Source organism: Bacillus sp. RC251 (genome assembly GCF_044908765.1).
Taxonomy (GTDB): Bacteria; Bacillota; Bacilli; order Bacillales; family Bacillaceae_G; genus Bacillus_A; species Bacillus_A wiedmannii.
The window spans coordinates 230,686-288,356 of the sequence record NZ_JBIYDP010000001.1 but is presented as its reverse complement, the minus strand read 5'-3'; the positions used below and the strand labels follow the sequence as shown (position 1 = coordinate 288,356).

The window sequence follows — 57,671 nt, the reverse complement described above, 5'->3', positions numbered from 1 at the left end:
AAATATAGAAGGTGATTTTATTGAAACTGGTGTATGGCGCGGAGGATCATGCATTTTTATGAATGGTTTTTTACAAGCAAACAACATTACGGATCGTACTGTGTGGGTTGCCGATTCGTTTGAAGGTCTGCCAGCACCTAATTTAGAACAATATCCGAAAGATTACGGTGATTATTTGCACACATTCGATTACTTACGAGTTTCTTTAGAAACAGTGCAAGAAAACTTTAGAAAATACGATTTATTAAATGATCAGGTGAAATTTTTAAAGGGTTGGTTTAAAGATACCTTGCCTTCAGCACCGGTAGAAAAAATTGCAATTGCTCGCCTTGATGGTGATATGTATGAATCAACGATGGATAGTCTTGTAAACTTATACGATAAAGTTTCAACAGGCGGCTATATTATTATTGATGATTACGGATTGGTAACATGCGCAGAGGCTGTAACAGATTTCAGAAATGAAAGAAACTTACAAGCTCCTATTACTAAGATTGATGATTTCGGTATTTATTGGCGAAAAGAATAGAATATAATTTTATTTTTTGAGGGGTTCTATTACACTACTTATTCATAAGAACTAATTGTGTAAAGTTCCCCTCACTATAAATGATTAACTTATATATACAATAGAAATCCCCTACTTTACTACAAGGACGGAGTGAATGTATGAACGAAAACGAGAAAAAAATCACATTAATTCCACCCCCAGAACTTGTTCAATATGTAGGTGGTGATTTTGAAGAAGTTGGAAAAGAATTTATGCAGTATTTTATTGAAATTGGCAATTTAAAATCAAATGAAACAGTGTTAGATGTAGGCTGTGGCATTGGCCGAATGGCGGTTCCATTAATGAATTATTTAAGCGATGAAGGTACTTATTATGGATTTGACTTATTCAATGCGGGAATTACATGGTGCAAAAATAACATTTCTACACGCCATAACAATTTCCATTTTGAACATGTCGATATATATAATCAATTCTACAATCCCGATGGAAAAGAAGATGCTTCCCAATACAAGTTTCCATATGAAGATGAATCATTCGATTTTATTTTTTTAACGTCTGTATTTACCCATCTCCTTCCGAAAGAATTAGAACATTACGTATGCGAGATTGCACGAGTTCTGAAAGAAGATGGGAGATGTTTTATTACTTTCTTTTTAATTAACCCTGAATCATCCTATTACTTAAATGCAGGACTAAGTACGTTAGGTTTTTATCATCAAATTGACAATTGTTATGTTCTAAATAAAGATATCCCTAATTTCGCAGTTTCCTATCCTGAGGAAGATATTCGTGCCCTATTAAATAAACATGGGCTAGAAATACAGTCCCCCCCTCATTATGGTTCATGGTGTAGCAGAACTGAACATACAAGTTATCAAGATATTATTCTTACACAAAAAATTTCTGAAAGGTAGTTATATATGAATACTATGAAAAATCTACCTCTCGTTTCCATCCTTATTCCCACCTATAACCGACCACATTATTTTAAAATTGCTCTAGAAAGTGTATTAGCACAAACGTATTCAAATATTGAAATTATTGTAGGAGACGATAGTACAACTAATGAAACAGAAAAATTAATATACAGACATTATTTACATAAACATAAACATATAACGTACATTCGAAATGCCTCTACTTTAGGACAATTTCATAACGCCCTTACGCTCTTAAAACAGTCAAAAGGAGAGTACATAAATTTCTTAATGGACGATGATATATTTTATAATAATAAAATCGAAAAAATGATGTTTTATTTCCAACAAGATTTAAATAAAGACATTGCACTTATCACCTCCTATCGCACTTGGATTGATGATAATGGAGATATAATTGAACAACATCCCTCCATGAAAAAATTATATGATGAAGATACTCTACTAAATGGGAAAGATTTTGGAAACCGTATGCTTATGTCAGGACAAAATATTATCGGTGAGCCTACAATCGTACTCTTTAGAAAAAGCCTATTAACGGAACCTTTCGGCACTTTACATGGCAGAAAATATGGTTGTAGTGTTGATATGGCCTCTTGGCTAAGTTTACTTTCAAAAGGTGATGCGATGTATATAACTGAGCCCTTAAGTTCATTCCGTCTTCATACTGGACAGCAAGTACGTCACAAATTCCTTGAGGGCTGTGAAGATTTTTCTCAGCTCGTTTTAGCTTCGAAAAAGTATGGTTTCTTACAAGACACTAAATATTATAAAAAAGGTTTGATAAGAGCTTACGGATGGTATAAAAATGCGGTCAAATTTTACGATCTATTTCCAAACCTCATTCCAGATAAAAATACACATGCACGACTTTCTTATTGTTTAAATATCATTACAAAAGAGCTCCGTGCAATATAGTCCATCACAAGGGAGGAGCTATTCCTTCCTCGTGATGTATGACTTCCCACAAATAGTGGAATAAATGTATGCATAGTCTGCTTGTATATTATTTTTATCATGACATGATCCATATACTTACTAGGCGATAGAAAGGAATACATACATTGAAAGATCCAAATTCTCAATATCAAATAGACTACGTATTACTATTCATCTTATTTGCCATTGGGACTGTTAGTTGCTTTGCAATTGCAAGTGCACAAGCCTCTTTACCACCATTTTTGCAAAGCGTAAATTTTGTATTAAAGCAAATCCAATGGTACTTCATTGGATTTATAGCCATTGGTATGATTATGATTATTGATTTCGATCGTTATCAAAAAATTGCTTGGTATTTATATAGCTTTGCATTGGTACTACTTATTGGACTAGAACTTCAAGTACCAGGTGCCGTTACAATTAAAGGTGCTACCGCTTGGTACAGGCTTCCCGGCATCGGAAATTTCCAGCCGTCTGAAATCATGAAATTGTTTTTAATTATCGTCACTGGACGAATTATAGCAAATCACAATGAGAAATATTTTTTCCGGACAATACACGGCGATTTTTTATTACTCGGAAAAATATGTGCAACAAGTTTTCCACCCCTACTACTTATTGCAAAGGAACCTGATTTAGGAAACACAATGGTAATTTCAGCTATGCTCGCAGCAATGATACTAGTTTCTGGTATACGTTGGCGTTTTATTTTCGGATTAGTTTCCGGTATTTTTGCAGCTGGCGTTACATTAACGTATATTTTTTTTACTCACACAAAATTCTTTAAAGCACACATTTTACAAGAATATCAACTAAATCGCTTCTACGGCTGGTTAGCGCCATACAAATATGATGCACAAGGCTATCAATTAAGACAAGCTTTCTTAGCTACTGGATCAGGGGAAATGCAAGGAAAAGGTTGGGAAAATGGGCAAGTATACTTTCCAGAACCACATACAGATTTTATTTTCACCAATGTCGCTGAGCAATTCGGCTTTTTAGGCGCAAGTGTCATTATTTCACTTTTTTTCCTACTTATTTTCCGCATGATTCATATCGCCTTAGAAAGTAATGATCCTTTCGGTAGTTACATCTGTGCTGGTACAATCGGAATGTTTACTTTTCAAGTATTTCAAAATATCGGGATGACCATCGGATTACTACCTATTACAGGAATTACATTACCCCTTATGAGCTACGGAGGAAGTTCCTTACTCACATACATGATAGCGATTGGATTCGTTTTAAACGTTCGCTCAAGAACGAAAATCTTTATGTTTAAATGACGAGCAAAAACAGTATATTTTTATCTCTATCCTTTTTTAGATATACTAATGAAAAATATGGTGGAGGTTTAAATATGAAATTTGACATTATAGGGGATATTCATGGATGCTTTCAAGAGTTTCAAGATTTAACGACGAAACTCGGATACAACTGGAATAGTGACCTGCCGTTTCACCCTGACCAACGTAAGCTTGCATTTGTTGGTGATATTACAGATCGCGGCCCTCATTCATTACGTATGATTGAAATTGTATGGGAACTTGTCATAAATAAAAAAGTAGCTTATTACGCTCCGGGAAATCACTGTAATAAACTATACCGTTTTTTCCTTGGGCGTAATGTGACAATCGCTCATGGACTCGAAACAACTGTTGCCGAATATGAAGCACTGCCTTCTCATAAACAAAACATTATAAAAGAAAAATTTATCACCCTTTACGAGCACTCTCCTTTTTATCACGTACTCGACGAGAAAAGGTTAATTGTATGTCACGCTGGAATTCGGCAAGATTACATAGGAAGACAAGATAAAAAAGTACAAACCTTTGTATTATATGGCGATATTACAGGAGAAAAACATGCTGACGGCTCTCCTGTCCGTCGCGACTGGGCACAAGAATATAAAGGAAAAGCTTGGATTGTATATGGACATACACCCATTAAAGAACCTCGCTTCGTAAATCATACAGTCAATATTGACACTGGCGCTGTATTTGGTGGCAAACTAACCGGACTACGTTATCCTGAGATGGAGACCGTTTCCGTCCCTTCCTCCCTGTCTTTTGTCCCTGAGAAATTTCGCCCAATTTCATAACGACCCTTATTTAGATATCATTCACAAATTACGAGGATTACCGTATCATTTAGGCGGCTCTCCTATAAAAACTAGGTAAAGTAATTAAAAAAAGATGCAATAAAGTGCATCTTTTTTTAATTACACGGCATATACTGTCGCAGGAGGTGACAGTATGAAGAAAAAATCTTCTAAACAAAAAAGAAAATGCCCGCCTTTTTATCTGCCCATGTACGGAATTAACAACTGGTGCAGCATTCGAGCTGCAGCTTTAGAAGAACCGGACGGACAAGGGGCTTCCCCCAAAAACAAAGCTAAACCAAAATATGTCTCTTTAGAAAATGCTGTAATGAGCCGCATAATCGATAATAGAAAAACAAAGATGCAGCAAAAAAATAAACCTCACTCTACTCACACTGAACAGGTTGTGCCTTCTGAGCAAACAGAGAAAAATACAGAAGAAGACATCCCTGTAGCAATAAATAAAAAAGCAGAATCAGAAATTCCAGCTGCTATTATAAATCAAGTGAAAAAAATAAGAGAAGCATTAGCACCATCCAATGATATACAAACAGAAAAAACGATTATAATTCAAACTCCTACACCTGAAAATACAAAAGTAAAAAAAGGGGGACGATATGCACATGCAGAGGGGCTTCACTCTAATGCAGAGGGTACAGCTTCACATGCAGAAGGACTTCTTACACACGCAAAAGCTTCTTTCTCTCATGCGGAAGGATCAAAAACGAAAGCAACTGGACATAGTTCCCATAGTGAAGGAAGTGAAACGACAGCAGGTGGCTCTTATTCTCATGCGGAAGGTAAACATACAATCGCTTTAGGCGAAGCAGCACATGCAGAAGGAACCGCGACTATCGCTAACGGATTCTCTTCTCATGCGGAAGGTAATCATACATCAACAGCTCATTTTGCAGGTAGCCATATTATGGGGCGCTTCGGCACAGCAGAAGAATCTTATTCTTGGTTTATTGCAAACGGCACAAATGAAACCGATCATAATATCGGTGCAAAGTGGCTTGCTCATAATGGGGAAATGTATATTGATGGCGCTTCTTACAATGCAAGTGGAACTGATTTTGCACAAATGTTTGAAACAACAGACAATAATTTTATTGATGTAGGTTATTTCGTTACATTTAGTAGCGAAGAAAAAATTCGGATCGCTACTTCAAACGATTCATTCATTTTAGGAATATCTAGTGCAACCCCCGCCCTTATAGGAAATAGCGGTGCTTTAAGTTGGCAAAAACGCTATAAAACAGATAACTTTGGAAAACGCCAATATGTACGTACGGAATCGCAAGACATACAACCTCTTTTAAATACAGAATGGGATCCAACTTGCAAATATATAGCAAGAAAAGATCGTACCGAGTGGCTTCCTGTCGGATTAATTGGACAAATGTTAGTACGCGATGACGGCACTTGCGAAACGCATGGATATTGTCGTCCAAATAACGATGGCATTGCTACAAAATCCGAAAGTGGCTTTTTCGTTATAAAGCGCACGGGTGAAAATCAAATTTTAATATTATTCCGCTAAGAAAAAAGGGAACAAAATTCTTCGTTACATAAGAATTTTGTTCCCTTTTTAAGTATGCCTTAATACCTCTTCCATATCGCTTGGAATCGTTGTAGTGAAAGACATTTCCTTCTCTAAAATAGGATGATAAAACGTCAAAGATGTACTATGAAGTGCTTGACGTTTTATCACATCTCTTCTTCCTCCATATAAATCATCACCAAGTAACGGGTGGCCTATATGAGCCATATGTACACGAATTTGATGCGTTCTTCCGGTCTCAAGCTCAAGTGATACATGCGTCTTATGATTGGCGCTATCCATCACTCTAAAATGAGTAACTGCTCTTTGCCCATTTTCACAAACGGTTCGCTCAATAATGCTATCCGATTTTCGTCCAATCGGTGCATCAATCGTTCCTTCTCGTTCTATCATCTCACCGTGAACAATTGCTTCATATGTTCTTTTCACAGCTTTTTGTTGATGCTGTTTCGATAAAAGATGATGCACGAAACGATTTTTTGCAATAAGCATAAGCCCTGAAGTATCACGATCTAATCTTGTTACGATATGCACCGTACTTGCAAGATGCTGCTTATCATAATGAGATAAGAGCGCATTCGCAACACTACCTGCCGGATGTTCTCTAGACGGAATCGTTGACATGTTCGCCTCTTTGTTTATGACAAGAACCGCATCATCTTCATATACAATACATAAAGGGATATCTTCTTTAATCATCCCTTCACTTCTTTCTTCCACTGGAAAAAAGACACGTAATTCTTCACCAGCTTGCAACTGATGACGAACACTGGCATGTTGATTATTTACTTCAATAGCTCCGCCGCGAAATTTTATATCCGTTAAGGCGGCTTTAGAAATCCCTTTTGTTTTTAAAAATTCTCTAACTAAAGTTCCCTCTTCAGCCGATTCTATATCCCATTTCAATGTAAATCTGTTCAAATATATAAACCCTTTCTATTTATCTGCAACAAACGAGTCACGAACTCGTTTCCAGAACGGGAACGGACGGAAACGAACAAATCGTACTTTCTCATTTGCAACGCGATACTGGATTGATTTCACATCTTGATGAACCATCGTTAAATGGTCCACCGTAATTTGTAAGTTCATTCCTGCAGCCGGCTTCAACACACATGTATGATGCTTCGGCAATACGAGTGGCGAGCCTACAGTACGAAACACACGGTTATTAATAGATGCCATTTCTGCAATTTGAATCGCTTCAATAGAAGGGTGAATAATAGCTCCGCCAAGCGCCTTATTATACGCCGTACTTCCCGAAGGAGTAGAAATACAAAGGCCATCCCCGCGGAACGTTTCAAAGTACTCTCCGCGTATTTCCACTTCTGTTACTAATGTACCTTCCGCACTTTTAACAGTTGCTTCATTCATCGCCAAATACTGTGACTCTTTACTCCCATTCACATAGCGAATAATCACTTCTAAAAGCGGATATTCCACCACTTGGAATGGTGTTTTAGCAATTGCAATTACTAATTTCTCTACTTCTGTCGGTAACCAATCTGCATAGAAACCTAAATGCCCTGTATGTACACCAACAAATGCTGTTTCATCCAATCGATTATAATAACGATGAAATGCATATAAAAGCGTTCCATCTCCCCCAACAGAAATTACAATATCGGGTTCCTTTTCATCCATTATAAATCCAAAATCTAGCAAGTATTCTTTCATCGTGCTTGCCAGTGTATCTGATGATTGATCTCCCTTTGACATAATTGTAAATTTCATCGCCCAACACCCTTTAGTTTATGATTCGGAATCTTTCGTTTCTTGTTTTCTTGAAAAAGCTTTCTGCGCTTCTTGAATCTCAAGACGAATAGAAGACATTTCTTCATCTAATAAAAACGCCGCTTCCGCTGCGCGTTGCAAGCGTATTTTAATATCTTCAGGAAAACGTCCACTATATTTATAATTTAAAGAATGCTCAATTGTTGCCCAAAAATTCATTGCTAACGTGCGTATTTGGATTTCTACCAATACTTTTTTTTCTCCTTGAATCGTTTGAACGGGGTAACTAATGACAACGTGATAAGAGCGATAGCCGCTATCTTTCTTTTGCGTGACATAATCACGTTCTTCCACGATTTCAAAGTCATTTCGTTTTCGAAGATATTCTACAACAGGCTTAATCTCATCAACAAATTGACACATCATTCGAAGGCCCGCGATGTCTTGCATATCTTCTCTCAGCCGATCTAGCGGTACATTTCTCTTCTCCGCTTTATCAATAATACTAGCAACCGACTTTACCCTTCCTGTTACAAACTCAATTGGAGAATGCTCTGTTAACATTGCAAATTGAGTACGCATTCCTTTTAGTTTCACTTTCAGCTCTGCCACCGCTTGATGGTAAGGTGCTAAAAATTCTTCCCAATTTCGATTCATTTCAACCACCACCAAAATCAATCCATTTGCTTATAGAAATACTTTTTCTACAGCAGTTACTAGTTCTTCTCCGTAATTTGCATTACCTTCAATATTTTCAACTAAATATTCTACTTCTTCTTTTAAATTTTCTAATTCCATTTCAACGTCATTCACACGAACGAACATTACTATATCGTTATTCATCGCTTCATGCATTGCTTCCCAGCATGTGTGCGGAATACTTACATAAATGAAAGATGATTCGTTTTCTAAAATATATAAAAATGATAAATTGTCTGAGTCTACAAGTACGTGATTACGCGCACTTAACTCCTTTACCTCTATTTCATTATTTTCCGCACAAAAAATAAGCGCATTCTCTCTCTTTTCTACGCTCTTAACTTGAATTTTATTTTGCATGCTCTAACTCCTCCATCTCAACTTCCTGTCTTACTTAACAGTATTATTGTATCATAACATGGACGCAAACAAATAAAACATTGAACCAAATTTATGAAAAAGCGATAATGTGTAAAGAATTATTTTTTAAAAGGAGCGCGCATACAATGACACAAGAAATTGAAATTGAATTTAAAAATATTGTTACAGAAGAAGAATTCGATACATTATGTAAATCATTCTCTATTGAGGTATTTACGAAACAGGTGAATCACTACTTTGAAACACCGGGCTTCTCGTTAAAAGAAGCTGGCTCTGCACTTCGTATTCGTCATAAAGGAGAAACTTATACATTAACATTGAAACAACCTGCAGAAATCGGCTTGTTAGAAACGCATCAAGTCGTAACAGAAGACGAAGCAAGAATGATGATGGAAACAAACGTAATCATTCCAGGGGCTGTAATGGATCAACTACACAAATTACAAATTCCTGTTTCCACTTTAACTTATATGGGTAGTTTAACAACTGAAAGAGCCGAAACACTATTTGAAGGCGGAACGCTTGTCTTTGATCATAGTTTCTATTACAATCACGATGATTATGAAATTGAATTTGAAGTGCAAGATGAAGAAACAGGAAAAGCTGCATTTATTCATTTATTAAAACAGCACGACATACCAATCCGTCATACAAATAATAAAGTAAAACGCTTTTTCCTTGCCAAACAAAACAAAGCACGCTAAAGTGAAAATTCCACTAGTGAATACGTTCTACTAGTGGATATATCTCACTTTTTAAAAGGAAAAGATTCTTTTACATTTGAAAAATAAGCAAAGAACGTTATGAAGGCTGTTTATTTGCCCTCTAGAACATTCCATTGCTACAATAGATATACATTTCATGGAAAAAGGAGTTTATAAAGGATGAGCAAGCAACCGATGACACCATTTGAAGCAATTGGCGGTGAACAATGCATTGCAATATTAGTAGACACGTTTTATTCCTATGTCAGTAAACACCCTGACCTATCTCCCATCTTCCCGGATGATTTAACAGAAACCGCTAGGAAGCAGAAACAATTTTTAACGCAATATTTAGGTGGTCCTAATTTGTACACTGAAGAACATGGTCATCCTATGTTAAGAGCACGCCATCTTCCGTTTGAGATTACGCCAAAACGAGCAGAGGCTTGGCTATCATGTATGGAGCAAGCAATGGATGACACAGGAGTGCACGGTCATATAAGAGAGTTCGTTTTTGAACGTTTAGCGTTAACTGCTCAGCATATGGTTAATACTCCAAACGAAACAGGTGAAGTGTAATGGATAAGCAGGAAGCAACGCATATAAATATGCCATCTCCTTCCGCATGCGAGCATAAGTCTGTAGAAGCATATTTATTTATTGATCCACTTTGCAAAGATTGCTGGGAAATTGAGCCCTTTATTATTAAACTATGGCTTGAATACGGGAAATACTTCTCTATTCGTCATATCGTAACAGGAAAAGTGGATGGAACGAACGCTTCCTCACACAAATGGAATAAACCTGCTAATATTCGATTTGTGTGGGAAAAGACAACAAGTTTACAAGGTTTTTCATGTGATGGAAAGGTACATATGCAAGAAGCATCGTCAACACCATATTTAGTTTCGATGGCAATTAAGGCAGCGGAGTTACAGGGCCGAAAAGCAGGTTCGAAGTTTTTGCGAAAACTCCAAGAATACATTTTCCTTGAAAATGTATCAAACCCTGACTGCGAATTATTACTTGCATGTGCAAGAGATAGCGATATTGATGTAGAAGAATTTAAAAAAGACCTACATTCCGCTAGCGCAAAAAAAGCTTTCCAATGTGACTTAAAATTTACAAATGAGATGCATATTACAGAAATACCTTCTCTCGTATTCTTTCATGCGAATTCAGATGAAGAAGGTATTAAAATCGCTGGAACTTATTCCTACGACGTATACGTACAATTATTGAAAGAACTTGTAAAATGTGAAATCGAGCCAGAACCATTACCACCTTTAGAAGTGTTACTAGAAGCAACGCAATTTATATCTTCAAAAGAAGTAGCATTTATATATGACTGCTCGCAGCAAGAGATCGAGCGTGAACTGAAAAAATTACAACTGAAACGAAAAGTACAAATGATTGACGTAAAATGTGAACGTTATTGGAAATGGATAGCAAAAGAAAAAGACCTGGTGTAAAACACCAGGTCTTCTTCTTTACGGCTTATAAAAATATTAAAGGGGATGGGAGAAATTTTCACGTTCAAACAAAGGGGTATATGTTTGTATGTGAATTCGTTCACGCTTATTATATTACAAGATTCGACGTCAGATGACAACCCCTTTTGTCGAATTTCACACTTTTGTCACATTCTAAACGTTTTCATTTCTGAATAAGCTATAAAAAAGCTATTTTGGAGGTGTTCCGTATGAAAAAAACGTATATTTTACTTATCTTACTAGCTGTCATCGTTTCTTTTTTCTTGTACATCCTCTCTCTACTACAAGCTTTTCCTAAAATTATTGCCTTCCCTCTTTTATTTGGAGTCATTGTCATCGCTCTCTCTTATTTCAACCATAAAAAACGATTTAAAGGGTTTTAACTACAAAAATCACCTGTAAAACTGCCTTCTAATTTAGAAAAAAGAAAGAAATTCACCTTATTTTTTCGACAAGTATCGACAAAAATATTTAAAACAAAAAAAGACGAGGTAAATTCCTCGTCTTTACAATTACTTCTCTTCAAATAATAATGCTTCTAATTCATTTAATTTCTCTTCAAATACTTGCAATGCTTCTTTTACCGGTTCTGGAGATGCCATATCTACTCCAGCTTTTTTCAGCACTTCAATTGGATAATCTGAGCTTCCTGCTTTTAAGAACTCATTAATGTAACGTTCTACTGCTGGTTGCCCCTCTTCTAAAATTTGTTTAGATAAAGCCGTTGCTGCACTAAATCCTGTTGCGTATTGGTATACGTAATAGTTGTAGTAGAAGTGCGGAATACGAGACCACTCTAAACCAATTTCTTCATCGATTACTAAAGCATCACCGAAATATTTCTTATTTAAATCATAGTAGATCTCCGTTAACATGTCTGGCGTAACCGCATGTCCTTCTTGTACTTTCTTATGAATAATATGCTCAAACTCTGCGAACATCGTTTGACGGAATACAGTACCACGGAATCCTTCTAAATAATGATTTAATAAGTATAGACGCTCTTTCTTATCTTCTGTCGTTTTTAATAAATAATCGTTTAGAAGTGCTTCATTACAAGTTGATGCTACTTCCGCAACGAAGATTGAATAATCACCGTATACGTGCGGCTGCGTCTTTCTTGTATAGTAACTATGCACGGAATGACCGAACTCATGAGCAAGTGTATATAAATTATTTACATTATCATGCCAGTTCATTAAAATATACGGATTTGTTCCATATGCACCAGATGAATATGCTCCGCTTCGCTTTCCTTTATTCTCATACACATCTACCCAGCGATTTTCATATGCTTCTTTTAAAATGTCAACATACTCATCACCAAGTACGTTTAAAGACTTTAATAACATGTCTTGTGCTTCTTCATACTTCACGTTCATTTTCACTTCTGGTACAAGTGGTGTATATAAATCATACATATGAAGCTCATCAAGTCCTAGTGCACGCTTACGAATATCAATGTAACGATGTAGCAAGTGTAAATTATCATTTACAGATTCAACAAGTTGATCATACACCGCTTCAGGAATATTATTATTACTTAATGCCGCTTGACGTGCAGAATCGTATTTACGAACACGCGCATTGAAATTATTACGTTTCACAGCTCCGCTTAACGTGCTTGCAAATGTGTTCTTATATTTCCCGTACGTTTCATATACAGCTTTGAATGCATCTTCGCGCACACGACGATCATCACTTTCTAAAAACTGAATGTAACGACCATGTGTAATTTCCACTTCTTCTCCATCCTCACCTTTAATAGATGGGAATTTCAAATCCGCATTATTCAACATACCAAATGTATTACTTGACGCACTCATTACTTCAGATGCTTCTGCTAATAGAGCCTCTTCCGCTTCAGATAATACGTGCGGGCGTTGACGCGTAATTTCTTCTAATGCATGTTCATATACACTTAAGTCTCTATTTTCTGTCAAGAATGTTTGCAGTGTATCTTCTGAAATCGATAAAATTTCAGGCACAATATATGCTGTGCTACTAGATACTTGTGAATATAAATTTGTTGCGCGGTCATTTAATGCTTGATACACAGAGTTTGTTGTATCTTGATCGTAACGCATATGTGCATATGTATATAGCTTACCTAATCGCATTGAAATTTCGTCTTCATATTGCAATGCTTCAAGTAAATTGTTCGCAGAGTCACCAAGTTTCCCTTTAAATTCAGTTAACTTCGGTAATAGCTCTTTAATGGCTTGGAATTCTTTTTCCCATTCTGCATCTGTTTGGAAAATATCTTCTAGTCGCCACGTACTTGATTCTTCAATCTCTTTGCGATCTGGTAACGTTTTTGCTGTGTTTTGTTCAGACATCCTTTAAGCCCTCCTTTAAATATCTCTACTTACATACAATTCGATTTTTCTTATGTAATTCCTTCACGATCAGTCTTTATTATATCCCCTTTTCCTTCTCTCATGTTGTACTTTGCCTCAAATAAAGATAAGGCATACGTTAAGTAAATTTCATCATATTTTATAACTTCCTCCTCTGTTTTTAACATAACTACTTCTCTTTTTTTCCGGTACTTATAAGTCCCTACTTTCTGCAATACACCTGCATAACATAAAAATGTCATATATTCAGCAACTGCTACTTTCCATATATGCCGTGAAAAGTACGGGAGCATGCGCCTTTTCGTATACGTTTTCACATAACTACATACATATTGAAGGGAAATACATTCCCCTACCGTAAGCTCACCTATACATTTTATATATAGAAAAGCTTGCCATGTAAATGGATTTGTTTGAAAAGCAAATGAGGACGGGAGTGGCACACCAATTTCAGAAGGAAAATTTGCTGGGGTACATTTACATTGATATAAAAGGCGTAATAGTGACTTATGATTGTAATTCCAAATCGGCAGAGCATTTTGCCGAAAATAGCTCTTTCGCTTTTTCCATTCCTCACCTAATGTTTCTTTTCGGAAAGAGACGGGAGAAAAGAGCATTTCAAAAGTAGTCGTTTCAGTTGGTAAATAGATAATATGTGAGAAAGAGACGCTTGTAGAAAATGAAGTGAGAAACGCGCATTTCATAAATGATTTTTGTTTCGAACAGAAGAAAATAAGAAATGGCTGAGGATAAGATTGTAAGGAGAAAGCCATAAGTGAGGAGAATTTCATCCAATATGCTGATTGCCTTTTCAATTGATTTCCACCAATGATCCAAATAACCTGTATACCAGCTCGCCAATACGAATAGGTTCGTTTGTACAGCTGCTCTATAGAGAGATTGGCGCATTGGTATTCAATCGCAATTGTTCTCCCTGCTCTCTCTATGAAAATATCTGGTCGTTGCTGAATTTCTGGAAGATAGTGCTCTATATACACAGGAAAGTTTTGACGTTTGAACCACCTATATAACAATTCTTTACCGTGCATATGATACATAGATTCTGCTTCATAAAAGGCAAGACACGCGTCCATTTTCTTATGAGCAAAATGCCAACTTTTTTGTTTCCCTAATTTCATTTGCACTTCCTTCCCGCAAGCTATGCAAAAGAAGCTTTCCTTTTTACGCATACGATGTAAAAGCTCTTCATCATGATGATAGAGTAGATGGATTTTTTCTCCGTTTTCTCTTTTGGCGATAAACATCGGAATCACACCCTTTCAGCTCCTTATATTCTACAATTTATTACAAATTCCTTTTAAAAAAGAGATGTCCCAATTTCGGACATCTCTTTTTATAATAAAGGTGATAATAATCGATACGTCGATTCAACAATTCGTCTATGAAGACGCCTTTTATGAAAACGATCGACATGAATTTCACTTGATTCTTCTATATCCTCTTTATAATCTTGAACAAGTTTTCGAATGCTGTCTGTATCATATAAAAAGGCATTTACTTCAAAGTTCAAATGAAAACTTCTCATATCCATATTAGCAGTCCCAATTGAAGCTAAATCAGAATCGACAATGACAACTTTACTATGAAGAAAGCCTTTTTCGTATTCATATATCTTTACCCCTGCATCTAAAAGCTCTGGGAAGTACGATCTCGATGCGTAAAAGACGGTGCGCTTATCAGGCTTACTCGGCATTAACAAACGGACATCAATACCTGCAAGTGCAGCTACCTTTAATGCGGATAAAATATCATCATCTGGAATGAAATACGGCGTCGCAATCCAAATTGATTTCCGTGCAGATGAAATCATGGCAAAGTATAAATGTTTAATTGTTTCCCATTTATTATCTGGTCCACCTGCAACGAGCTGTACGCCTCCCCAATGATCACCCTCAACTGCTTTCGCTTGTAAATATTCAGGGGCCAGCACAGCCTCACCAGTCATATAAAACCAATCTTGAAGGAAAATAAGTTGCAAGCTTTGAACAGCTTCACCACGCAAATATAAATGCGTGTCTCGCCAAAAACCGAAATATTTATCCTTCCCTAAATATTCATCACCAATATTTAATCCACCGACAAATCCTTCATTTCCATCAATAATAACGATTTTCCGGTGGTTTCGATAATTAATCTTATCGTTTAAAATCGGAAAGCGCACAGGGAAAAACGGAATCATTTCTACTCCTGCATCATTCAATTCTTCAATATATGAATTCGATAATCTAAAACTTCCAACCGCATCATATAAAAAACGAACGACAACACCTTCTTTTGATTTCTGTATTAAAATATCTTTAATTTCTGTTCCAAGTTTATCATCACGCACAATGTAATATTCCATATGAATGTGGTGTTTCGCTCGTTTTAATCCATCTAAAATGGCCTGAAACGTTTCATCTCCATTTGTTAATGTTCTCGTTTCAGTTTGAAATGAAATATTTAAAGCGCCTAAGCGGTCCGCTAAACGAAATAACAGCTCTTGGTGCTTATGATTGCGCAAAATCCGTTCTTCGTAATCTTCATGCCCTTTATATTGTAAAAATGCTTGTTCATCGAGCAACGCCTTCTTTTGGAACATTCTCTTCCTCCGAAAGTTCTGTCCAAATAATAAATAAGCGAAGAATCCAAATACCGGAAAAATACCTAACACAATGAGCCATGTAAGTGTTTTAGACGGATGACGGTTCTCTAAGAAAATAACGCAGCCAATTAAAAATGCAGATACCGTAAATAAAATACTAATAATACCTAAAATCGAAACATCTTTTATACCAATTACATCCGAATAAAATGCTACATCAATAAACATACGTAACGAAACAAATAACGCGAACAATAGTAAAACAAAGAAAATCAACTTTAACGTATTTTTCATCTCTTACCTCCTTACTAAGAAAGCTTTCCTATTCTTCATATAAAAAGCCGATTTCATACTACAGAAATCGGCCTACGTTTTAGCAGGAAAATTATTGCGAATTGTTTCAAGCGCATGCTCTTTCACAATTTGTTTCCCATACTCACTTACACGATGAATTGTTAAAGTTGATTCTTCTCCGTATTCTAAAACAATACTTAAAATACGATCAATTTCTTCTTCATCATGTAGCACTTCATCGAATTCCACATATACATAATAGCGGTTCTCAAATGAATACAGCTCATCTTTTATATCTTCAAAGATAAGACGGTGGCTTAATGAAATGACATCTTCAAAATCATTAAATTTAATTAAAAATCCAAACGTACCATCTTCGTTAAAGTTTGTTCCTGCTTGTTCCTCTACCTCTTCCACTAATTCTTGCTGGAATAATGATTCAATGCCTTCATCTAGAGGAATGTCTATAATTTTATCTACACCTATTGGTAGTTCTAGCTTTTGTCCATCCTTTGAAAGCTCTGCTTTCGTTACAAGTACTTCAATCCCTTTATCAACTGCTTGCACTTGAATCCATAATGGTCCATCAATAAAGAAATCATCATGATCACGAGCTTCGTCCATCATCTCCCAAAAGAGCTCTTCACTTCGTTCGCGGTCATACCAAATTTCTTCACGATTAAACCCTCTATCCTCTATATCAATGTACGTAATAAAAAATTTCATCGTATGGTCATTAATTCTTTCAATATCCAAAATACAACTCTCCCTTCCTGCTTAGAATTGTTATGAAGGGATTCCCCACTCATATGACAAATCAATAGATTCTTGTACTCTCATTTTATGATAAGATTCTCCAGAATGGAAATAAAATCGATTTATTTTACAAAAATAGTTATATGCCTATCTTTATTCGACCATCTACACAAATATATCATTATAGCGATTTCTCACTCATGAAAAATTTGGACATACATTTCCACCCTCCCCCGTACACTGTAATAAAGTGAAACTTTTATTAGAGAAGGTGATTTAGTCTCTCTCTTCACCACATACATACAGTTCGCTTATTAAAACATCATAAATGGAGGCAGACGAATGGACTTAGAGTTTTTAACATCTGTACTAATGATTGTCGGTATCGATGTTGTATTAGGTGGTGACAACGCAATCGTCATCGCACTAGCTAGTCGAAATTTACCTGAATCGAAACGAAATAAAGCCATTTTGATTGGTACTCTTTTAGCAATCGTACTAAGAATTATCCTTACTATACTAGCTGTCTATTTACTCGACATTCCATTTCTACAACTTATCGGGGGCGTTTTACTTACATTAATTGCAGTAAATTTACTAACTGATAATAGCAACGATCTTTCTGCTATTCAGGGGAAAACAACTTTATTTCAAGCTGTGCGTACAATTGTATTCGCAGATCTCGTTATGGGGTTTGACAACGTTATTGCCATTGCAGGTGCAGCTCACGGAAGATTTTTACTCGTAATAATCGGCTTACTCATTTCTATCCCGATTATTATTTGGGGCAGCAAACTTATTTTAATACTTATGGAACGCTTTCCATTCCTCATTTATTGCGGAGCAGCGATTCTCGCCTATACAGCAGGAAAAATGGTTACACATGAAGACAGACTTGCAACGTTCTTTCATAATAATCCAAATTTCACCACAAGCATGCCTTTCTTATTCATTTTCACTGTTCTATGCATCGGTATTATCGTGCAACAAGTTCGATTACGAAATGTGAAACATTAAAAAAAACCTTCTACTATATAATAGGTAGAAGGTTTTCATATTATTATAATTAATTTACAAGACGCTGTGCTTCACGTAATTGAAACGTTCTTACTGTACGTGGTAAGAAACGGCGGATTTCGTCTTCATTGTAACCTACTTGAAGGCGCTTCTCATCAATCATAATTGGACGACGTAAAATCCCTGGATAGTCACGAATCATCTTATATAAATCTTGAAGTGGTAAAGACTCTAAGTTTACATTTAATTCTTGGAAAACTTTCGAACGAGTAGAAATAATCTCATCCGTTCCGCTTTCTGTCATACGTAAAATCTCTTTAATTTCCTCAATCGTTAATGGATCTGAGAAAATATTACGTTCTGTATAAGGAATATGATTTTCCTCTAGCCATAATTTCGCCTTTCTACAAGACGTACAGCTTGGAGAACTATATAATGTTACCATACAAAGCTCACTCTCCTTAAAGAGTACAAATTCTGTACTAATTACAGTTTAAATTTCTAAATTCAGCAATTTTTTACGATACCTTGTCTTATAACAAAGTGCAAAAAATCTCATTTCATGTAAGCAACAACTTTGAGCAAACAACAATTACTTTTAATAAGTAACTTCTATAATCATTATACAATAGATTTTGCAAGAAATATACAGTAAATTTCCTTCTAATTGAGAAAACCCTTCCGTGTATTCAACTGCTATGTAACATGATCACACTCACTTCAGCTGTAATTTAACAATAACCTTCAACCCTCTTAATACTGGCTTGTCATAGATTTTTCATGTGATATACAGTTATTTCCCCATAATCTTCTCTATGAAAAAGAGAACGTTTTCTTACCTTTTCTTCATAAATCAATTAAGAAATGTAAGACTATACAAGTGAGAATTAAACGGAACACTTGTTCTTATTCTAACAAACATCCTCATCCATGTCTATACGATTTCTAAAATAAATCAATTATTTTTTCTGACATTTCTTTCTTTTTTATCTTTTATCTCATACAATAAACATACAGACAGGCAAAGGGGGAATTTGCAAATGATTGCTTTTTTTATTGATTTTGTCACTGTTGCTGCCCTCATCATCGGAATCACAGCATTGATTGGTGTCATTACAAATAGCATTGGTGAAAAACTCTTTGGCGGAAAAGAAAAGATGAAGTTTGTTAATAAAAGTTTGGATGTACAATCCGGCTGGAACCAAGTTGGCGGGAAAGGCATTTATAAGAAACGTACGTATTAAAAAAAAGCAGGCGGTTAGCCTGCTTTTTTCTTATTTCTCTACTGACGCCCATTTAAAGCTTAAATCACCGCCATATTTATGGTTGTACATATTTTTAATTGATTCTCTTTGTATATATGCTCTACCACGTTGATATACTGGAACAATCGCAGCGTCATCAAGTAACATTTTCTCTGCTTCTAGTAAGTTTTTCCAACGGGCATTTACATCGCTTCCATCTTTCTTCGCTTTCATGATAATTTCATCATATTTCGGATTAGAGTATTTCATTTTATTTTGCGATCCGTCCGTCACAAACATATCAAGGTATGTAACTGGATCTGGGAAGTCTGCACTCCATCCAGAGAATGACATGACAAAATCGCCTGCATCTTCTAGTTTTAGTTTTTGCGCGAATGGTTGTTGTTTAATTTTCACTGTTAAACCTGGTAAATTCTTTTCTAACTCACCTTTTAAATATTCACCTGTTTTCTTCGATAATTCAACATCTTCATTTAATAGCTCTAATTCAATTTCATTTTTACCAAGCTCTTTTTTACCAGCTTCCCAATATTTCTTCGCTTCTTTCACGTTTGGTTTTACAATATCTCCATTTACAGCACGGAAGTCTTTTTTATCCGGCCCTTTAATGAAATTATCAGGAATTAATCCTGTCGCTGGCTTAGAACCGTTATTTAATAATGTATCAACGAACGGTTTACGTTCAAAAGCAAGTGAAATTGCTTTACGAATATTTTTATTTGCTAACGCTGGATCTTTTTGATTTAAACGAAGGAAGAATACAGATGTATCTTCTACTGTTTGGAAATCTGGTTTTCCTTTATATTTATCGATGAACTCCGCTAATAACGTCGCTCGATCGACTGCGTTTGTTTCATATAAATTAATTGGTGTAGACGTATCTTTAACAATATTAAAGTTTACTTCCTCAATCTTCACTTCTTTATTGTCCCAATATGACGCGCTCTTTGTCATTTTAAAGCTACGTTCATGTTGCCAATCACTTAATGTAAATGGTCCGTTATAAAGTGTTGTATTCGCTTCCAAACCAAACTTCGTACCTTGTTCTTTTACAAACTTTTCATTCACAGGATAGAAGATTGGATATACCATTAAATCTACAAGGTATGGAATTGAATTGTCTAATTCCACTTCTAATGTATGATCATCAATCGCTTTTACGCCTAATTGATCTGGGCTCATCTCTTTTTTATTAATTTTCTCTGCATTTTTTATATCATACATAATGTACGCTGATTTCGCAGCTGTATTTGGGTTAATTGCTCTTTGCCATGCGTATACGAAATCTTTCGCCGTCACAGGCTCACCATTTGACCATTTTGCGTCTTCACGTAATGTAAATGTATATTTTTTACCGTCTTCTGACTTTTTAAATTCCTTCGCTACACCAGGAACTAGCTTATCATCTTTTCCTAAACTGTATAAGCCTTCCATCGTATTAGTCATTACTCTTGAAGAAACCGCATCAGCTGATAACGCTGGATCCATCGTTGGAATTTCTTGCGTTTCAATTAGATTAATAACTTGCTTCGCACCGCTTTTCCCGCTATCCCCTTTTGCGTTCGCTTGCGGTTCATCTTTTTGGTAGCTACATGCCCCTAACATCATGCTCATCGCTACTGTTGATACTACAAAAACTGGCATCTTTTTTTTCATACTTCCACCCTCCACAAAAATGTTAGCCCTTTCATTTTCAAACAAAAAGAAATATATATATGTTCTAACAATTCATATTATACACACAAATATATTTTTTGTATATTTATATTTCTATTTTATTAAAATTTTCTGTTAAAAAATAAACCTTTGTAAACGTTTCATATTGCTGATTATCCTTACTAAAGTGTTGAAAATGAATGTTTTTATATTTTTCTAAATTATCAGAGAAAAATAATTTTTATATCTCATAATACTTTGTGCATAATTATCCTTCTCTTTTTATCATAAAATAGCGCTCCCTTCATAATAAAGATATGTAGGTTAAAATGAGTGCAAAGGATAAGAAAGTATGTTACGATACACCTTGCTAAAAATAGATATCGGTAAAGAGGGGACGGACATGGCAGCAATTCAGGCAAAAAACGGGCCGACAGAGAAATTAAGTTTATTCTTATTAACATGGCCTATTTTTCTAGAAGTTTTTCTATTTATGTTAATGGGGATCGCTGATACTTTCATGTTAAGTGCATTATCAGACGATGCTGTATCTGGGGTTGGTGCAGCGAATCAATATCTCCATATCGCTATTTTGGTACTAGAAGTCATCGGGAACGGCGCAGCTATCGTCGTATCTCAATACCTCGGTTCCAAACGTTTTATGGAAGCATCTAAAATATCAGCTTTAGCCGTCACATTAAATTTAGTGGTCGGACTCATTATAAGCGCTGGCTTTCTTTTATTTTCAAAACATATGATGATGGCAATGAACTTACAAGGCGATGTACTCATGTATGCGCAAAACTATTTATCCATCGTCGGAGGCGCTATTTTCCTTCAAGCTATTATTAATTCATTAGCCGCAATTATCCGCGTACACGGCTTCACAAAGCAAGCGATGTTTATTTCACTTGGAATGAATATTATTCATATCGCTGGAAACTACGTACTCATTTTCGGGAAATTTGGTTTCCCAGAACTCGGTGTACAAGGGGCTGCCATTTCTTCTGCTGTCAGCCGACTTATCGCACTTATCGTTTTCTTCTGGTTACTGTACCGCGTTATGGAATACCGTGTGAAATTACAATATTACTTCACCTTATCAAAGGAATACATCGGAAAAATTTTAAAAATCGGGATTCCATCTGCATTTGAGCAGGTTATGTATCAAGCTTGCCAAATTGTCTTCTTATACTATGCAACATACTTAGGAACGGAATCATTAGCGGCTAGACAATACGCTACGAACATTTCTATGTTCACTTATTTATTCGCGATTGCGATCGGTATGGGAACAGCCATTATTATCGGACGCCTCGTTGGCGGTGGTGAAAAAGATGAAGCGTATGAACGCGTATGGAAAAGTGTAAAATGGGCAATTGGCGTCACTTTATGTATGGTCGCTCTCGTCGTTACATTCCGTACACAATTAATGGGACTATTTACAGATAATCCGCACATTATTACGCTAGGTGCGTCAGTTCTTTTACTAAGTGTGCTACTTGAAACGGGACGTACGATGAATATCGTCATTATCAATTCACTTCGCGCAGCTGGTGATGCAAAGTACCCAGTTTTGATCGGAGCATTCTCTATGGTGTTAATGAGTTTACCACTCGGTTACTTTTTCGCCTTCCATTTAGATATGGGGCTCGTTGGTATTTGGTTAGCGATTGCTATTGATGAATGGACACGTGCCATTATTATGTTCTTCCGCTGGAAAAGTAGGGCGTGGGAACGTTATGCACTCGTTAAACCTGAAGAACAAGAGGAAATTGTTTCTGTTCAAGCACAGTAACACTCGTTTAATTAAGGTGTAGTCATTCGTAAAGGAAACTTATATCTGCGATTCTTTAAATATATCGACTTACCGAGAAATGTTGACAAATCTATTATATAGTAGAAAAAAGCCAATCTTCTTAACGGAAGATTGGCTTTTTTATTATTGATAAATCTCTTTATATTTCTTATACTCTGCTTCAGAACATAATACGAAATGTCCTGGGCGAATTTCACGCATTGTTGGTGCTTCACTAGCATAATCATGCTGAGATGGATCGTATACGATACGTTTACGATTGCGCTCATAATCTGGATCTGGAAGCGGAATTGCTGATAATAGTGATTTCGTATATGGATGAATTGGATTCGCATATAACTCTTCACTTGTTGTTAGCTCAACGATTTGACCACGGTACATTACGCCGATGCGATCACTAATGTATTTTACCATTGATAAATCATGGGCAATGAATAAGTATGTTAAACCTTTTTCCTTTTGTAACTTTTTCAGTAAGTTTACAACTTGCGCCTGGATTGATACGTCAAGTGCTGAGATTGGCTCATCGGCAATGATAAATTCAGGCTCTACAGCAAGTGCGCGAGCGATACCGATACGTTGACGTTGTCCACCTGAGAATTCATGCGGGAAACGGTTTGCGTGCTCTTTATTTAAACCAACTGTAATTAATAATTCATGAACACGGTCCATACGCTCTTTTTTGCCTTTTGCTAGTCCATGAATATCAATACCTTCTGCAATAATATCCCCTACTGTCATACGAGGGTTTAATGATGCATATGGATCTTGGAAAATCATTTGCATTTTACGGTTGAATTTCTTCAGCTCTGCACGTGATTTTTTACCATGTACATTTTCACCATCGAACAACACTTCACCAGCAGTTGCATCATATAAACGAATAATCGTTCTTCCAGTTGTCGATTTACCACAACCTGATTCTCCTACAAGACCAAATGTTTCTCCGCGGTAAATATCAAATGAAATATCATTAACCGCTTTGACAACACCACCACTCACGTCGAAGTGCTGTTTTACATTTTTTACTTCAATTAATTTCTCACGTTGTTTAGTCATGTTGTTCACCTGCTTTCATTTGAAGAATGCGTTTTTCAACGACTGCCGGTGGTTTTACTTCTGGAGCTTGCTCGTGAAGTAACCAAGTTGCCGCATAGTGTGTATCACTTACTTTAAATAAAGGTGGGTCCATTTCAAAATCAATTTTCAATGCCTGTGGATTACGTGGTGCAAAAGCATCTCCCTTTGGCGGCTTTAATAAATCTGGAGGCGTTCCAGGGATTGCGTATAACTCTTCTTCTGAACCATCTAAACTTGGCATAGATGCGATTAAGCCCCAAGTGTATGGATGTTTTGGATTGTAGAAAATTTCATCAACCGTTCCAATTTCAACAACTTTACCTGCGTACATAACTGCTACGCGGTCCGCAACGTTTGCCACTACACCTAAGTCATGTGTAATGAAAATGATTGCCGCTTCTGTTTTTTGCTGAATGTCCTTCATAAGCTCTAAAATTTGCGCCTGAATTGTAACGTCTAGGGCTGTTGTCGGCTCATCGGCAATTAATAATTTCGGGTTACAAGCTAACGCCATCGCAATAACTACACGCTGTCTCATACCACCTGAGAATTGGTGAGGATATTGTTTTAAACGCGCTTCTGGATTCGGAATACCTACAAGGTCGATTAATTCTAACGCAACTTTACGTGCGTCTGCTTTACTCATCCCTTGGTGTTTAATAAGACCTTCCATAATTTGATTCCCAATTGTCATCGTTGGATTTAATGATGTCATTGGATCTTGGAAAATCATCGCGATATCTTTCCCGCGCACTTGCTGCATTTCTTTTTCTGTCAGTTTCGTTAAGTCACGACCTTCAAATACGATTTCACCGTTTTTAATACGCCCTGGAGGATTCGGAATTAATCCCATTAACGCTTTAGAAGTAACTGATTTACCAGAACCAGATTCTCCTACAATCGCTAATGTTTCTCCTTTTTTTAAATCAAAAGTAACACCGCGTACAGCTTGTACTTCACCTGCATGTGTATCAAAGGAGACTTGCAAATCTTTTACCTCTAGCAATGTTTTCATTTTTACTTCTCCCCTCTTTTACTTACGCATTTTTGGATCTAACGCGTCGCGTAATCCGTCTGCCATTAAGTTGAATGCTAAGATTAACATACTGATGACAACCGCTGGGATGAACATCATATGTGGATACGTTTGAATTGATTTATAACCGTCATTTACAAGAGAACCAAGTGATGCGAATGGTGGCTGAATACCTAAACCGATGAAGCTTAAGAATGCCTCACCAAACACTGCTGTTGGAATTGTAAACATTGTCATTACGATAATTGGTCCCATTACGTTCGGGATTAAGTGTTTTACAATTAATTGTGTATTTGTTGCACCTAATGTACGAGATGCTAATACATATTCTTGATTTTTTAATTTCAGGATTTGTCCACGAACGATACGTGACATCCCTATCCAACCTGTAATCGCCATTGCTAGTGTAATTGACCATATACCAGATCCCATAATGATTACCATTAAAATAACGATGATTAAGTATGGAATACCGTTAATAATCTCCATAACACGTTGCATAATATTATCTACTCTACCGCCATAGAACGCTGAAATACCTCCATAAGCAACCCCAATTACTAAGTCAATCGCCGCTGCTAAAAGAGCGATATATAATGATACACGCGTCCCTTCCCATGTTCTTGTCCATAAATCGCGGCCAAGATCATCTGTACCAAACCAGAAATACTCTTTAATATCACGTTTTTCATATTGGTCAACACCATATTGATCCGTACCGTCAAATGGTAGCCAATGAACATTTTCAATAACAGGAATTTTCGGTGGTAATTTCGCACGACCTAAGTCTTGCTCTTTATAAGAATGCTTACTTACCATCGGTCCTAAGATTGCTAGTAATATAATAAGCGCTAATAAAACGAAACCGAACATTGCTCCTTTATGTTGGAACAAACGTCTTCTTACATCTTGCCAAAACGTTAAGCTTGGACGGGCAATGACTTCATTATCAACATTATTTTGATTGGCTTGTTGAAATAAATCTGGAGATAATTTTTGTACATCTTTCATCATTTTTTCCCTCCCGCTAAACGAATACGAGGATCAATAATTCCGTATAAAATATCGACAATGAAAATAACTAAGATGAAAATCGCACTATAGAAAATTGTAGTTCCCATAATAACTGTATAGTCATTCACTGTAATAGATTTAACGAACTGTTCCCCTAGTCCTGGTACAGCATAAATTTGCTCAATAACTAATGTCCCTGTAATTAAACCTGCAACCATTGGTCCTAAAATTGTTACTACTGGAATTAACGCGTTACGAAGTGCGTGTTTAATAATGATAACGCCTTGACTAATTCCTTTCGCTTTCGCTGTTAAAATGTAATCAGCTTGCATAACTTCAATTAACTCTGCACGAGCAAAACGTGCGATTGTTGCGATAACTGCCATCGATAAAGCGATTGTAGGCATTACGGTAAACTCTGGTCCTTTCCAGAATGCTACTGGGAACCACCCAAGTTTTACCCCTACGAAATATTGTAGTAATGCGGCGAATACGAACGATGGTACCGACATCCCGAGTACGGAAATAATTGTCGCCCCATAATCGACCCACGTATTGTTACGAAGTGCCGCAACGATTCCTAAAATTAAACCGATAAATGTTCCTAATATAATCGCTTGTAAACCAAGTTGTGCTGATGGTCCAATGCGATCCACAATCATATCTGTTACTGGACGGTTATCATATTGGAATGATACCCCTAAATCACCTTTTGCTAAGTTACCTAAGTAACGTGCATATTGAACTGGTACTGGATCATTTAAGCCATATTTTTCAAGAATGATTTCTTTTTGTGCCGGTGATAGTTTCTCCTGGTTTTTAAGCGGAGAACCCGGAAGTAATTTCATCAAAAAGAAAGTCAGTGTAGTAATTAAAAATAATGTCAAAGCCATGTACACGAAACGTTTTAATACATAACGTCCCATAGTCAAGCACCTCCCCGTTTTTCTCAAAAGCAATAAGATAGTTTAAAATATTCTTACTTTTATTTTTTTAAAATAAGAGCACATGCCCATCATAGGCATATACCCTTATTCATGATGGAAACCATTTTTAGTTTTTTAGTTCAACCCACTTATAGCTAAATTCTCCGCCATATTTATGTTCTAATAGGCCAGTAATTGAGCCACGTTGTAAATAAGCTTTTCCGGGTTGATATACTGGAGCAATCGCTGCATCTTCAAGCAGTTGTTTTTCTGCTTGTAATAATGCATCCCAGCGAGCTTGTACATCAACTTCTGTTTTCGCTTTTTTAATTAAATCATCATACGCTGCATTTGCGTAATTTACTTTGTTTTGCGCATTACCTGTCGTATACATTTCAAGGAATGACATTGGATCCATATAATCTGGACTCCATCCCGCGTATGACATTGCGTAATCTCCACTTGCTTCAAGTTTTAATTTTTGTGCAAATGGCTGCATTTTTGTTGAAACTGTTAAACCTGGTAAGTTCTTTTCAAATTGGCCTTTTAAATACTCTCCGATTTTTTTAGCATCATCAGTATCAAAGTTTAATAGCTCTAACTCTACTTTGTCTACACCAAGTTCTTTTTTACCAGCTTCCCAGTATTTTTGCGCTTCTTTAATATCCTCTTTTATAAGCTTTCCGTTTTCTTCACGGAAGTCTTTTCCATTCGGACCTTTTGCTAAGCCTTTCGGAACAAAACCATATATCCCCTCTGAACCATCGTTTAAAATAACTTTCCCGATATTTTCACGCTCAAAGGACATTGCAATTGCTTTTCGGATATTTTTATTTGCTAAAAATTTATTCTTTTCATTTAAGCGAATAAATTGTGTAGATGGTCTCTTAATCGTTTTAAAGTCAGCATCTGATTTGTATTTGTCTACAAACTCTGATGTTAAGACTACACGATCAATTGCTTTCGTTTCATATAAATTTATAGCAGTTGAACGATCCTTAACAATATTGAAGTTTATTTCCTCAAGTTTTACTTCTTTATTTTCCCAATACGTTGGATTTTTCTTAAGTTGGAAACTTTGTTCATGCTTCCATTCATTTAATACGAATGGACCATTATAAAGTGTCGTATTGGATTCTAATCCAAATTTTGCTCCTTGTTCTGTTACAAACTTCTCATTCAAAGGATACAATGTTGGATAGACTGTTAAACTTACAAAATAAGGAACAGGGTTATCTAATTCCACTTCAAGTGTATGATCATCAATTGCCTTTACACCAAGTTCTTCAACTGGTAATTCTTTTTTGTTAACTTTCTCCGCATTTTTAACATCAAATAGTATGTAAGCAAACTTGGCACCCGTGTTTGAATCTACAGCTCTTCGCCAAGAATAAACGAAGTCTTTCGCTGTTACAGGTTCACCATTAGACCATTTCGCATCTTCACGTAACTTAAATACATACTTTTTGCCATCTTCTGATTTCTCATAAGATTTAGCGACACCTGGAACAAGCTTATCGTCTTTCCCCAGACGATATAATCCTTCCATTGTGTTATTCATGATGTTAGAAGATGCTGCATCTGTTGATAACGTCGTATCCATAGTTGGGATTTCAGCTGTCTCGGTTAGATTTAACACTTGCTTGTTTGAGGATTTTTCTTTTGCGCCTGCTTTATTATCCTCTTTTTGGTAACTACAAGCTCCTAACATACTGACAGTCAACGTCGATGCAAGTAATAACGGTATCTTTTTCTTCATGTTGTGTTGCCTCCCCTAATTGCACTTCCTGTACCCTCACTTGTAAAAAAGTAGAATTGAAAGAATAATCTCCAAGTTTCTACAATTTTCATTATACATATAATATAACAATTGTGAATATAGTTTTTTGTTTTTTTGTTAAAATTTTTAATAAAATGTTTATTTTTTTATTTTTTTGTAAAGGGATACGTTAACATTGCTACCATCATCTTGAAATCAGACCTTTAATTGCGTATAATTTTCAAAAAATTAATTCTAGTACATATTATAGCTTTTATAGTATAATAATTCTAGTAATATTTTGACGGAGGGGAACATTTTGAATAAAGTTTTTTTTCATACTTGTATACTAATTTTCATAGCGATAATCGCTTCTAGTATTGGCGCATTCCTCGTTTCATCGCAATTTTTGTTGAATTTTGTCAATATATCGTTTTATGTCGCACTATTTTTTATTCTTATAGGCGGTTTTTTATTCATATTTCAAAATGGATTTTTTAACGTAACAATTTACGCCTTCCAAAGAGTATTTGGTACGAATAAAAAAATTGAGTCTTTAATTGAAGAAGTAGAGGAACCTGTCGATAAGAAAGAACGTATTTATAAAACATATTCATTCAAATGGACGTATCCAATTTGCATTACCGGTATCGTTCTTGGGTTGTTCTCGACCCTCATTAGTTTTACTATTTTGATGTAGTTTGCAAACACTATCCCATATGATATAATAATCAGCAAAACATTTTGTTATAAAACTTTAGTTCTTTCATATTAAAAGAGCTTAAGTAACAATAAATAAATTTACATGTATGCGATGATAAAGAAGAGTACATATTGAGGCAATTTCAGAGAGCTTGTGGCTGGTGTGAACAAGTAATTGCGCAGTATGGAATGGGCTTTTGAGCACCAAACCGAACCGAAAGTAGTAGGCTTTGGCGTTATATCCAAACGTTATTATGGATTAGAGAGATTTCACAGTAGTGAAATAATTAGGGTGGTACCGCGGTCCATTCGTCCCTATAGTTTTTGGGATGAATGGGCTTTTTTGTTTGCCTTCCCTTCCCCATCACGCATTCAAATTTAGGAGGAATTACTTATGTCAGTTATCTTTTCTGGTATTCAGCCGAGTGGAACGATTACACTTGGAAACTATTTAGGAGCTATGAAGCAATTTACAGAGCTTCAAAATGAACACGACTGTTATTTCTGTATTGTAAACCAACATGCGATTACAGTACCTCAAGATCCCGTACAACTTCGTAAAAACATTCGCAGTCTTGCTGCACTTTATGTAGCATGCGGCATCGATCCTGAAAAAGCTACTTTATTTGTACAATCAGAAGTACCAGCACACGCTCAACTAGGATGGATTATGCAATCAGTTGCTTACGTTGGAGAATTAGAGCGTATGACGCAATATAAAGATAAATCTTCTGGTAGAGATTCAGTTCCAGCTGGATTACTAACGTATCCACCATTAATGGCGGCTGATATTTTACTTTACAACACTGAAATCGTACCTGTTGGTGATGATCAAAAACAACATATGGAATTAACACGCGACCTAGCAGAGCGTTTCAACAAACGCTTCCGTGAAGTGTTCACTGTTCCTGAAATTCGTATCCCAAAAGTAGGAGCTCGCGTTATGTCATTAACAGAACCTACGAAAAAAATGAGTAAATCTGATCCGAATCCAAAAGCAATGATCAGTATGCTTGATGAACCAAAAACAATTGAAAAGAAAATTAAAAGTGCTGTAACTGATTCTGAAGGTATCGTGAAATTTGATAAAGAAAACAAACCTGGAATCTCTAACTTATTAACAATCTACTCTTCATTCTCTGGAAAAACAGTTGAAGAAATAGAAGCAATGTACGAAGGAAAAGGATACGGAGACTTCAAAGGCGACCTAGCAGCAGTAGTCGTAGAAGCAATTCGTCCAATCCAAGACAAATATAACGAACTAATCAACTCACCAGAACTAGACGAAATTCTAGACAAAGGTGCAGAAAAAGCAAACCGCGTTGCATTCAAACAACTACGCAAAGTAGAAAACGCAATGGGACTAAGTAGAAAACGTAGGTAACATATAAAGCGGAGGCAGCTCGTTCAGCTCTGACTGGCTAAGGTTCTTTCGCATAGAAGACGCTTTTCATCTTCTTATGCGGAAGGTTCTTAGACACGAAGAGCTTGCTGCCGGAGCTGGATTTCTATATAAAGCGGAAGCGGCTCGTTCAGAATGTGAGGGGGATGGAGCTCCTGACGTAGAGGCGGGTTTTGCCTCGCAGGAAGGCGCGAAGCCACCGAACATTCTTGCCGCTGGAGCTAAGTTACAACAAATTAAAAAAACCGCCAATTGGCGGTTTTTTAATTTACCTTTTGCTCGTTTTCCATTTCCCATAACTTTTCAAAAAATGGCTGTCCTTTTACGAGACGCTCGCATAATTGTTCGTGCTTCTCAGACCAGCCTGTTTTCGCCTCGTCATACAGTTTAGCCCAAATATCTTCAAATTCCATATGTTGAACCATTCCATATGCTGATGGATCCCACTCTGTGAACCAATAGCGAATTTCTGCTGTGTTTTTCGTTGTATGTAATTGATCTAACGCCATAAATAATAATTGTTTCAGCTGTCTTTCTTTACGAGTTAAGCCATTCATAATGAAAGGTGATGGTGATAAAATATGATGTTCTTTTTCCATTTCTTCTACTTGGAACTCATACTTTTCTGCTTGTACGTTTTCTACCATCTCATATACCATCTGCTCTTGGCGCGGTATAAGTCTACTCTTTCGAATTGGTACATTGTAACCAATTGTGTCAATCGCAATAATTCCTTTTCCATCTGTAACAACAAAGCAATACTCTTGCTGCAAACGTTCATGATTTTTACGAATATATGCCTTATGATGTACGTCTTCCAACAATTTTTGTGGAAGCTCTAACAATTCGTCCTCGATGTAATGATATAATGTGGCATCTACTTTTAATAATGGCACTTGATCTAATAGCTCAATCGTATCATCTTTCCGCCATTCGTAAAAATGACAAACGTTATACCCATTCTCTTCACCTTCAAACCAATTTACCCATACATCATGTAGATATAACATTCATTACCCCTCACTTCACTACTGTTTGTATCAATCATTATGTTCAATTTTTCTTAACTTTATTCCACCTAAGGAAATATATTCTAATTATTATTTTTTCTTCTATTAATACTAAAAAAAACAGGAAATAGAGCTCCTGTTTTTTATATATGAAATGTATTTGCTTTATTCAATATTTCTTTTGCATCTATAGATAATAAAGAAAGTGTATCTTCTCCTTCCAATGTTACACAATCTTTGACAATATGAAATCCAAGCGCATAACCAAGCATCTTCGGATAAGAGTGAAATCCATTTAATAAGATGTCGTGCTCCCTTGTTCCTCGTTTTATACTTATTCTTTCATGTACAACATTTTTCCAATAATAAATAGCCTCTTCTTTTGAAAGATACGTCGTCCACGGTGCATTGTTTTTTTCTGAATATCTTTCCGTTACCGCTTGCTCAGCTAGCCCTTCCATAATCATCGTATCAAGTAATGTATATTCTGTTTCTTTCGTCTCAATTTGATGTAACCTGCATATGTGATGATATTCATGCGCCAATAACACCTTTAATTCTTCCACCGAATTCCGTCCACATACGAATAAGAAAATAACATGACGCATAGATAATCCAGCCCTACCGTTATACTCTTCTTGTACAGTTCGATTATATGAATCTGATAATAAAATAAAGACAGGGACATCCGGACCTTTTAACCAATTTTTTAGTTTCTCATACTCCGTACGTAACTCTTTCCAAACTTCCTTTTTCTCTAACTCTTTAACTTCTTGTTCTCCCCGTATAACTGGGCGGTACATACCTTTAGAAATTAAAAAGCGATACAATCTTTCTTTTGGCAGCGGGATATACTTCGTAAACTTTTCACACAGCTTTTCTGGACGTCCATAATATAGATGTAACCACTCAGCAGTTTCAACAATCCCCATCTTTATCCCTCCTTTTTCTTATGTATATGCAAAAGGAGAAAAAGGCGTAAAAATAAATAAGGAGTTTTTTCGCAATATAGTGCGAAAAAACTCCTTATCTCATCTATTATTTATACGATTTAAATACTAATACTGCGTTATGACCACCGAATCCTAGTGAGTTACTTAATACTGCATTTACTTCTTGTTGTCTCGCTTTATTCGGTACGTAATCTAAGTCACATTCTGGATCTGGTGTTTCATAGTTAATTGTTGGAGGGATTACTCCGTCTGTAATTGATTTAATTGAGAAGATCGCTTCAACAGCACCAGCTGCTCCTAATAAGTGACCTGTCATTGATTTCGTTGAGCTAATTGCTACTTTGTACGCATGCTCACCGAACGTTTCTTTAATTGCCATCGTTTCATACTTTTCATTCGCATCCGTACTTGTACCGTGCGCATTAATGTAATCAATATCTTCTGGCTGTAGACCTGCATCTGCTAAAGCTTGACGCATTGCACGCACGCCGCCTTCACCGCCAGGAGCCGGCATTGTAATATGGAATGCATCACCAGTTGCACCGTAACCAGCGATTTCCGCATAAATGTGAGCACCACGAGCTAATGCGTGCTCTAATTCTTCAAGAATTAAAATACCTGAACCTTCACCCATTACGAAACCGCTACGGTTTTTATCAAATGGACGGCAAGCTGTTGCTGGATCTTCATTAAATGTTAATGCTTTCGCTGAACTAAATCCTGCAAATGCCATACTTGTTAACGGCGCTTCTGCTCCGCCTGTTATCATTGCATCAGCATCACCGCGTTGAATTGCTTTAAATGCATCACCAATTGAGTTTGCACCAGATGCACAAGCCGTTACAGAACAAGTGTTAATTCCTTTTGCTCCTGTTGCGATCGATACTTGACCTGCTGCCATATCTGGAATCATCATTGGTACGAAGAATGGACTCACGCGGCGCGGACCTTTCTCAGTAAAAATCTTAAATTGTTCTTCGTATGTTTCCATACCGCCAATACCAGAACCAATCCATACCCCAATTCGAGGTCCGTTTTCTTCTGTAATTTCAAGCTTTGCATCTGCAACTGCCATTTTCGCTGCTGCTACTGCATATTGTGTAAAGCGATCCATACGGCGCGCTTCTTTTTTATCAATATATTTCTCGACTTCAAAGTCGTTAATTTCTGCTGCTACTTTTGCTGGAAACAGTTCCGGATCAATTCTTGTAAGTCGTCCGATTCCAGATACACCCTTTTTAATGTTTTCCCACGCTGTTTCAACATCTGTTCCGATCGGTGTAACAGCTCCTAGTCCTGTAATTACGACCCTCTTTTTCTCCATACAAAATACACTCCTTTTTTTCTCTCAGTCCTTATTTACCCCAACGAAGAGCAACTGCTCCCCATGTTAATCCGCCGCCGAAACCAACAAGTATAATTAAATCACCATCTTGAATACGTCCATTTTGCAATTCCTCTACCATTGCAATTGGAATTGAAGAAGCTGATGTATTACCAAACTTTTCAATTGTCATACTCATTTTTTCTTGTGGTAAATTTAATCTCTCTCTTGCAGATTCCATAATACGAATATTCGCTTGATGTGGTACTAAAAAATCCACATCCTCTTTCGTAAGTCCCGCTTTTTCTAACACGCGAAGACAGGAATCACCAAGTTGGCGAACAGCAAATTTAAAGACTTCTCTGCCGTTCATCATAACATACTCGTCTTGATAAAGATGCTTACCGCCGCTTCCGTCTGCTCCTAATTCGAAAGATAGAACGCCTCTTCCTTCTGAAACCGCCCCCATTACGATAGCACCGGCTCCGTCTCCAAATAGTACTGCTGTATTTCGATCATTCCAGTCTACAATTTTAGATAGTTTATCACTACCAACTACTAATACATTTTTATAAGTTCCCGTTTGAATAAATTGCTGCGCTGTAATCATTCCGTACATAAAACCAGCACACGCTGCACTTAAATCCATTGCGGCTGCGTGTTTTGCGCCAATGGCTTCTTGAATGACACAAGCTACTGCTGGGAATGCGCGATCTGGTGTTACTGTTGCCACTAAAATCAGGTCGATATCCTCTCCGCTAATCCCGGCATCTTCAAGTGCTTTTTTAGAAGCCTCTACCGCCATATATGAAGTATCTATTGTATCATCGGCAATGCGTCTTTCTGCAATTCCCGTTCTCGTACGAATCCATTCATCCGATGTATCTACGATTTTCTCTAAATCGTGATTTGTGACTACTTTTTCTGGCACATATCTTCCGATCCCTAAAATGCCCACGTTCACATCGCAGCCCTCCGTTTTATATCAATTATTATGACTTGGTACTAATTTTAAAACATAAATGTATTTTTGTCTAGAATATATTTCAGTTAAAACATAAATCCAGCATTATTCACTTTATTGTTTATTAAAAGAAACAGAAACATACCTTTCCTGTTTCTTTTGAAATATAAAAAGGCCCGAACCGCTTCTATCCACGGTTCGAGCCTCTCTTCCCTTCCAAAAAAGAAGGTTTTATTCTTTATCTGCTTTCCCAAGCTCATATGCTTCGTTCATAACTTTCATCAATAACTCTAATACTGGTTGTGCTTTCTCCATATCAAGCGCAATTCCATTCGAATCTAAGATGGCCTTTGCTTCTGGTAAATGCTTCATTGCGATTTGTAAAAATTGCATGCTTTTCTCATTCATATTATGTTCTTCCTCTCCATTAAAACTTTCACATACATAGTGTAACACGCTCGCTATCCTTCGTATAACTCTTTATATTTTTTCATATGTGCCAATTGTTTATTTAAACCGTATTCTAACGGGGTATTTCTTTTTATCGAAATAACCTCGACAGCATCATTTCGTTCTTCCTCATTCTTTTTATTCACTTTATCCGCTGCACGTAAAAGGTTCATACCTTTTTTCCATAATGACTTTTTACCACTAAGTAAATTGTATATGCCGAGATGCTCCGCGTTCATTCCATTGTCCCATAAGTATTCACATACATCTTCCACGTACAATAGATCACTTCCATTTTCCTCGCTCGCATAATGGCACTCTTTCTCATCCAGTTCTGATAAAATGAGCTGATGATACATCATAAAAGATGGTTGCCATGGCCCATATAATGTAGGAACTCGAAATACACTATATGGTGCCTCTCCTTTTTTCAATCCTTCTTCCACTTTCAAAAATAAACGTTTATTTTCAGATTCATCTGCGTTTCCTACTTCAATAGAAGAAATTAGATTTAACTTCACTTTCTGCTCTGCACACAGCCTTATAATCCGCTTTAAATACTGTAATATAACTCTTTCATTCCGAAAACCACTTTGTTGATTTGGCTCATACAAGCAAAAGTAAACAGTATCGAACTTCTCTCCTTCTACTGATCTCCATCCATCTTCATCTCTTATCGAATAATACGTAAATAACGCATTTCGTCCAATCAACAATAACTTCTCTTCATTAATTTTTTTCATATTCTCGAATTCATCAAAATCAAGACCGTACACTTCTACTTCTTCTGCAATCATTTTATTCACAAGGTGATAACCTACAAACGTAAGTGCACCTATAATTAGCACGCGCTCCATACCACCAACCCTTTCTCCTTGAAACAAATAGCTCCTCATTTATGTATATGGGAGCTTCACAATTCTTCTTCATATTTTTTAAAGAAATCAGTCGTTTGCCTAACCATTTTATATTTCACATCTTGCAGATGGAATAAGACAGAAGTATCGCATTGATTGAATTGCCTCATTTTCTCATATTTACGTAACAACTGTTTTCTTCCTCTTTTTTCTTGTGTTGATACGAAAACTTTAACAGGTACACAAGACGGAAGAAGCGTAAATGATTTCTTATTTATTTTGGATTCTAATTCTTCTTCTTTGGAATCATACGCCAAACTTAATTCCTTCACTAATCTTTTGTAAAAAAACTTATGCTCTTTTTCAAACTCCACATATTCTGGTAAATCTAAACACGGATTTAACATAATGACAGAGCGTATACATTCAGGGTATTTGTTCATCATTTCAAGTGCTACAAGTGCACCCATACCATCTGCCATAATGTGCATTTTCGCATTTAATGTCTCTTTTCTCAAAACAACGTCATATAAACGTTTTGCTAGACGAACAGATTGGTCGTTTCCCCAATGTCTTCCGTATAAATTAGAGGAAAAGACCGTGTAGCCTTCCTCAATAAGGCCATGTAAAAAATAAGATCTACCTGCATGCTGTGTCCATAAACTTGTACCATTCTCAATAAAGTAGTTATAATCACCGAGAAGCATAACAGAAAATCCATTTGGCTTCTCCGGTAAATAAATGACACATGGTTCTTTTTCTAAATAAAAAAAACGTTCCGTAATACTCATTTTTCCCCCGCCTTATTTTCTAAACGTATAAAAGTACTCTTCTATAATGTATGAGCGGAATGCAAATTTGCGTTGAAAAATCTACAAATATTTTTCTATATTCTTTTTTCAATTGTGTTACAATAAGGACAGATTGAACGAATAGAGGTGTAAAATATGCGTTTCATTTGGGCATTAATTTGGTCGTTCGCGCTTGTACATATGATGAGCTACGTAATCGGCTCTATGACTGGCGGTACATACGATTTTAACCAAGCGTCTATTTTCTCGGTTGTTCTTGCGGTGTTAGTACTAGCAATTTCAGCTACAATTCCAAACGAGCCAGTAGAACAACACTAAAAAAAGAGTCCGGATTTTATCCGAACTCTTTTTTTATTTTACTTTACATGAACGACTAATTCGTTATTTTCTACATCAACAACTACGTGACTGTTATCAGTAATTGTTCCTGCAATTAATTCTCTCGCTAATTTCGTCTCAACTTGACGCTGTACATATCGTTTTAATGGACGAGCTCCGTACATCGGATCAAAGCCAGCTTCTACAACAAATTCTCTCGCTGCGTCTGTTAATTCTACCGTAATATGACGGTCAGCTAAACGGCCTTGTAATTCTTTTACAATTTTATCAACAATACCTTTAATTTCATTCGTTGTAAGAGGCTTGAATAAAATAATTTCGTCAACGCGGTTTAAAAACTCTGGTCGGAAGTGTCCTCTTAATTGCCCCATTACAAGTTCTCTTGATTCCTCTTTAATTGAGCCATCTTCTTCTAATCCATCTAATAAATGAGCAGAGCCAATATTTGATGTCATAATAATAACTGTGTTTTTAAAGTCTACTGTACGTCCTTGCGAATCTGTAATGCGTCCATCATCTAACATTTGTAATAAAATGTTGAATACTTCTGGATGTGCTTTTTCGATTTCGTCTAACAAAATAACTGAATACGGTTTACGTCTTACCGCTTCTGTTAATTGACCACCCTCTTCATATCCAACATATCCAGGAGGCGCACCAATTAAGCGTGACACAGCATGTTTCTCCATATACTCAGACATGTCGATACGAATCATTTGCTCTTCACTATCGAATAAAGACTGCGCTAACGTTTTTGCAAGTTCAGTTTTACCAACACCTGTCGGTCCTAAGAAGATGAAGGAACCAATTGGACGATTCGGATCTTTAATACCAGCGCGTGCACGAAGAACTGCGTCTGATACTAAGCTTACCGCTTCCTCTTGTCCGATGACACGCTCTGATAAAATTTGCTCTAAGCGTAGTAATTTCTCGCGTTCACCTTCAACGAGTTTTGCGACAGGAATACCAGTCCAGCGTGAAACAATATCAGCAATCTCTTCTTCACTTACTTCCTCACGTAACAAACGATTTTCCTGTTTATTATGTGCGCCCATTTCTTCTGCTTCTTTTAACTCTTTTTCAATTGCAGGAATTTTCCCGTGACGAAGTTCCGCTGCTTTATTTAAATCATAATTACCTTCTGCTTCTTCTAATTCACGGCGCAGACGCTCTAAATGTTCACGTAAGTCACGCACTTTATGAATATCTTCTTTTTCTTTTTCCCATTTCGCTCTCATACCACTTGCAACTTCTTTTAAATCCGATAATTCACGTTGCAACGTTTTCAGGCGTTCTTGGCTACCAAAGTCCTTCTCTTTTCCAAGAGCCGCTTCTTCAATTTCCAGCTGCATAATGCGGCGCGTTACTTCATCTAATTCTGTTGGCATAGAATCAATCTCTGTTCGAATTGTTGCACACGCTTCGTCAACAAGATCGATCGCTTTATCTGGTAAGAAACGATCCGAAATATATCGATCTGATAAAACGGATGCTGCTACAATCGCGCGGTCATGAATATTTACACCATGATAAATTTCAAAACGCTCTTTTAAACCACGTAAAATGGAAATTGTATCTTCAACAGTTGGTTCTTCTGCTAATACTTGTTGGAAACGTCTTTCTAGCGCCGGATCTTTCTCAATATATTTACGATACTCATCTAACGTTGTTGCCCCGATACAATGCAGTTCACCACGCGCAAGCATCGGTTTTAACATATTTCCTGCGTCCATCGCACCTTCTGTCTTACCAGCGCCGACGATTGTGTGAAGTTCATCAATGAATAATAAAATGCGACCTTCACTCTTTTTAATTTCATTTAATACAGCTTGCAGACGCTCTTCAAACTCACCACGGAATTTCGCTCCAGCTACAAGCGCACTCATATCTAATGCGAAGATTGTTCTATCTTTTAATCCTTCTGGTACATCCTTCTTCACAATACGCTGTGCTAATCCTTCAACGATTGCTGTTTTACCAACACCGGGTTCACCAATTAAAACCGGGTTGTTTTTCGTTTTACGTGAAAGAATGCGGATTACACGTCGAATTTCACTATCGCGACCGATAACAGGATCAATTTTCCCTGCTCTCACTTCCGCCACTAAATCACGACCATATTTTTCTAACGCTTCATAAGTTGCTTCTGGATTTTGACTAGTCACTCTTTGATTCCCCCGAACTGTCATTAAAGACTGTAATAAGTTATCTTTCGTAATGTGAAATCTTGTAAGTAATTGATTTATATCGCCTTTTTCTTCTGAAAAAGCAAGCAATACATGTTCAACTGAAATGTAGTCATCTTGCAATTTCTCTGCTTCTTTTCCTGCTCTTACAAGTAGTTGTTGCAGAGCACCTGTTATATATAATTTTCCTACTTCTGCACCGCTTCCCGTTACAGAAGGTTTTTTCTTAATTAAACTTTCGGCGCCTTGCTTTAACGCTTCTATATCGACATTCATTTTTTGAAAAATACGCACTGCTAATCCATCTTGCTCTTCTAATAATGTAAACAAGAGATGAACAGTATCTACTTCTTGATGATGATGAGATACCGCTAAAGATTGGGCACTCATAATCGCCTCTTGTGTTTTTGTTGTCATTTGATTTAAGTCCATCTTTACAGCCCTCCAAATGTTTGACTTTCTTTGACCTTTGATTTGATTATACGCCAACTGACTTTTTTATACAATAATTTTGCTTATGTATTCTCAAACTTATTATTGGAAAAAGAAAAAGGGAACATTCATTATACAACTGAAAAAATATACGCAATGCGTAACGACAAAAAAGCCGCAATAATAATTGCGGCTCCTGTTACGGTTTTCTTTTATATGTCCACTGACGGTTATGATTCGCGTTATCTGGAAACTTTTCACCCGCAGTTAATTTCACCATTTGCGGATCTTTTACCATACTTCCTGTTTCACCAATTTCTACGTAAATACCATCGTTTGGCGCTTTTTGTCCAGAACGAAACCTGCGATTTTGTCCCATTTCCATTCTCCTTCCATGACGTCTTTGCCTCATTAGTATATCCATTTTAAAAGAAAGCTTTTCTGTCATGTTTAGGAAACAAGTACTACATTTCGTTCTTGTACATATACATGAATGACACAAGCTTAGGAAGGGATTTCTTTCCTATTTGTAGAAAAAAAGAAACCAACCTACTATAGGCCAGCTTCAAAGGAGAGTCAAACATATACGAGAAGATTACATGTTCATTATAAGCCTCATCATACGAGCAATGTAACCCTTTTCACAATTTGTACATAATGAAAGAAACATTGTTTGAACTTTCTAAAAAGATATTGACTTTTCTTAATTTCCAGTGAGAAATAGTAGACACCACAGCACTTTGCGACGTAAGATGGATATATAGTGAACTTTCCATCTTTGGTGTTCTCACCCAGTTTAACCTCTTATTTCTGCATATTAAAAACGGAAATACAGATAGAAACAAAAAAATTATTATAAGAGGTGAAATTATGAATAAACAGCATTTAATCGCATTAGACTTAGACGGCACTTTATTGACAGACAACAAAATAATTTCCACTCGCACAAAACATACAATTGCAAAAGCAAAGGAACAAGGACATATTGTCGTTATTTCAACAGGACGTCCATTCCGTGCTAGTTTTGATTACTATAAAGAACTCGGTCTTAATACACCAATCGTAAACTTTAACGGCGCTTACGTACATCATCCTCTTGATTCAAAATGGGGAACACATCACTCTCCTCTTGAGCTAGCAACAGCGCAAGAAATTGTCCGAGCTTGCTTTGATTTTGGCGTGAAAAATATATACGCTGAAGTAATGGACGATGTGTATGTTCGTGAAATTGATGAAGATAAAAAACATATTTTCGAATTCGGTTCTCCAAATATTTTTACAGGAGACTTATTAAATACTCTAAACGATCATCCAACCTGCTTATTAATTGACGCACATGACGAGCATTCCAGTGCAATTCGTCAACATTTAACTGATATGCATGCTGAAGTAATCGACCATAGAAAGTGGGGCGCACCTTGGCCGATTATTGAAATCGTAAAAAGCGGGTTAAATAAAGCTGTCGGATTACAAAAAATTTCTAGTCATTACAACATTCCACAAGAGCGAATTATCGCTTTCGGTGATGAAGATAACGACTTTGAAATGATTGAATTTGCTGGTCATGGCATCGCAATGGGTAATGCAATTCCTGAATTAAAATCACTCGCAAATCATACGACATTAACGAATGAAGAGGATGGTATTGCGCTATATTTAGAAGAGGTTCTTGGGTTGTAATCTAAAAATTCCCTGCTTATAGTTTTTCGCCAAACGCTCATACTATAATTAGACGCCGGATTATCGCGTCGATTGTTTTCAGCTAAATAAAGGGGGTTTTTCGAATGGGTAAAAAGAACAAATCAAAACGTTTTATCCAACAAGGAGCCGATGCTGTTATGAAGCATGATGCAAGATTCCCGTACCGTGGTACATTAGCTGAGGCAGAAAAGGCGAGAAGTAACTCTTCTTTTGGAGGGGTTTAAATGGGGAACTTACTATTCCAACAAGCTAGAGATGCCGTTGCAAATGCCGTCACTTGTTCAAGCGGTACTGAGCAACAAGATCTCGTATATAGAGCAAAAAACGCTTTGCACTCTGCTTATGCAAACTCTTCAACAGCTGAAAAAGTTCAGCTACGTGAAATGCAGGAGCAATTGCAAAATATTACGAATTTACATTAAAAAAGAGGACCAGCTTTGGTCCTCTTTAATCTTTTCGAAACAAGCCAAACACCCCAACCGTCTGTAATACGTTTGTAAATGCACCTGGGTCCACTTGCCTAATAACCCTTTCTAATTCATATAACTCATAACGCGTAATAACAATCATTAACATTTCCTTATTTTCATTTGTATAAGCGCCTGTTGCTGGTATAGTTGTAATCCCCCTCACTAAGCGAGACTGAATCGCCTTTCGTACATCTGCCCCATTCTTCGTAACGATTAGTGCTGTAATCTTCACATGACGCGTATGAATCGCATCGATAATTCGTGTTGACACATACAAAGTCACCAAAGTATATAATGCTTTTTCCCATCCATACACATAGCCAGCCGCAATAATGATCAGTGCATTAAAGAAGAAAAAATACGTACCGACAGGCTTATCTTTAATCTTTGATAAAATCATGGCGATAATATCTAAACCACCTGTAGAAGCCCCCCACTTCAACGCAATCCCTACCCCAATCGCTGAAATAATCCCACCAAAAATCGCATTTAATATAATATCGTTCGAAACCGCTCTAACCGGGATGATTTCTAGAAACAAAGTCATAAATATGACGCAAAGAAAACTAAAAAAAGTAAAGGCCTTTCCAACCTTTTTCCACGCTAAAATAACGACGGGAATATTAAACAAACTAAACAATACCCCCGTTGATATGTGAATAGATAAAAAGTCCCCTAATATTTGTGATAACAATTGAGACAATCCAGCAAAGCCACTCGCGTACACTTTCGCTGGCGTTAAAAATAAATTCATTCCAATCGCGTTTAACAAACCTGCGACAATTACAACGATTAACTTCTTTATAAGTTCGGTATAATTCAACTTGAAATCCATTTCTAATCCACCTTTATTATTCATGAATGCACTGCTATACATAGTCTTTACGAAAAAGGAAATGATAAACGTACAACGGTTAGAAATGGAGTTGATACATATGCCACATACGAGTGATAACGACAAAAAAGCACGCGATAATAATGCAAAGCGTACACAAAAAAATGAGCAAGAACAAAAAAATATTCAGCAAGGTAAGCGTGCCTATTCTAAAAAGACTGATCACCTTTGATCCCATCGTACATCAACAATATTGTTGATGTACTTTTTTACATTTTACAGGGAAAAAACATTAAAAATTCACTTCATGTTCACTTCTATATTCTACAATAGCGATAACATATTCGGATGAGGTGTTGGCATGAGAGGGAAACACATTTTTATTATTACTGCACTAATAAGTATATTAATGCTAGCTGCTTGTGGACAAAAAAACAGCTCAGCTACAGTCGCTACAGCAACAGACTCAACCATTACGAAGAGCGACTTCGAAAAACAGTTGAAAGATCGTTACGGAAAAGACATGCTATACGAAATGATGGCACAAGACGTTATCACGAAAAAATATAAAGTATCTGACGATGATGTAGATAAAGAAGTACAAAAAGCGAAAAATCAATATGGAGATCAATTCACAGCAGTACTCGAAAACAATCGTTTAAAAGATGAAGCTGATTTCAAAAATCAAATTAAGTTCAAACTTGCTATGAATGAAGCAATTAAGAAAAGTGTTACAGAAAAAGACGTGAAAGACCACTATAAACCAGAAATTAAAGCGAGTCATATTTTAGTAAGTGACGAAAATGAAGCGAAAGAAATAAAGAAAAAATTAGATGCTGGCGCTTCATTTGAAGAATTAGCAAAACAAGAATCGCAAGATCTACTATCAAAAGATAAAGGTGGAGACCTCGGATACTTCAATTCAGGCAGAATGGCGCCTGAATTTGAAACAGCTGCCTATAAACTAAAAGTCGGACAAATTAGCAATCCCGTTAAATCACCAAACGGTTATCATATTATTAAATTAACTGATAAAAAAGATTTACAACCTTACGATGAAGTGAAAGACTCCATCCGTAAAAACTTAGAAGCAGAACGTATTGCCGACCCTACATTCAGTCATAAGTTAATACAAAAGGAATTAAAAAAGGCAAATATTAAAATAAACGATAGTGAATTGGAAGATACGTTTACTCTTGCGCATGAGCAAGGGAATTAAAAAAGCACGATCTTATTTAATTAAATAAGATCGTGCTTTTTAATCTTTCATCAATATTTTCAACTTTGTCTTCACGCTTTTATAATGCCAATTGATGTGATCTAATTCTATCTCCACTTCAATTAGCCCATCTATTAAGTCTTCTTTAGATTGCTGAGAGTTTATAATATTTTCAAGTGATTTTTCAAAAATTTTACTACTCTCATATATATCATTTAAATCGACCGCTAATATTTCACGTTCTTTTTCAGGAGATAATACGGAAAGTCTTTTTATTAATTGTTCTAGTACATTATCTTGCATTATCATACCTCCCTTCTCCTCATGGATTGGTTCTATTACCGTCATAGAAGAATAAGTAATTTAAAATAAAAAAGTGTATCTCAAAATCAAACTATTTGTTTAGGTTTTGAAATACACCGAATAGACTTTACTTTTCTTTTTCAAAAATACTAGCTAATATTCCACTAATCATCAAAGAAATCATTAGTAATACATTCATTGTATTACTAATGAACGACCTATATGGAGTAAAGGTTGCTATGAATAGATATATTTGACTCACTACTAACACCGTGACCACTTTATATTGTTCTTTTTTAACATAATCGCTAATACAACTGCAATTAAGCCAACATTATATACACCAATAAATATCTGTGTTATCTCAATTTTACTAATCTATCTCTTCCTTTTTAAAAATCCAATTTTTTAGCGGACTTGAAATAGTCTTGAAATTTATCATCTATGTCCTCATCTTTACTTAAAAGAAGTGTTACATACGAATCCCAACAAACAATCTCAAGAACAGCATCAGGATACTGTATTACAGGATGCCCATTCCAAAAGCTCTTATTTCCATTTGCATAAGGCTCAACGGATAATTGATTAACATTAATATTTATTGATTTGTCAATCGCAGTAAAGACTCCCCAAATAAATTGTATTTCATAAACATCAATAAATTCAGTTAATTCTTCTCCTGTTATAAAAATTATATCCTGATTTACAATAGGATGAGATTCTATCTTTCTACTTTCAGAGTTAACTACATACTCTAAATCTGTTATTAACCAATTAAACTCTACTTGTCTACCTTGAAATGCTTCGAATATTACCTTTAAATCTGTATGATATTTCATTTCTTTTACATCTTCTAGAATAAAATTCAATTTTCTCCTCCTTAATAGTGTCTAGACATTCCTAGCACCACTATATAAATCGAGTTTAACTTTCCTACATCCAAATTTAGTGATTAATCAAGTTATTATAATTCACAAAAACGCTTAATTCCCCTTACATGATTTAACAGTTACTTCTTCTTAGGAGGCCTCTTTCCTTTATTCACTGCTTGAGGCTTTCCCCGTTCAACCTTAGTTTTTCCTTTCCATTTCCATATATGTCTATGGACGGGCCATGGATGCGTTTTGGGATTACCATGGTTACCATAATCTATGTCTTTTTTTCACTCGTCCTGTACCATCAAAATGACGAATAGTTTTGTCACCTTTTTTCGTAACTATAACCTTGGTCCCATTTTTAGGCCCATATTTAGTAGATGTTTTTGAGGATTTTTTGTTTCCAAACCTTTGTTTTATCTGTTTTCCAAGATACCAAGCGCCATAAGCTCCACCAACTGCTAATGTAGCTATCAATGCCGCTTGTCCAAAACCTGGAACAAGATATATCCCCGCCGCAATAGCCGCATGCCCATCAGGATCAACCTTCATTACCGGATTATTATCCCCATACGTATACCCATTCATTGTAACCGGGTCATCTTCATCACCCGGATCTGGATCCACCGATAAGAACACACCATGCTCCGGATTATAATAACGGGCAATCAAATAATACATGCCAATCTCTTTATCATACATGTATCCTGCATATCCGAATGGATTGTCCGCTGCGATTCCTTTTGCTTCACTCTTTAGGACGTTCCCCCATGCATCGTATTCATAGCTTGCGACTATTTGCCCATCTTTGTCGGTCATTGCATTACGTCACCGCGCGGGTTGTAGTGGTAGTATACCGTTTGTCCTTGCGATTCCATAGCTAAGCGCGTGCCACTTGTAGCATATACATATTGACGAAGTATAGTTCCATTTCCATATAATTCATATAATGTATTGATGGTGTCACTATTTCTTGTGCCTTGTATATATTTTTATAGAGATGAATTTTTTAGTCTATTCAACTTTTACGTAGAATATATCTTTCAGGGGGATCGCTCACCTGCTCAGCTTGAAAATATAATAATTTATTCGGTATGCATGAAATTAAGCAAGGTAAACCACGCCACATAACTTTTTCTATTGCACATTCTAATTTCATAAAACTCCCATCAATTTCACTAATAAGGGACATTACGTAACAAAAATCATTTGCTCCATATTTTTTTAATTGAGTTGATATTCCCTCAGCGTATACCATATTTTTTGGAATAGCTTCAAAATACATAGAATTTAAGATAGTATCATAATTATGCGCCAGACGGCCTAATGCCGTCATTCTTTTTTTGGGTGAAGTTAGTTCAAAAATAATTCTATCCTGGATTTTTTTAGGGAAAAGCTCCTAACTATTAGTTGTTCATATTCTTTACCCATGTATCTTTTATCCTCCTCTATTCTTAAAGAATGAAGATGTTATGTTAAATAAAAAAGTGTACCCCAAAATTAAACTAACTGTTTAAATTTTGAGATACACTGAGTCAACTTTACTTTTCTTTTTCAAAAAAGCCAGCTACGATAAAAAGCACACATAAAGAAAATACAACTAAACATTTAACCTTCCAACTAAAAAAATCAAAATAAGAAGTAAAAGCTATCAAAATCATATAAACTAATAATATTAACACTACACTCAATCTCTTATATTCTTTTGCCCTCCAAGTAATAATTACAGCATATATAATCCAGCCAAAAGCAAAAACACCATAAATAATTTCACTACTAGACATATACCGCTCCTATCTCTTACTTTTCTTAGAGTTTCTTTTAGGATTATAATTTTTATATGCTGTTTTATACCCTTTATAATATCCATCTAAAAATACTCCTGCATCTGGAAGAAATCCATATACCCCCAAAGCCTTACTCCCCCTCATAATTAGTGCTTTAGTCGCTGTTTTTTTCGCATTATTCACAACTACATGTTTTCCGACTCGATTGCCAACTTTTACGCTACCTGCTTTTTGTTTGGATTGTTTTATAGATCCAGACCAACCTGCATATCCAGCTATTCCAAAAGGCATAACCTTCCCCGCTATGTTACCAGCTCCAGAAAAATTGAAACCATAGCTCTCAACCCAACTTTTTATTCCCGCTCTTACTCCCCTATCATTGGCATAAGCCGTTCTCTTATCATAAACCCACAATTGTGTCGTTCCCCAAGGACGATATGCCCAATGCCCATCCGGATCCACCATCATTACCGGATTATTGTCCGCATACGTATATCCATTCATTGTAACCGGATCATCCTCATCACCCGGATCCGGATCCACCGATAAGAACACACCATGCTCTGGGTTATAGTATCTCGCGATCAGATAATACATCCCAATTTCTTTATCATACATGTATCCCGCATATCCAAATGGGTTGTCCGCTGCGATTCCTTTTGCTTCACTCTTTAAGACGTTCCCCCATGCATCGTATTCATAGCTTGCGACTATTTGTCCGTCCTTGTCGGTCATTGCTATTACGTCACCGCGCGGGTTGTAGTGGTAGTATACCGATTGATCTTGGATTTTCATTGCTAGGCGGACGCCGTCTTTGTTGTAAACGTATTGACGGAGGACTTTTCCGTTCCCGTCTGTTTCGTATAGCGGGTTAATGCTGTCACCATCGTAGAAGTAACGGGTTACTTGTCCGTTTACGTTCTTTTCAATACGACGGTTTTCGTTGTCGTATTTATATGTTGCGAACGGTTTGGCTTCCCCTTTTTTCGTTACAGCAACAAGTTGGTCTGCTTCGTTCCATGTGTATGTGTATTTCCCATCAGATGTACGGTTACCATTTGCGTCATACGTTAACGATTCGTTTCCGAATTTTAGAAGTTGATTTCCTTCGTTAAATGTTGCGATTACTGATTTCGTTTCTTTTCCATTTTCTGTTACTTTCACACTCGTACGATTGCCAAATCCATCATACGTGTAGTCTCTAACTGTTCCATTTGGTGTAGATTCTTTTAATAATTGATTAATTGGATCATATACATAATTTGTTTCCGTTATTTTCCCATCAGGACTTTCATGTTTAATCTTCGTACGGTTTCCTGTTTTGTCATACTCATATTTCTCTAATAGTAACATTTGCTTTGGTGTTGCAATAGCTAAATCTGATAGTTTCCCTGTTTGATCATAATTATACGTTGCACTAGCATCATTCGGTGCGATATACGTACGTACGTGGCCGTTCTCATCATAATGGAAATTATAATGTGCCCACATTTCATCCCAAACAGATGTGTTTTGATCTAAAGCATTATATTCATATTTTATTTTACTGTTATACCCACCGTGTGTAATTGACTGTTCTTTTAACTTTTCTGTTTTGCTATTTGCTTTATCATGATATGCCCAATCAATTTTCCCACCTCGGCTATCCGTTATACTCGTGATCCGATCTGCTGTATCATATGTTTTGCTTTTTTCAACCCCATTTACGTGATCTTTCACTTTCGTTTCTTGCCCATTAGCATCGCGTTCGAATGTAAAGGCATCTTTTCCATTTCGCTTTTCACCCATAATGCGATCCGCTGTATCATAACCCCATTCAATCAGTGAGCCATTTGGCATTTTCGTTTTTGTCTTATTTGCATTTGCATCATATTCATATTCAATGCGGCGATTTAACGCATCGATATACGTTGTAATTTTATTATCTACATCATACTCATATTTGTGTGTTTGTGTTTTCCCACCAAACATTATAGATTTTTCAGTTGTATTGCCATTATGATCATAATTATAACCAACAGAAGTTCCATTTTTTAATGTCACTTTTTTAAGTTGATTATCTTTATTGTAATCGAAAGATTTTGTATTCCCTCTCTCATCGGTTTCTGACTTTTTATTTCCGACTCCATCATAAGAAAAGGCTATTTTATTTCCTTCTTCATCATACGAAGCTGTTACATTTCCATCGTTGTCATATTCATTTTTGACAAGCACATTCCCTTCTAATAACCGAATATCATCAAACCATACTTTTCCTTTGTTTTCATTTCTAAATAACAAATAAGTATCGATATGTTTAATCAGCTTTGTCGCTGGAATGAATACCGCACTACGATTCCAATCATTCGTTCCATTCGGAAACATAGCTGTAAAATTGGCAGTACTACCATCTTGATACGTTACATCTGCTCGTACTGCATAATCTTTCGATAATTTTTCTCCTGCACTATTCTCTACTTTCTCGGATTTTGACATAGCAGTTAAAGTTAAGTTTTGTTCTTGTTTTTGATTTAGTACAACACGACTTTGGTAACTAATGTCCTTCTGATTATATTGTAAGTTTTCTAATACAATAGAAGAACCACCATGAAATCCTTCTGTTGCTATATCTTTTCGATTACAATTTTCCGGACAATTTCTAGTCCAATTCGGAACAGATCCAGTTTCCGAATACTCTTCAAAACTACTATTTACAATTGGATTAAAACTAGATGATACATCTCCTTTTTCAAGCTGCAACTTATCAAACCAAGCTGCTCCACTTACAGATTCTCTTTCATGTTCAATGACTAAATGTATTTTTGCTTTACTTGCCTTATCTGTCGTTTTAAACGTCAATTGACGATTCGACCATCCATTTTCTGATTTTAAATTATTTGAGCGATGGTCGAACCAATCCGTTCCACCAGTCGGATTTCCGTTTTCATCTAAGAACATGACATTAAAATAGGCATCTGCATTTTTCAGTGTAGTTTTCACCATACCCGTTAATGTATAGTTCGTATTAGGTTCTACTTCTACCTCCTGTGCTATTGCTGTATACCCCCAAGAACTAGCCCCAGTTATTTGCGCAGTTAGCTTCAATGAACCTGAGCCACCAAGCCCACCCGGTGCTCCTTCCACATCCTTTGTCATAGAGCCCTTACTATCTTTATTCACCATTGTCCAATTTTGTAATGTGTCCATTTCAAAGCTTGGATTTTTTAGAAGGTTTCCTCCTACACCAATATTTTTACTCGTTTGAATGACATTCCCAAATTTATCATACTGTTTTACTTCAGCTGTTTCGGAGACATGATTTGTTTCTGAAACAGCTGCATTTGCTTGTTGATACGCTATAGTAGTTTTCCGATCTTCTACATCTGTCGCTTTAATAACATCATTATTTTTATTATATTCAAACTTTTCAGTCCCTGTTGGATCTGTTACAGAAGTCACATTACCATTGTTATCATACGTGACTGTTTCCACTTGATTTTTAGGCGTTGTCGTTTTCTCCAAGTGATTCGCTTTATATTCATATGTTGTCGTTAACTTTAATTGCTCTGCATCTACAACTATTTTTGCTGGATTACCAGCTTGATTATAGCTATGCACCGTTTTACGAGCTTTAGCATCCGTCAACGTTACCTCTTTAGCTGCATCGTTATAAGATAATACCGATTCCTTTCCTAGCGGGTCTGTTACCTTTACTAATTTATTATTTTCATACGTATATGTCGTTTTATATGGTTTTGTTTCCGTATGTTTCGGATCAAACGTATAACGTAGTTTTCCATTCTCATAGCCATAACGATACTTCTTTCCTTCTGGTGTCGTAGATCCTACTAACTGATCATTTTCGTATTCGAACGTTACAGTTCTATTTTCTGGCCCTATAAATTGAGAAACGAATTTCCCTGTATACGTAATAGTAATAGTACGTCCTGATGCATCTGTAATCTTAATCGGCCTTTGATTTGTATCATATTCATACTTCACAACATTTCCAAAGCTATCTTTCTCTTGTTGTACTTTTCCTTGCTTTGAAAATGTTATAACAGATTGATCTTTATCTTTTAATTCAAATCCATCAGCTATTTTCTTTACTTCTAAATGAATACCATTAGGTGCTTGATATTGATTATCACCTGTTTTAGTAAATAGTAATGTGGATTTGTCTCTCGTTGTATATAAAATATTTCCAGAAGATTCTTCTTTAATCACTTCTTCTAATGAACTATGCCAGCCTTTTCCGAATAAACCAGTTCCGGTATCTTGACTATTATACGTTCGATCAATAGATACACTCGGGCCTTTTCCAGACAGATTAAAATCCGTCTCATCCATAACAAAGTTTCCATTAATAGCAGTAACCTTTCCGCCAATTACATTCACTGCCGCCCAATAATCTTTCGTGCCAAGCCAAGAAACTTCATTCGAAAAAGTTGGTGTAAACTCTTGTGAAATTTCACTTTCTGCATGACCCGCTTTACTATACGCTGTTACCCGGAACCAATAGTTTTTGGAACCACCATATATACCACCAGAATTGCGGTAGACTGGAGATGGATCTAGCGAAAGCTCATTTCCTTTTTGGTCATGATGAAATTGATATTTCCCACTAGAAATTTCCGCTTCTGTCGGCCAAATATTTTGTCCTTGCGTTGTCCAAGTTGTTGTATTACCAACATCAAACGCTTCATAGTCTTTCCCGTTATAAATCCATACTTTATAACCACTTGCCTCTGGTACAGGATCCCACTTTACTGATACATATCCTGTATTACTACCCGGCCCATTTGTATAAGCTGATCCAGATGGCCTCTTTACTTGCTCTAGCGGAACATAGGAAACTGTTTCATCAGACAGCGGACTATCACCGTATGGATATTCCGCTACAATTCGAATCCAGTACCCACGAGCTGAACTATAATCCCCATATGGGCTACCTGCCAAATAAGCATTTTTGTACATTGGGCCAGGGCTTACGGAAAAATCCGTCCCCTTTCCATCTTTATGAAACTCAAATTTCCCTGCATTTATTTCATCTTGTGTAGGGAAGATTTTCTTATCTTTCGTACTCCAACTTGTTACATTTCCGACAGGAATATATTCATAGTCATATCCATTAAAAATGGCAACTTTATATCCTTTTGCACCTTGAACTGCGTCCCATTGTATATTGAAATGCCCTGATTCACTTCCAGTTCCATTCGAATACGCTTGTACCCTCGGTTTATTCAATTTTTCATATGAATAATTAACCGCTAAATATGGCGCATTCGAACCATTTTGAGCTGCGACAAATTTCTTCCAATGCGTCTGTCCATTTCCGTTAGCATGTAATTTGAATCCATAATTCGGTCTCGTTCCATCTACCCACGCTTTTACTGTATTTGTTACATTAAATTGCGCCCACTTCCCCCGACCTACATTTGTTTGAGCAATATTATTTGATCCTGGCTTATTACTCCAATTAATATTAGAAACATTCCAATTTCCCGTTACTTCATCAAGCCATACACCATTTGGGCTATCCCCGTAATAATGCCATATAGCATACGTATGAAATGTTGCACTTTGAATTGTTGCGCCTTTTAAATTAGAAATATCAGGTTTAATAAAAGCATCATTTGTGCCTGTTCCTGCATTAAAATAACCGACTTTTAACGTATATGCCTTTTGTCCTTCATCCCATAAACTACCGCCTGAATAATTAATATTAGGATCAGCATTTGATGCATATGCATTTTCAAATCCCCTTACCGTAACCGAGGGATCTATAAAAACAGGATACTTACGTTCGGCTGATTCTAACCATTTTGGATCTGCAGTAACTGTTAAATTGTATTTCTTCCCCCCAGCAGGAGTTATCTCATATTTCACATCTTGAGATGTAACAGCTTCTCCGGATTCCTGATTAATATTTGAGTCAGCCATATAAGGCTTTGGTAGTACAAATACATTCTCCTTTTTTTCATTTTGAAAAATAATAGAACCATCTTCTTTTAAACTCGGCTGTAAATCTGTCTGTAATTCGAATGAAAAAATGTGATGCCCTGTATATTGATGAAGAACGAAGTCTTCCTTTACATTTTCATTAAATGTTGTACTTTTTAAATCAATACTTGGAAAAATCCCTTTATACCATACTGTATTCTCTTCATGCGACGCTGTAACAGCTGTCGGTTTTAATTCACCCTTCTCACCACGTGCGCCTGTCAATTCATACTGAATCGTATGTCCATCCACTTCGAATTGAACATACTTTCCATCCTTTACTACTTTCTCAAACTTCGGCTTTAATGCTGTATTTTCTGTTACGATTTTTTTATCTGGTGATTCTACTAAATTAGTAGAAACCTCTTCTAATTTCCCATTCTTTTCTGCATGAATTGGTTCCGTATATATTTTTTTAGTAAACGTACCATCTTGATTATCAAAAACCTTTTCTGTCTCCGTCCGTTCTTCTACAACTTCAGTCGGCTTAGCTTTTGCATTCGCATTTTTTTGTTTTATCTGATCTGGATGTGGAGCTGGTAATTCCTTCTCGTCTTTCTGTTCTACTTGTGGACTCGGTTCTGAATTTGGCGACGGTGTAAACGGCGGTACCGTTTCCGCCAGTCCATTCATCGGTATAGAAGTAACAATTAATGCAACTACCATAAGCTGTATGAAGTACCTATACCACTTTTTCTTAACTTGCTTCTTTTCCATACATTCACCCCTAATTCGCATCGGTTTTATTCTTACAATTAACAATTTAAAGAATTTTCCGAGGGGCTTCAACATAAAAACGACAATATTGTGACATTTTTTCTAAAAATGTATATTTTCCGACAATTTACCATTTTATATTCCTTTTTCCTTATAAATACAGTAAAATATTTGTAGATTAAACGTTTTATTACACCTTATTTACTTTTTATCTACTTTATAATAAAAAAGAACTATCTCTTCTCTTAAAAATTTAGAGAAAAAATAGTTCTTTTTTCATTCACTTTATTTCTTAAAGTAAGTCCAACCTTCTTCTTGGTAAACCTTTTCTTCTTTCATCAACTTACCAAGTGCGCGCTTAAATGCAGCTTTACTCATGTTAAAGCGTTCTTTAATATCTTCTGGATGGCTCTTATCCCAAAACGGCATTGCTCCGCCTCGTTCTTCCATATATGCATAAATTACAGTAGCATCATCTTCCATTCCTTCTTCTTTACGAGGAAGAAGTGAAATGTTAATTGTACCGTCATCTTTCACATCAATAATACGGCCCGTTACACGTTCACCGATGCGGACTTGTTCTTTTCTTTCAGTATGGTGTAAGAAAGCACGGAAATGCTCATCAGTTAGTATGAATGAACCAACTTGAAGTGAACGATACACACGTCCATTTACGTTTTTATTACGCATAGATGGCGTCGCATCTACGATAATTTCTTGCATATCACTGTCTCTTGCGGGAAGAGCGATAAGGCGATCACGATTCGTTAATTTTAACGTACAATATAATTCGTCTCCAACCTCTGGCCATACTGGCATATAAATCGGGAACTCATCAGCTGGGATTAGTATATCTTTTGATACACCAATATTAACAAACACACCTAAACTAGGAATAACTTCTACAACCTTTACCCAGTTCCAATCAAAAGTTGTAATAAGCGGCTCCTTCATTGTTGCTGAAATACGATTTTGGTGATCAAGGTATAAGAATACATCAATCGTATCGCCTTCTGCAATTTCTCCAACTAATTCGTTTTTATGTAAGAAGATTTCTTCTTCTTCATTCCCAACCATATAGCCGATTTCCGTTTCGCGTAAAACAGTTACCTTTTCAATCGATCCTAATTGTAAATACATATTTTTTAATTCCCTTCTATATATATAAAATTAACTTTTTTATATTTTTTATCATTCCAAACAAAAGTTAATTATAACACGATTTTTCCTTTATTTGTCCAACTGCCCAAAATTCAATATAATAAAATGAGGTTACATAAATATAAGTATGAAAACACTTAAGTCTAGGCTCGTTTTCAGCTATACTTTAGTATGTACAGTACATAAAAAGATTAGAAATTTATTTGGAGGTGCTAACTATGGCAAAAGATAGTTCTTTTGACATCGTTTCGAAAGTAGAATTACCTGAAGTAACAAACGCAATTAACATCGCATTAAAGGAAATCCAAAACCGATATGACTTTAAAGGAAGTAAAAGTGATATTAAATTAGAAAAAGAAGTACTTGTTTTAACTTCTGACGATGAGTTCAAATTAGACCAAGTAAAAGACGTTCTAATTTCTAAACTTGTAAAACGTAACGTTCCAATTAAAAACTTGGATTACGGAAAAGTTGAAGCTGCGACTGGTAACACTGTTCGCCAACGCGCAACACTTCAACAAGGTATCGATAAAGATAACGCGAAAAAAATTAACAACATCATTAAAGAAATGAAATTAAAAGTAAAAACACAAGTACAAGATGACCAAGTACGTGTTACAGCGAAAAGCCGTGATGACTTACAAGCAGTTATCGCAGCCGTTCGCAGCGCTGATTTACCGATTGACGTACAATTTATTAACTACCGCTAAAAAGAAAAACATCCTCTGTGCAGAGGGTGTTTTTCTTTTTAGCTTGTAGAGAAAATATTACAAAGTCTAAGCTTACGAGCAATCAGATTTTTAGAATGGGTATTTAATTATTATGCATAAACGAAGAAGGTCCTTTTAATAATCGGCGCAAAAACCTCTCTCCCCACTCAAATGTAACAAATTATGAGTATAAGAATATTTTCCACCCTTTCATGTAATGTAAAATTAGTAAGGAATTTATTTTATGAACAAATGTTAATTAAAAAAGAGTTAGAAGTGGTTATTTGAAGAAATTAATACTATGTTTTTTATTAACTACATTCTGTCTATATATTGCAGGGTGTTCTAATAATATAACTACACCCGGGGATACACCTAAAACTTCAACACCTGCGAAGTGTAAATACATCAACAAAGCTTGGTATAAGAAACCTATAAAATGTAATAATTGATGATATAAGTTATAAAAAAGACACCATAAGGTGCCTTTTTTATAGAAATTAATAAGATATTCATCAGAAATTATGAGTCATTTTTTATTTTGTTTTTCAAAATATTTTTCTTTAACTATTTTGATCAGATTTTCTTTTTCTGTTAGTTCAAAGATAAATAATGCTTTTTTCATGTTATCAGCTACATCTTCTTCATTATATTGTTTCAGCTTTAGTAAATTCCAAGCTTTCCCATAATATAATTCACCTAATAAATATAACGTGTTTAGATTAATAGCTAATTTGATACCCATATCATTGTATTTTATTGCCTCTTCATGTTGATTTGCATGACCTAAAATTTTGGCTAAATTAAAAATGATTTTTAATTTAATCTCTTTATCTCTAGGAAAATCTAACTTATTAAAATTAGTTAAACATCTTCTTAATATATTAATACTCTTTTCATACTCTTTATTTTCCCCATAAAATATAGCCATTGACTGCATAATATCTATTTCTCTTTCTGATAAAAAATCACCATTCGTTACAGTTAGTTTTAATGCACTATTTAAAAGATTTAAAGCAGTTTTTATTGATGTATTTACATGAAATATAGCAATTGCTTCATGCCATATTAGAAATTGTTTATCTTCTTTTAACTGGAAATTACTTTCGTTTTTCTCTTGTTTCACTATTTCGTAAAGTTCATTATATTGTTTTTGCTTTATACAGTCTCTCATTACATATTTTACATTTTCTACATACTTTAGTTTTTTGTTTTGAGTTAGTGCGAAAATATTATTTGGATCAATACCAAGTCTTTCAGATAACTGATATAACAATATACTAGATGGATAAATTATACCTTTTTCTATTTTGCTAATTTGACTTTGTGAACATATTCCATGACACAATTCAGATTGTGATATATTCTTTTTCATTCTAAGTTCTTTAATAGTAATACCCAAATCGTAAAATTCCATTTTTCCTCCTCAAATATAACCCTCAATGAGTATCAGAATATTTTTTCACCCTTTAATGTAATGTAAAATTAGTATAGTTGCAATTATTGTTTGTTCTAACGATCTGTTCACTTCTTTGCTCAGCTGCATTTCGAGGAGAGAGTCTTACTTCACAAAAAAACAGACTAGGGAGAAAGTTTTCTCCTTAGCCTGTCCCACCGAGATTTCGCATTTATTAAGAGCAACACCATATTGCTTTATCAAATGATTTTTTAGGTATGTATACTTTATCATTTTCGATTTTGTATTTTATATCGTTTCTCTTCAGAACTGCCGTATCAACAGAATGAATACTATCGCCCCACCGAACAAATTCCCCATCATCACGCTTTTCCCAAAAATAAAAACTTACGAATACGATAAAAACACA

55 protein-coding genes, 1 pseudogene and 1 other annotated feature (2 of these 57 only partly in view) are annotated in these 57,671 nt (G+C 36.0%); of the genes and pseudogenes, 22 read left to right on the top strand and 34 right to left on the bottom strand.

What is annotated here, in order from left to right; genetic code table 11:
• From ABH961_RS01480 to ABH961_RS01455, 6 genes are all read left to right on the top strand, one after another.
• Nucleotides 1-529 carry the 3' portion of a TylF/MycF family methyltransferase gene (locus tag ABH961_RS01480; protein WP_098077747.1) on the top strand. The gene continues 317 nt to the left of window position 1, outside the view, so 529 of the gene's 846 nt are visible here — the last part of the coding sequence; the start codon falls outside the window, past its left edge; the stop codon is at nucleotides 527-529.
• Nucleotides 530-669: 140 nt separating this feature from the next.
• Nucleotides 670-1,428 (top strand): class I SAM-dependent methyltransferase, encoded by a 759-nt coding sequence (locus ABH961_RS01475; RefSeq protein WP_404518793.1) that lies wholly within the window; start codon nucleotides 670-672, stop codon nucleotides 1,426-1,428.
• A gap of 6 nt (nucleotides 1,429-1,434) precedes the next feature.
• Complete coding sequence (locus ABH961_RS01470; protein ID WP_098642672.1) at nucleotides 1,435-2,370, top strand: glycosyltransferase family 2 protein; 936 nt, start codon at nucleotides 1,435-1,437, stop codon at nucleotides 2,368-2,370.
• 146 nt (nucleotides 2,371-2,516) lie between these two features.
• Complete coding sequence (locus ABH961_RS01465) at nucleotides 2,517-3,677, top strand: FtsW/RodA/SpoVE family cell cycle protein (protein WP_404518791.1); 1,161 nt, start codon at nucleotides 2,517-2,519, stop codon at nucleotides 3,675-3,677.
• A 74-nt stretch (nucleotides 3,678-3,751) separates the two neighbouring features.
• Entirely contained in the window at nucleotides 3,752-4,492 is a 741-nt protein-coding gene (gene prpE / locus ABH961_RS01460) for a bis(5'-nucleosyl)-tetraphosphatase PrpE (RefSeq protein WP_098077738.1), read from the top strand.
• 154 nt (nucleotides 4,493-4,646) lie between these two features.
• Nucleotides 4,647-6,035 carry a peptidase G2 autoproteolytic cleavage domain-containing protein gene (locus ABH961_RS01455; RefSeq protein WP_048545151.1) on the top strand — a complete coding sequence of 463 codons (1,389 nt, stop codon included), beginning with the start codon at nucleotides 4,647-4,649 and terminating at the stop codon, nucleotides 6,033-6,035.
• A 48-nt stretch (nucleotides 6,036-6,083) separates the two neighbouring features.
• On the opposite strand, the gene ABH961_RS01450 is transcribed toward ABH961_RS01455, so the two are convergent.
• Genes ABH961_RS01450 through ABH961_RS01435 form a run of 4 tightly spaced genes read right to left on the bottom strand, consistent with a single transcriptional unit; the run spans nucleotide 6,084 to nucleotide 8,849 of the window.
• Nucleotides 6,084-6,977, bottom strand: a complete 894-nt coding sequence (locus ABH961_RS01450; protein WP_001079117.1) for an RluA family pseudouridine synthase — start codon at nucleotides 6,975-6,977, stop codon at nucleotides 6,084-6,086.
• A 15-nt stretch (nucleotides 6,978-6,992) separates the two neighbouring features.
• Nucleotides 6,993-7,790, bottom strand: coding sequence for an NAD kinase (locus ABH961_RS01445; protein ID WP_000673190.1), 798 nt, complete (start codon nucleotides 7,788-7,790; stop codon nucleotides 6,993-6,995).
• Between the two features lie 18 nt (nucleotides 7,791-7,808).
• Complete coding sequence (gene yjbM / locus ABH961_RS01440; protein WP_001081480.1) at nucleotides 7,809-8,447, bottom strand: GTP diphosphokinase; 639 nt, start codon at nucleotides 8,445-8,447, stop codon at nucleotides 7,809-7,811.
• Nucleotides 8,448-8,477: 30 nt separating this feature from the next.
• Nucleotides 8,478-8,849, bottom strand: a complete 372-nt coding sequence (locus tag ABH961_RS01435) for a UPF0738 family protein (RefSeq protein ID WP_001179996.1) — start codon at nucleotides 8,847-8,849, stop codon at nucleotides 8,478-8,480.
• Nucleotides 8,850-8,995: 146 nt separating this feature from the next.
• Here ABH961_RS01435 and ABH961_RS01430 point away from each other — a divergent pair, with 146 nt between their 5' ends.
• From ABH961_RS01430 to ABH961_RS01415, 4 genes are all read left to right on the top strand, one after another.
• The gene (locus ABH961_RS01430; RefSeq protein ID WP_098077730.1) at nucleotides 8,996-9,574 is read left to right on the top strand and encodes a CYTH domain-containing protein; all 579 of its coding nucleotides are present in this window, start codon (nucleotides 8,996-8,998) and stop codon (nucleotides 9,572-9,574) included.
• A 180-nt stretch (nucleotides 9,575-9,754) separates the two neighbouring features.
• Nucleotides 9,755-10,153, top strand: a complete 399-nt coding sequence (locus ABH961_RS01425; protein ID WP_000043382.1) for a globin domain-containing protein — start codon at nucleotides 9,755-9,757, stop codon at nucleotides 10,151-10,153.
• Nucleotides 10,153-11,046: a ClpXP adapter SpxH family protein gene (locus ABH961_RS01420; RefSeq protein ID WP_000360672.1), complete on the top strand. Its 894-nt coding sequence runs from the start codon at nucleotides 10,153-10,155 to the stop codon at nucleotides 11,044-11,046. The genes ABH961_RS01425 and ABH961_RS01420 overlap by 1 nt, the downstream gene beginning before the upstream one ends.
• A 230-nt stretch (nucleotides 11,047-11,276) precedes the next feature.
• Complete coding sequence (locus ABH961_RS01415) at nucleotides 11,277-11,450, top strand: hypothetical protein (RefSeq protein ID WP_046957017.1); 174 nt, start codon at nucleotides 11,277-11,279, stop codon at nucleotides 11,448-11,450.
• A gap of 129 nt (nucleotides 11,451-11,579) precedes the next feature.
• Here the strand turns inward: ABH961_RS01415 and pepF are convergent, their stop codons facing one another.
• From pepF to mecA, 4 genes are all read right to left on the bottom strand, one after another.
• Nucleotides 11,580-13,406 carry an oligoendopeptidase F gene (gene pepF / locus ABH961_RS01410; protein ID WP_097917812.1) on the bottom strand — a complete coding sequence of 609 codons (1,827 nt, stop codon included), beginning with the start codon at nucleotides 13,404-13,406 and terminating at the stop codon, nucleotides 11,580-11,582.
• Between the two features lie 50 nt (nucleotides 13,407-13,456).
• Nucleotides 13,457-14,701 carry a competence protein CoiA gene (locus ABH961_RS01405; RefSeq protein ID WP_098630547.1) on the bottom strand — a complete coding sequence of 415 codons (1,245 nt, stop codon included), beginning with the start codon at nucleotides 14,699-14,701 and terminating at the stop codon, nucleotides 13,457-13,459.
• Between the two features lie 80 nt (nucleotides 14,702-14,781).
• Nucleotides 14,782-16,326 (bottom strand): cardiolipin synthase, encoded by a 1,545-nt coding sequence (locus tag ABH961_RS01400; protein ID WP_000799209.1) that lies wholly within the window; start codon nucleotides 16,324-16,326, stop codon nucleotides 14,782-14,784.
• A 72-nt stretch (nucleotides 16,327-16,398) separates the two neighbouring features.
• Nucleotides 16,399-17,082 carry an adaptor protein MecA gene (gene mecA, locus ABH961_RS01395; protein ID WP_000350711.1) on the bottom strand — a complete coding sequence of 228 codons (684 nt, stop codon included), beginning with the start codon at nucleotides 17,080-17,082 and terminating at the stop codon, nucleotides 16,399-16,401.
• Nucleotides 17,083-17,424: 342 nt separating this feature from the next.
• On the opposite strand from mecA, the gene ABH961_RS01390 reads away from it, so the two are divergent.
• Nucleotides 17,425-18,099: a TerC family protein gene (locus ABH961_RS01390; RefSeq protein WP_000362605.1), complete on the top strand. Its 675-nt coding sequence runs from the start codon at nucleotides 17,425-17,427 to the stop codon at nucleotides 18,097-18,099.
• A gap of 49 nt (nucleotides 18,100-18,148) precedes the next feature.
• Here the strand turns inward: ABH961_RS01390 and spx are convergent, their stop codons facing one another.
• Entirely contained in the window at nucleotides 18,149-18,544 is a 396-nt protein-coding gene (gene spx, locus ABH961_RS01385) for a transcriptional regulator Spx (RefSeq protein ID WP_000258267.1), read from the bottom strand.
• Between the two features lie 595 nt (nucleotides 18,545-19,139).
• Between spx and ABH961_RS01380 the strand changes: the two genes are divergently transcribed.
• Nucleotides 19,140-19,343, top strand: a complete 204-nt coding sequence (locus ABH961_RS01380; RefSeq protein ID WP_000559978.1) for a hypothetical protein — start codon at nucleotides 19,140-19,142, stop codon at nucleotides 19,341-19,343.
• Between the two features lie 30 nt (nucleotides 19,344-19,373).
• Here ABH961_RS01380 and ABH961_RS01375 read toward each other — a convergent pair whose 3' ends face one another.
• Nucleotides 19,374-21,020 carry a peptide ABC transporter substrate-binding protein gene (locus tag ABH961_RS01375; RefSeq protein WP_404518786.1) on the bottom strand — a complete coding sequence of 549 codons (1,647 nt, stop codon included), beginning with the start codon at nucleotides 21,018-21,020 and terminating at the stop codon, nucleotides 19,374-19,376.
• 352 nt (nucleotides 21,021-21,372) lie between these two features.
• Here ABH961_RS01375 and ABH961_RS01370 point away from each other — a divergent pair, with 352 nt between their 5' ends.
• Nucleotides 21,373-22,818, top strand: a complete 1,446-nt coding sequence (locus ABH961_RS01370; protein ID WP_046957012.1) for an MATE family efflux transporter — start codon at nucleotides 21,373-21,375, stop codon at nucleotides 22,816-22,818.
• Between the two features lie 144 nt (nucleotides 22,819-22,962).
• Here the strand turns inward: ABH961_RS01370 and ABH961_RS01365 are convergent, their stop codons facing one another.
• The 5 genes from ABH961_RS01365 to ABH961_RS01345 form a co-directional block, all read right to left on the bottom strand.
• Nucleotides 22,963-23,898, bottom strand: coding sequence for an ABC transporter ATP-binding protein (locus tag ABH961_RS01365; RefSeq protein WP_000166340.1), 936 nt, complete (start codon nucleotides 23,896-23,898; stop codon nucleotides 22,963-22,965).
• Nucleotides 23,891-24,934 carry an ABC transporter ATP-binding protein gene (locus ABH961_RS01360; RefSeq protein ID WP_000854346.1) on the bottom strand — a complete coding sequence of 348 codons (1,044 nt, stop codon included), beginning with the start codon at nucleotides 24,932-24,934 and terminating at the stop codon, nucleotides 23,891-23,893. Before ABH961_RS01360 ends, ABH961_RS01365 begins: the two co-directional genes overlap by 8 nt.
• 18 nt (nucleotides 24,935-24,952) lie before the next feature.
• Nucleotides 24,953-25,969 (bottom strand): oligopeptide ABC transporter permease, encoded by a 1,017-nt coding sequence (gene opp3C / locus ABH961_RS01355; RefSeq protein ID WP_000974096.1) that lies wholly within the window; start codon nucleotides 25,967-25,969, stop codon nucleotides 24,953-24,955.
• Complete coding sequence (gene opp3b / locus ABH961_RS01350; RefSeq protein WP_000534165.1) at nucleotides 25,966-26,895, bottom strand: oligopeptide ABC transporter permease; 930 nt, start codon at nucleotides 26,893-26,895, stop codon at nucleotides 25,966-25,968. Before opp3b ends, opp3C begins: the two co-directional genes overlap by 4 nt.
• Before the next feature lie 127 nt (nucleotides 26,896-27,022).
• Nucleotides 27,023-28,654: a peptide ABC transporter substrate-binding protein gene (locus tag ABH961_RS01345; RefSeq protein WP_000727226.1), complete on the bottom strand. Its 1,632-nt coding sequence runs from the start codon at nucleotides 28,652-28,654 to the stop codon at nucleotides 27,023-27,025.
• A gap of 319 nt (nucleotides 28,655-28,973) precedes the next feature.
• Here ABH961_RS01345 and ABH961_RS01340 point away from each other — a divergent pair, with 319 nt between their 5' ends.
• Nucleotides 28,974-29,354, top strand: coding sequence for a DUF3899 domain-containing protein (locus ABH961_RS01340; RefSeq protein ID WP_001044992.1), 381 nt, complete (start codon nucleotides 28,974-28,976; stop codon nucleotides 29,352-29,354).
• Between the two features lie 105 nt (nucleotides 29,355-29,459).
• Nucleotides 29,460-29,676: a binding site (T-box leader), on the top strand.
• A 74-nt stretch (nucleotides 29,677-29,750) separates the two neighbouring features.
• The gene (gene trpS / locus ABH961_RS01335; protein ID WP_000110998.1) at nucleotides 29,751-30,740 is read left to right on the top strand and encodes a tryptophan--tRNA ligase; all 990 of its coding nucleotides are present in this window, start codon (nucleotides 29,751-29,753) and stop codon (nucleotides 30,738-30,740) included.
• 281 nt (nucleotides 30,741-31,021) lie between these two features.
• On the opposite strand, the gene ABH961_RS01330 is transcribed toward trpS, so the two are convergent.
• From ABH961_RS01330 to ABH961_RS01300, 7 genes are all read right to left on the bottom strand, one after another.
• Entirely contained in the window at nucleotides 31,022-31,768 is a 747-nt protein-coding gene (locus tag ABH961_RS01330) for a YjbA family protein (protein WP_000966116.1), read from the bottom strand.
• 143 nt (nucleotides 31,769-31,911) lie between these two features.
• Nucleotides 31,912-32,700 carry a DUF2268 domain-containing putative Zn-dependent protease gene (locus ABH961_RS01325; RefSeq protein ID WP_048545170.1) on the bottom strand — a complete coding sequence of 263 codons (789 nt, stop codon included), beginning with the start codon at nucleotides 32,698-32,700 and terminating at the stop codon, nucleotides 31,912-31,914.
• 106 nt (nucleotides 32,701-32,806) lie between these two features.
• The gene (gene fabF, locus ABH961_RS01320; RefSeq protein WP_000412643.1) at nucleotides 32,807-34,045 is read right to left on the bottom strand and encodes a beta-ketoacyl-ACP synthase II; all 1,239 of its coding nucleotides are present in this window, start codon (nucleotides 34,043-34,045) and stop codon (nucleotides 32,807-32,809) included.
• A gap of 31 nt (nucleotides 34,046-34,076) precedes the next feature.
• A complete protein-coding gene (fabH, locus tag ABH961_RS01315; RefSeq protein WP_001100551.1) occupies nucleotides 34,077-35,009 on the bottom strand; it encodes a beta-ketoacyl-ACP synthase III in 933 nt (310 codons plus the stop codon).
• Nucleotides 35,010-35,240: 231 nt separating this feature from the next.
• Nucleotides 35,241-35,417 (bottom strand): ComZ family protein, encoded by a 177-nt coding sequence (locus ABH961_RS01310; protein ID WP_001003337.1) that lies wholly within the window; start codon nucleotides 35,415-35,417, stop codon nucleotides 35,241-35,243.
• 53 nt (nucleotides 35,418-35,470) lie between these two features.
• Nucleotides 35,471-36,343: an NAD-dependent epimerase/dehydratase family protein gene (locus ABH961_RS01305; protein WP_141500125.1), complete on the bottom strand. Its 873-nt coding sequence runs from the start codon at nucleotides 36,341-36,343 to the stop codon at nucleotides 35,471-35,473.
• Nucleotides 36,344-36,372: 29 nt separating this feature from the next.
• Nucleotides 36,373-37,107 carry a lipase family protein gene (locus tag ABH961_RS01300; protein WP_048545174.1) on the bottom strand — a complete coding sequence of 245 codons (735 nt, stop codon included), beginning with the start codon at nucleotides 37,105-37,107 and terminating at the stop codon, nucleotides 36,373-36,375.
• A 156-nt stretch (nucleotides 37,108-37,263) separates the two neighbouring features.
• Here ABH961_RS01300 and ABH961_RS01295 point away from each other — a divergent pair, with 156 nt between their 5' ends.
• On the top strand, nucleotides 37,264-37,446 hold the full coding sequence (locus tag ABH961_RS01295) for a YjzD family protein (RefSeq protein ID WP_001211113.1): 183 nt from the start codon (nucleotides 37,264-37,266) through the stop codon (nucleotides 37,444-37,446).
• Between the two features lie 38 nt (nucleotides 37,447-37,484).
• On the opposite strand, the gene clpB is transcribed toward ABH961_RS01295, so the two are convergent.
• Both clpB and ABH961_RS01285 read right to left on the bottom strand, forming a co-directional pair.
• Nucleotides 37,485-40,085 carry an ATP-dependent chaperone ClpB gene (gene clpB / locus ABH961_RS01290; protein ID WP_098077722.1) on the bottom strand — a complete coding sequence of 867 codons (2,601 nt, stop codon included), beginning with the start codon at nucleotides 40,083-40,085 and terminating at the stop codon, nucleotides 37,485-37,487.
• 199 nt (nucleotides 40,086-40,284) lie between these two features.
• Nucleotides 40,285-40,464, bottom strand: a complete 180-nt coding sequence (locus tag ABH961_RS01285) for a YjzC family protein (protein WP_000531420.1) — start codon at nucleotides 40,462-40,464, stop codon at nucleotides 40,285-40,287.
• Between the two features lie 491 nt (nucleotides 40,465-40,955).
• On the opposite strand from ABH961_RS01285, the gene ABH961_RS01280 reads away from it, so the two are divergent.
• The 3 genes from ABH961_RS01280 (at nucleotide 40,956) to ABH961_RS01270 (ending at nucleotide 42,208) form a co-directional block, all read left to right on the top strand.
• Nucleotides 40,956-41,765: a Cof-type HAD-IIB family hydrolase gene (locus ABH961_RS01280; protein WP_001041227.1), complete on the top strand. Its 810-nt coding sequence runs from the start codon at nucleotides 40,956-40,958 to the stop codon at nucleotides 41,763-41,765.
• Nucleotides 41,766-41,869: 104 nt separating this feature from the next.
• Nucleotides 41,870-42,010: a hypothetical protein gene (locus tag ABH961_RS01275; RefSeq protein ID WP_000516816.1), complete on the top strand. Its 141-nt coding sequence runs from the start codon at nucleotides 41,870-41,872 to the stop codon at nucleotides 42,008-42,010.
• Nucleotides 42,011-42,208 carry a DUF3813 domain-containing protein gene (locus tag ABH961_RS01270; RefSeq protein ID WP_046957006.1) on the top strand — a complete coding sequence of 66 codons (198 nt, stop codon included), beginning with the start codon at nucleotides 42,011-42,013 and terminating at the stop codon, nucleotides 42,206-42,208. It abuts the gene before it with no gap.
• A gap of 25 nt (nucleotides 42,209-42,233) precedes the next feature.
• On the opposite strand, the gene ABH961_RS01265 is transcribed toward ABH961_RS01270, so the two are convergent.
• Nucleotides 42,234-43,091, bottom strand: coding sequence for a YitT family protein (locus ABH961_RS01265; RefSeq protein ID WP_048545180.1), 858 nt, complete (start codon nucleotides 43,089-43,091; stop codon nucleotides 42,234-42,236).
• 100 nt (nucleotides 43,092-43,191) lie between these two features.
• Between ABH961_RS01265 and ABH961_RS01260 the strand changes: the two genes are divergently transcribed.
• A complete protein-coding gene (locus ABH961_RS01260) occupies nucleotides 43,192-43,323 on the top strand; it encodes a DUF3941 domain-containing protein (protein ID WP_001120851.1) in 132 nt (43 codons plus the stop codon).
• A gap of 129 nt (nucleotides 43,324-43,452) precedes the next feature.
• Nucleotides 43,453-44,310 (top strand): peptidylprolyl isomerase PrsA, encoded by an 858-nt coding sequence (gene prsA, locus ABH961_RS01255; RefSeq protein ID WP_048545182.1) that lies wholly within the window; start codon nucleotides 43,453-43,455, stop codon nucleotides 44,308-44,310.
• Between the two features lie 39 nt (nucleotides 44,311-44,349).
• Here the strand turns inward: prsA and ABH961_RS01250 are convergent, their stop codons facing one another.
• The 7 genes and pseudogenes from ABH961_RS01250 to ABH961_RS01220 all read right to left on the bottom strand — a co-directional run bounded on the left by ABH961_RS01250 (nucleotide 44,350) and on the right by ABH961_RS01220 (nucleotide 55,114).
• On the bottom strand, nucleotides 44,350-44,613 hold the full coding sequence (locus ABH961_RS01250) for a hypothetical protein (protein WP_141519985.1): 264 nt from the start codon (nucleotides 44,611-44,613) through the stop codon (nucleotides 44,350-44,352).
• A 392-nt stretch (nucleotides 44,614-45,005) separates the two neighbouring features.
• Nucleotides 45,006-45,482, bottom strand: a complete 477-nt coding sequence (locus tag ABH961_RS01245; RefSeq protein ID WP_048545187.1) for a hypothetical protein — start codon at nucleotides 45,480-45,482, stop codon at nucleotides 45,006-45,008.
• Between the two features lie 270 nt (nucleotides 45,483-45,752).
• A pseudogene (locus ABH961_RS01240) lies at nucleotides 45,753-46,459 on the bottom strand (RHS repeat-associated core domain-containing protein); the annotation flags it as partial.
• 47 nt (nucleotides 46,460-46,506) lie between these two features.
• Nucleotides 46,507-46,824, bottom strand: coding sequence for a hypothetical protein (locus ABH961_RS01235; protein WP_255258484.1), 318 nt, complete (start codon nucleotides 46,822-46,824; stop codon nucleotides 46,507-46,509).
• Between the two features lie 205 nt (nucleotides 46,825-47,029).
• Nucleotides 47,030-47,272, bottom strand: coding sequence for a hypothetical protein (locus tag ABH961_RS01230; RefSeq protein ID WP_048545189.1), 243 nt, complete (start codon nucleotides 47,270-47,272; stop codon nucleotides 47,030-47,032).
• Between the two features lie 9 nt (nucleotides 47,273-47,281).
• Nucleotides 47,282-53,974, bottom strand: a complete 6,693-nt coding sequence (locus ABH961_RS01225) for a DNRLRE domain-containing protein (protein ID WP_404518779.1) — start codon at nucleotides 53,972-53,974, stop codon at nucleotides 47,282-47,284.
• A gap of 285 nt (nucleotides 53,975-54,259) precedes the next feature.
• Nucleotides 54,260-55,114 (bottom strand): CvfB family protein, encoded by an 855-nt coding sequence (locus ABH961_RS01220; protein ID WP_404518778.1) that lies wholly within the window; start codon nucleotides 55,112-55,114, stop codon nucleotides 54,260-54,262.
• 239 nt (nucleotides 55,115-55,353) lie between these two features.
• On the opposite strand from ABH961_RS01220, the gene ABH961_RS01215 reads away from it, so the two are divergent.
• Nucleotides 55,354-55,845, top strand: coding sequence for a YajQ family cyclic di-GMP-binding protein (locus tag ABH961_RS01215; RefSeq protein ID WP_001040146.1), 492 nt, complete (start codon nucleotides 55,354-55,356; stop codon nucleotides 55,843-55,845).
• Nucleotides 55,846-56,374: 529 nt separating this feature from the next.
• On the opposite strand, the gene ABH961_RS01210 is transcribed toward ABH961_RS01215, so the two are convergent.
• Together ABH961_RS01210 and ABH961_RS01205 are read right to left on the bottom strand one after the other, a co-directional pair.
• Nucleotides 56,375-57,262: a helix-turn-helix domain-containing protein gene (locus ABH961_RS01210; protein WP_098077710.1), complete on the bottom strand. Its 888-nt coding sequence runs from the start codon at nucleotides 57,260-57,262 to the stop codon at nucleotides 56,375-56,377.
• A gap of 214 nt (nucleotides 57,263-57,476) precedes the next feature.
• Nucleotides 57,477-57,671: the 3' portion of a hypothetical protein gene (locus ABH961_RS01205; RefSeq protein WP_048545209.1), read on the bottom strand. 33 nt of this gene lie beyond the right edge of the window; the window shows 195 of its 228 coding nt (coding positions 34-228); its start codon lies off the right edge, out of view; its stop codon occupies nucleotides 57,477-57,479.

Excerpts from the sequence above, each read along its gene's own strand:
- ABH961_RS01475 (WP_404518793.1), top strand. The coding sequence starts at position 670 with ATGAACGAAAACGAGAAAAAAATCACATTAATTCCACCCCCAGAACTT.
- ABH961_RS01470 (WP_098642672.1), top strand. The coding sequence starts at position 1,435 with ATGAATACTATGAAAAATCTACCTCTCGTTTCCATCCTTATTCCCACC.
- prpE (WP_098077738.1), top strand. The coding sequence starts at position 3,752 with ATGAAATTTGACATTATAGGGGATATTCATGGATGCTTTCAAGAGTTT.
- ABH961_RS01455 (WP_048545151.1), top strand. The coding sequence starts at position 4,647 with ATGAAGAAAAAATCTTCTAAACAAAAAAGAAAATGCCCGCCTTTTTAT.
- ABH961_RS01445 (WP_000673190.1), bottom strand. The coding sequence starts at position 7,790 with ATGAAATTTACAATTATGTCAAAGGGAGATCAATCATCAGATACACTG.
- yjbM (WP_001081480.1), bottom strand. The coding sequence starts at position 8,447 with ATGAATCGAAATTGGGAAGAATTTTTAGCACCTTACCATCAAGCGGTG.
- ABH961_RS01435 (WP_001179996.1), bottom strand. The coding sequence starts at position 8,849 with ATGCAAAATAAAATTCAAGTTAAGAGCGTAGAAAAGAGAGAGAATGCG.
- ABH961_RS01430 (WP_098077730.1), top strand. The coding sequence starts at position 8,996 with ATGACACAAGAAATTGAAATTGAATTTAAAAATATTGTTACAGAAGAA.
- ABH961_RS01425 (WP_000043382.1), top strand. The coding sequence starts at position 9,755 with ATGAGCAAGCAACCGATGACACCATTTGAAGCAATTGGCGGTGAACAA.
- ABH961_RS01420 (WP_000360672.1), top strand. The coding sequence starts at position 10,153 with ATGGATAAGCAGGAAGCAACGCATATAAATATGCCATCTCCTTCCGCA.
- ABH961_RS01415 (WP_046957017.1), top strand. The coding sequence starts at position 11,277 with ATGAAAAAAACGTATATTTTACTTATCTTACTAGCTGTCATCGTTTCT.
- pepF (WP_097917812.1), bottom strand. The coding sequence starts at position 13,406 with ATGTCTGAACAAAACACAGCAAAAACGTTACCAGATCGCAAAGAGATT.
- ABH961_RS01400 (WP_000799209.1), bottom strand. The coding sequence starts at position 16,326 with ATGAAAAATACGTTAAAGTTGATTTTCTTTGTTTTACTATTGTTCGCG.
- ABH961_RS01390 (WP_000362605.1), top strand. The coding sequence starts at position 17,425 with ATGGACTTAGAGTTTTTAACATCTGTACTAATGATTGTCGGTATCGAT.
- spx (WP_000258267.1), bottom strand. The coding sequence starts at position 18,544 with ATGGTAACATTATATAGTTCTCCAAGCTGTACGTCTTGTAGAAAGGCG.
- ABH961_RS01380 (WP_000559978.1), top strand. The coding sequence starts at position 19,140 with ATGATTGCTTTTTTTATTGATTTTGTCACTGTTGCTGCCCTCATCATC.
- ABH961_RS01375 (WP_404518786.1), bottom strand. The coding sequence starts at position 21,020 with ATGAAAAAAAAGATGCCAGTTTTTGTAGTATCAACAGTAGCGATGAGC.
- ABH961_RS01370 (WP_046957012.1), top strand. The coding sequence starts at position 21,373 with ATGTTACGATACACCTTGCTAAAAATAGATATCGGTAAAGAGGGGACG.
- ABH961_RS01365 (WP_000166340.1), bottom strand. The coding sequence starts at position 23,898 with ATGACTAAACAACGTGAGAAATTAATTGAAGTAAAAAATGTAAAACAG.
- ABH961_RS01360 (WP_000854346.1), bottom strand. The coding sequence starts at position 24,934 with ATGAAAACATTGCTAGAGGTAAAAGATTTGCAAGTCTCCTTTGATACA.
- opp3C (WP_000974096.1), bottom strand. The coding sequence starts at position 25,969 with ATGATGAAAGATGTACAAAAATTATCTCCAGATTTATTTCAACAAGCC.
- opp3b (WP_000534165.1), bottom strand. The coding sequence starts at position 26,895 with ATGGGACGTTATGTATTAAAACGTTTCGTGTACATGGCTTTGACATTA.
- ABH961_RS01345 (WP_000727226.1), bottom strand. The coding sequence starts at position 28,654 with ATGAAGAAAAAGATACCGTTATTACTTGCATCGACGTTGACTGTCAGT.
- trpS (WP_000110998.1), top strand. The coding sequence starts at position 29,751 with ATGTCAGTTATCTTTTCTGGTATTCAGCCGAGTGGAACGATTACACTT.
- ABH961_RS01330 (WP_000966116.1), bottom strand. The coding sequence starts at position 31,768 with ATGTTATATCTACATGATGTATGGGTAAATTGGTTTGAAGGTGAAGAG.
- ABH961_RS01325 (WP_048545170.1), bottom strand. The coding sequence starts at position 32,700 with ATGGGGATTGTTGAAACTGCTGAGTGGTTACATCTATATTATGGACGT.
- fabF (WP_000412643.1), bottom strand. The coding sequence starts at position 34,045 with ATGGAGAAAAAGAGGGTCGTAATTACAGGACTAGGAGCTGTTACACCG.
- ABH961_RS01310 (WP_001003337.1), bottom strand. The coding sequence starts at position 35,417 with ATGAATGAGAAAAGCATGCAATTTTTACAAATCGCAATGAAGCATTTA.
- ABH961_RS01300 (WP_048545174.1), bottom strand. The coding sequence starts at position 37,107 with ATGAGTATTACGGAACGTTTTTTTTATTTAGAAAAAGAACCATGTGTC.
- ABH961_RS01295 (WP_001211113.1), top strand. The coding sequence starts at position 37,264 with ATGCGTTTCATTTGGGCATTAATTTGGTCGTTCGCGCTTGTACATATG.
- clpB (WP_098077722.1), bottom strand. The coding sequence starts at position 40,085 with ATGGACTTAAATCAAATGACAACAAAAACACAAGAGGCGATTATGAGT.
- ABH961_RS01285 (WP_000531420.1), bottom strand. The coding sequence starts at position 40,464 with ATGGGACAAAATCGCAGGTTTCGTTCTGGACAAAAAGCGCCAAACGAT.
- ABH961_RS01280 (WP_001041227.1), top strand. The coding sequence starts at position 40,956 with ATGAATAAACAGCATTTAATCGCATTAGACTTAGACGGCACTTTATTG.
- ABH961_RS01275 (WP_000516816.1), top strand. The coding sequence starts at position 41,870 with ATGGGTAAAAAGAACAAATCAAAACGTTTTATCCAACAAGGAGCCGAT.
- ABH961_RS01270 (WP_046957006.1), top strand. The coding sequence starts at position 42,011 with ATGGGGAACTTACTATTCCAACAAGCTAGAGATGCCGTTGCAAATGCC.
- ABH961_RS01265 (WP_048545180.1), bottom strand. The coding sequence starts at position 43,091 with ATGGATTTCAAGTTGAATTATACCGAACTTATAAAGAAGTTAATCGTT.
- ABH961_RS01260 (WP_001120851.1), top strand. The coding sequence starts at position 43,192 with ATGCCACATACGAGTGATAACGACAAAAAAGCACGCGATAATAATGCA.
- prsA (WP_048545182.1), top strand. The coding sequence starts at position 43,453 with ATGAGAGGGAAACACATTTTTATTATTACTGCACTAATAAGTATATTA.
- ABH961_RS01250 (WP_141519985.1), bottom strand. The coding sequence starts at position 44,613 with ATGCAAGATAATGTACTAGAACAATTAATAAAAAGACTTTCCGTATTA.
- ABH961_RS01235 (WP_255258484.1), bottom strand. The coding sequence starts at position 46,824 with ATGACGGCATTAGGCCGTCTGGCGCATAATTATGATACTATCTTAAAT.
- ABH961_RS01230 (WP_048545189.1), bottom strand. The coding sequence starts at position 47,272 with ATGTCTAGTAGTGAAATTATTTATGGTGTTTTTGCTTTTGGCTGGATT.
- ABH961_RS01225 (WP_404518779.1), bottom strand. The coding sequence starts at position 53,974 with ATGGAAAAGAAGCAAGTTAAGAAAAAGTGGTATAGGTACTTCATACAG.
- ABH961_RS01220 (WP_404518778.1), bottom strand. The coding sequence starts at position 55,114 with ATGTATTTACAATTAGGATCGATTGAAAAGGTAACTGTTTTACGCGAA.
- ABH961_RS01215 (WP_001040146.1), top strand. The coding sequence starts at position 55,354 with ATGGCAAAAGATAGTTCTTTTGACATCGTTTCGAAAGTAGAATTACCT.
- ABH961_RS01210 (WP_098077710.1), bottom strand. The coding sequence starts at position 57,262 with ATGGAATTTTACGATTTGGGTATTACTATTAAAGAACTTAGAATGAAA.